This is a genomic window from Micromonospora sp. Mcm103, assembly GCF_024519755.1.
Lineage (GTDB): Bacteria > Actinomycetota > Actinomycetes > Mycobacteriales > Micromonosporaceae > Micromonospora > Micromonospora aurantiaca.
Genome location: NZ_JALJRJ010000028.1, coordinates 1 through 54,474 on the forward strand (window position 1 = coordinate 1; position 54,474 = coordinate 54,474).

Below are 54,474 nucleotides of genomic sequence, written 5' to 3' on the forward strand. Positions count from 1 at the left end.
GGGAGCCGGGAGCCGGGAGCCGGGAGCCGGGAGCCGGGAGCCGGGAGCCGGGAGCCGGGGGCGGCAGGGATGGATGCGTCGATCTTGGAGTTGTGGCAGTTCGCGAACGCTACAAACCGCACATTCGAGGTGCCACAACTCCAAGATCGGCGGGAAGTGGGGGGTGATCTTGAAGGGCTGGCCGCGCCGGGAGCTGGATCGACAGGGGCGGTGGAGGGGGAGCGGCTCGTGCTGAGGGCGCACGTGTGCGGCGGGGCGGGTATGTGGCGGAGTGGGGGCGGGTATTCACGGGGGCGAGGTAGGCTCGCCGGTCGGGCGCCCCCACCCCGGGCGTCGGCCGTCTACCCGCCCGGCGGGCGCGGCACCTACGCACCGGCTCGGATCCGCACAACGGGGACGACGGCGAGGAAACAGCAAATGATCAGTGTTTTCGATCTTTTCAGCGTCGGTATCGGGCCGTCCAGCTCGCACACCGTCGGGCCGATGCGGGCCGCCCGTACGTTCGTGGCGGGCCTGAAGGCCGACGGGCAGCTCGCCGACGTGGCGCGGGTACGGGCGGAGCTGTTCGGCTCGCTCGGCGCGACCGGGCACGGGCACGGCAGTGACCGGGCGGTGCTGCTGGGGCTGGAGGGGGAGGTCCCGGAGACCGTCGACACCGACTCGGTCGGGCCGCGTGTCGAGCGGATCCGCACGCAGCGGCGGCTCGACCTGTTCGGCAGTCAGGGGATCGACTTCGACCCGGACACGGATCTGGTGCTGCATCGCCGGCGCTCGTTGCCGTACCACCCGAACGGGATGACGTTCGCGGCGTACGACGCGGCCGGGAACGAGGTGCGGACGCGCACGTACTACTCGGTCGGTGGCGGGTTCGTGGTGGACGAGGCGGCGGCCGGGGCGGACCGGATCAAGGCGGACAGCACCCGGGTGCGGCATCCGTTTCTGACCGGCGCGGAACTGCTCGAGGTCACCACCGGTACCGGGCTGTCGATCAGCGAGGTGATGCTCGCCAACGAGGTGTCCTGGCGTAGCGAGGCGGACGTGCGGGCGGGGCTGCTGGAGATCTGGCGCGTGATGCGCGAGTGCGTGGAGAGCGGCTGTACCCGTGACGGCGTACTCCCGGGTGGGTTGAAGGTCCGGCGGCGCGCGGCGGAGATGCGGCGCGGCCTGGAGGCGGAGACCGGCAGCGGGGATCCGCTGCGCGCGATGGACTGGGTGACGCTGTTCGCGCTGGCTGTCAACGAGGAGAACGCGGCCGGCGGGCGGGTGGTCACCGCGCCGACTAACGGCGCCGCCGGGATCATCCCGGCCGTGCTGCACTACTACACCCGGTTCGTACCGGGTGCCTCCGAGGAGGGCGTGGTCCGGTTCCTGCTCGCGGCGGGTGCGATCGGCGTGCTGTTCAAGGAGAACGCGTCGATCTCCGGCGCCGAGGTGGGCTGCCAGGGCGAGGTGGGTTCGGCGTGTTCGATGGCGGCGGCCGGGCTGGCCGAGGCGCTGGGCGGTACGCCGGAGCAGGTGGAGAACGCCGCCGAGATCGGCATGGAGCACAACCTGGGGCTGACCTGCGACCCGGTGGGTGGCCTGGTGCAGATCCCGTGCATCGAGCGCAACGCGGTGGCGAGCATCAAGGCGATCACCGCGGCCCGGTTGGCGTTGCGCGGCGACGGGGTGCACCACGTGTCGCTGGACAAGGTCATCAAGACCATGCGGGAGACCGGCGCGGACATGAAGGTCAAGTACAAGGAGACCGCGCGGGGCGGGCTCGCCGTCAACGTGATCGAGTGCTGACCCCGTTGGGGTGACCCGGCGCGTGCCCGGGCCGAGGCCGCGACGGAGGGCGCGACGATGGTGCGGTGACGTCAGGCGTCGCGGCGCTCTGGTCCGCCCGCACCTCGCTGCGCATCCTGGTCCGCCGGGATCTCGCGGTGAAGTACCAGCAGTCGGTGCTGGGCTACTTCTGGTCGCTGATCGAGCCGCTCGGCATGGGCCTGATCTACTGGTTCGTCTTCGGCGTGCTCTACTCCGGCCCGACCCGGCGGCACCTGGGCGAGGCGGCCGGGTCGTACCCGCTGTTCCTGATCACCGGCATCTTCGCCTGGATGTGGGCGAGTTCGGCGCTGACCGAGGCCGCTAACGCGCTCACCGGGCAGTCCCGGCTGATCACCACGATGAACCTGCCCCGACCGATCTTCCCGATCGGGCGGGTCGCCGGCCGGTTCGCCGAGTACCTGGCCGGGCTGCCGATCCTGGCCGCCGTCGCGGCGATCTACGCGAGCCAGGGGAAGATCCGCCCCGGCTGGAGCCTGCTCGCCCTGCCGCTGGCGGTGGCGGTGCAGTTCGTGCTGCTGGTGGGTCTGGCGTTGCTGCTGTCGGCGGGCAACGTGCTGATGCGCGACATCGAGCGCACGATGCGGCTGGTCATCCGGCTGCTGTTCTACGCGACCCCGATCATCTATCCGCTCGACCTGGTGCGGGAGTCGGGCATGCCGGGCTGGATCAAGATCGGGTACGAGCTGAACCCGCTGGTCGGGATCTTCCAGCTGCACCATGCGGTCTGGTATCCGGACGAGTTCCCCGACGCCCGGCTGCTCACCATCACGGTGTCCGGCAGCGTGCTGGTGCTGGCGCTGGGCTGGTGGGCGTTCCACCGCCTCGAACCGGCAGTGCTGAAGGAACTCTGAATGGCGCCGATCATCGAGGCGGACGGGCTCGGCATCCGGTTCGTCCGCAACCGGCGCCGTCAGCTGCGGCTGCGGGAGCTGATCGTGCACCGGGGCGCCCGCGACCCGGACGCGGGCCGGTTCTGGCCGCTGCGTGACCTGTCGTTCCGGGTCGAGCCGGGCGAGACGGTGGGCGTGGTGGGGCGCAACGGCACCGGCAAGAGCACGCTGCTGCGGCTGATCGCCGGTGTGCTCATCCCGGACGAGGGCTCGATCCGGGTGCACGGCCGGGTGGCGCCGCTGCTCGAACTGTCCGCCGGGTTCTCCGGCGACCTGACCGGGCGGGAGAACCTCTACCTGGTGGGCGGGCTGCACGGGCTGTCGTCGGCGTACCTGCGGGAACACTTCGACGAGATCGTCTCGTTCGCCGGTGAGCAGGTGGAACGCGCCATCGACACGTCGGTGCGGCACTACTCGTCGGGGATGAAGGTGCGGCTGGGTTTCGCGGTGATCGCGCACCTGCCGCACCCGGTGCTGCTTGTGGACGAGGTGACAGCGGTCGGGGACGCGGAGTTCCGCGCGAAGTGCTATGCGACCATCGAGCGACTTCTCGCGGAAGGGCGCACGCTGGTGCTGGTGTCACACAACGACAAGGACCTCACCCGGTTCTGCCGTCGGGGGCTGTACCTCGACGCCGGACGGCTGATCGTCGACGGGACGATCGACGAGGCGCTGGCGGCCTACGCCGACGCGGCGAAGCGGTGACGCTCGCGATCGTGCTCGCCGCCGACCCGGCGGCGGGCCACCGCAGCGAGCCCGGCCGGCCCGCCGGGGAACCGCTCACCGAGCGCCTGGCCACGCAGTGGCGCCGGGCCGGGGCGGACGACGTGCGCATCGCCGCCGACCTGACCGAGCTGGCCGATCTGGTGGCCACCGCGACCGGCCCGGTGCTGGTGAGCGGTGCCGACCTGGTGGCGCACACCGCCGTACTCAAGCACCTCGCGACCAGCCCGGTGGGGCCGACGGTGGCGCTGGTGCTCACCGATCCGCCCGCTCCCGGGCAGGCCACCGTGCGCGAGGAGCGCGGGCAGGTGGTCGAGGTCGGCGCCGCCGACGCGAGCGGCGTGTTCGGCGGCGCGCTGCGGGTGGGCGCGGCCGACCTGCCCGCGCTCGCCGACGCCGCCCGCCGCGCCGCGGGCGGCGGGCCGCTGGACGCGGTGGACCGGCTCGTGGCCGACCTCGCCGCGCGGGGCACGCTGATCTTCGCCCAGAGGGTACGTCTGCTCGTGGCGCACCGGGTCGGCGACGAGGCGCAGCGGGTGGCGGCCGAGTCGGCGGTGGCCGCCGTCGACGAGGACCGGGCCGAGCTGAAGCTGTCGGTGAAGGAGCGGGACGACTTCTTCACCACGTTCTTCGTCAGTACCTGGTCCCCGTACGTCACCAAGGCGGCGGCACGGATCGGGATCGGCCCGACCGGGGTCACCATGGTCTCGGTGGCGTTCGCGGTGGCCGCGGCGGTGCTGTTCGGCGCCGGTGGACGGCCCGCGCTGGTGGCCGGCGCGATCCTGCTCTACCTGGGTTTCGTGCTGGACTGCGTGGACGGGCAGCTCGCCCGCTACACGCGGCACTTCAGCGCCTGGGGCGGCTGGCTGGACACGATGGCCGACCGCTTCAAGGAGTACGTGGTCTACGCCGGTCTCGGCTTCGGCGCCACGCACGCCGGGTTCCGGTACGGCTGGGCGCTGGCGCTCGCCGCGATGACGTTGCAGACCGTGCGGCACATGACCGACACCTGGTACGGCGCGCTGCACGACGAGGCGGCCCGGCGGCCGAAGGTGGTGAGCGCCGACGCGGGCGGCATCGGCGGGAAGCTGAACGCCGCGTCGACCCGGGTGCAGGCGGACACCGGCTCGGTGTCGTACTGGCTGAAGCGCACGGTGGTGTTCCCGATCGGTGAGCGGTGGGCGCTCATCGCCATCGCCGCCGCGCTGTTCGGGCCGTTGGTGGCGCTGGTCGCGGTGCTGGTCTGGGGGACGTTGGCGTTCGCGTACACCGGGGGGTTGCGGACCTTGCGGGCGCGGTGGATGCGGGTGCCGGTGCTGACCACTGTGGACGCGGGTCTGCACCGCGACGACGGTCTGCTGGCGCGGACGCTGCCGGCCGCGCGACGGCCGCTGCTGCTGGCGGTGCTCGGCGCGCTCGGCGCGGCGGGGACGCTGGTGTGGGCGCTGCTCGCGGTGCACGGCGGCGGCGACCTGCCGGTCTGGGTGCCGGTGCTCGCGCTGGTGCTGCTGCTGGGTGCCGCGCAGGGCTCACGGGCGCCGCACGACGGGTCGCTGGACTGGCTGGTGCCTGCTGCGTTGCGGGCCGCCGAGTACCTGTTCGCCATCGCGATCGGCGTGGCGGGCCGGGCGCCGGCCTGGCTGATCTTCGGGTACGTCCTGGTGCTCACGCTGCTGCACTACGACCTGACCGCCAGGCTGGAAAAGCGGCAGGCGGCGCCGCCGCTGCACGCGGCGACGCTGGGCTGGGCGGCACGTTCTGTGTTGCTGGCAATCGGGCTGATCGCCGGATATGCGAGTATCGCTCTGGCTACACTGGGTGCGTACCTTCTCGTGGTTTTTGTCGCGAGCGTGGTCCTCGCCTGGGTGGTCCTGCCGGCCCGCGCCCATGGGGGTGTGCGCTCGCCGGGCTGACGGAGGGCGGGCCGGGGTGACCTTGATCAGCTTCGTCGTGCCGGCCTTCAAGGTGCAGGGCTACCTGCGGGAATGTCTCGACTCGATCCTCGACCAGCCGTTCGTCGACATCGAGGTGATCGGTGTCGACGACGCCTCCCCCGACGACAGTGGCGAGATCCTGGCCGAGTACGCGCTGCGCGACCCCCGGGTCCGCCCGGTACGCCTCGCCGAGAACGTCGGGCTCGGTCCGGCCCGCAACATCGGGCTGGACCGGGCCGTCGGCGAGTACGTGTGGTTCGTCGACGGGGACGACTGGCTGGTGCCCGGCTGCCTGCCGCACGTCGCGGACCGGCTCCGCGACACCGCGCCGGACGTGCTGATCGTCGACCACGTCCGGGCGCACTGGAACAACATCGGCACCCGTAGCGCGATGCGCGACGTGTTCCCCGACCCGCCCGGCGCGACGACGTTCACGCTGCGGGACCGGCCGGAGACGCTGAAGCTGCTGCACACCGCGTGGAACCGGGTGGTACGCCGGGAGTTCCTGCTCGAACGCGGGCTGCGCTTCGAACCGGGCTGGTACGAGGACGTGTCGTTCAGCTATCCGGCGCTGATGGCCGCCGGGCGGATCGGCGTACTCGACCGGATCTGCCTGAACTACCGGCAGCGCCGCACCGGCGCGATCACGAAGACCCGGGGGGACCGGCACTTCGAGGTCTTCGCCCAGTGGCACCGCGTGTTCGGGCTGATGGACCGCTGGAGGGTGACCGGGCTGCGACCGGCGGTCTTCGAGCGGATGATCTGGCACTACCTGACGGTGCTCGGCAACGGCGACCGGATCGCACCCGAGCTGCGGGCGCCGTTCTTCGCCCAGATGCACGCCGACTACGTGCGGTTCCTGCCGCCCGAGGGGTACCCGGTCCCGCCCGGCCCGGAAGGGCTCAAGCACCGGCTGGTGGCGGCCGGGCGCTGGCGGACGTTCAGCGCGTTGCGCGAGGCGCACCAGGCGGGGGAGACGGCCCGGCGGACCGCCCGGCGGGCCCGGCGACGGATCACGCCGGTGGTGCGGCGTACCGCCCGGCGGGCCCGTGACCTGGCGCTCGGCGAGTACTACCGGGCCGAGCTGCACCGGCCGATCGACCCGACGCTCGCCGTGTACGCGGCCTACTGGTACCGGGGCTACTCGTGCAACCCGGCGGCGATCTACGAGGCCGCCCGCCGGCTCGCACCGCAGGTACGTGGTGTGTGGATCGTCCGCCGGGACCGGGTGGCCACGCTGCCACCAGGTGTCGAGTACGTGGTGGCCGGCAGCCGCGAGTACCACCGCGTGCTGGCCCGCGCCCGCTGGCTCGTCAACAACGTCAACTTCCCGGACTTCGTCCGCAAGCGGCCCGGCTCGGTGCACGTGCAGACCCACCACGGCACGCCGGTCAAGGTGATGGGCCTGGACCAGCAGCGCTACCCGGTGGGCGCGATGGGGATGAACTTCGCCGGCCTGCTGCGCCGCGTTGACCGCTGGGACTACAGCATCACCTCGAACAGCTTCTCCACCCAGATGTGGGAGCGGGCGTACCCGGCGGACTACACCACGCTGGAGGTCGGCTACCCGCGCAACGACCGGCTGGCGCTGGCCACCGCCGAGGACCGCGGCCAGGTCCGCGCCGCGCTGGGCATCGCGCCCGACGAGTACGTGGTGCTCTACGCGCCGACGCACCGCGAGCACCTGCCCGGGTGGCGGCCACCGTTCGACCCGGACCGGATGCTCGACGTCCTCGGGCCCCGGGGCCGGCTGCTGATGCGCAGCCACTACTTCCACGACCGGGAGCGGCATCCCCGGGGACCGGCGGCGGACGGCGTGCTGGACGTGAGCGCGTACGAGCGGGTGGAGGACCTCTACCTGGCCGCGGACGTGCTGGTCACCGACTATTCCTCGGCGATGTTCGACTACGCCGTGCTGGACCGGCCGATAGTGGTCTACGCGCCGGACTGGGACGCCTACCGGGTGGCCCGGGGCGTCTACTTCGACCTGCTGGCCGAGCCGCCGGGCGCCGTCGCGCGGGACTTCCCCGGGCTGCTCGACGTGTTCCGTTCCGGCGCCGTCGACGACGAGGACGCCGAGCGGGCCCGGGCGGCGTTCCGATCGCGGTTCTGCGCGCTCGACGACGGGCACGCCGCCGAGCGCGTGGTGCGCCGTGTGTTCCTCGGCGAAACGCCGTAAAAGGGGTTACCGGCAGGTCACTTAACTGCGGAGCCCGGCGAATACCGCTTAATAGGACTGTCACGAGACGAACATGGCACGTTTACCCGATGTGCGAATCAGATGATCCTGGTCACAGTCATTCCCGGGTTTGGGGCGAGGAACTGGGGAGGTGACGGTGGCGACCGTCGCGCTCAAGGATGTCACCAAGGTGTTCCCGGATGGAACAGTCGCGGTCGACACCATCAATCTGGACGTCAACGACGGCGAGTTCATGGTGCTGCTCGGCCCGTCGGGCTGCGGGAAATCGACAGTGCTGCGCATGGTCGCCGGGCTGGAGGACCCGTCCTCCGGCGCCATCATGCTCGGCGGTGAACTGGCGAACGACCTGCCACCACGCGACCGGAAGATCGCCATGGTCTTCCAGGACTTCGCGCTCTATCCGCACATGACAGTCGGCGACAACATCGGCTTCCCGCTGCGCCTGAGCGGCGTCGAGCCCGTACCGCGTGGCGAGCGGATCCAGGACGTGGCGAGCGCGCTCGGCATCGGCGACGTCCTCGGGCGCAAGCCCAGCCAGCTCTCCGGCGGCCAGCGGCAGCGGGTCGCCATGGGGCGGGCGATAGTGCGCCGGCCCGGCCTGTTCCTGATGGACGAGCCACTCTCCAACCTGGACAGCGGGTTGCGCGCCGAACTGCGGGCGGAGATCTCCGGCCTCACCCGCGAACTGGGCGTCACCACCATCTACGTCACCCACGACCAGGCCGAGGCGCTGACCATGGCCGACCGCGTCGCCATCATGCGCAAGGGCGTGCTCCAGGACGTGGGCACCCCCACCCAGGTGTACGGCCGGCCCGCGACGCTCTACGTCGCCGCGTTCCTGGGCAGCCCCCGGATGAACCTGCTGGAGGCGTCGGTCTACGTCCACCTCGACCGGTACGTCGCGCTGAACCTCGGTGAGCAGTCGCTCTACCTGCCCTGGGACGACATCCGCAGCCGGGCGGTGGCGCACTACCACGGTGAGCGGATCGTGGTCGGCATGCGCGCCGAGGCGCTCACCCCGGTCGCCCCGGACACCGCCGGTGACGTGCTGCACGGGCGCATCCGCTACCTGGAGCACCACGGTCACGAGTCGCTCGCGTTCCTCGACATCGGCGCCACCGCGATCGTGGTGGACGAGATGGGCACCCCGGTCGAGCAGGCCGCACCGGGCCAGCGCGGCCTGCGCCGGTTCAACCAGGTGATGCAGCGGCTCACCGGCCGCGCGACGGAGTCGTCGGCCCCGGCCCCGGAGGCGGGCGGGGGCGGCGGCAACCGCACGAGCGTGCTGCCCGACCCGGGCCGCCACCACCGTCGTCCGGCGGAACTGGCGGTACGGCTCGCGCCGTACCCGCAGGTGTCGCCCGGGCACCCGCTCGCCGTGCAGGTGCGGATGGACGCGCTGCACTTCTTCGACGAGCGAGGCGACCGCATCGACGTCGGCTGGCGGTGAAAGGAGGGGCACCCTATTAACGCCTCCGGTAGAGGAAGGGCCCCTTATTGACAGTCACCGCCCGGAGGGACGGGCGGGTGACGGCGATACGGGCCCCAGGCGACGAAGCGGGCGAACATGTCGGCCGGGGCCGGCGCGTCGTTCGGGTTCAGCCGGTAGAGGTCGCGTGTGGCCTCGTACAGCAGCCCGCACAGGTAGATGGACAGCCCGATCCGGTTGTCCTCGTACTCGCTGCGCAGCAGCAGGCGGGCCATCGGGCACGGCCACGGCTGGCCGCAGGCCCGGCAACACCACATCGGACGTAGCGGCGTGTGCGGGGTGGCGTGCAACGGGTACGGCCGGGGGCGATCCGGCCTGGGCCCGTCCGGCGGCTGCCCGAGCTGGTGGCTGATCACCGGCGCTCCTCGTGGTGGCCGTCTCCCGGGCGCTGCTCCGGGGCGGACCGATGGCCGCCGCTGTTCCCGCGCTGCTCCGGTACGGACCAGCGACCGCCGTTGGCCCGCCACTGCTGGGCCGGGGTGAGGTTGCCGACCCGGCCGGGGCCCATCGTCGGTAGTGGACGCGTCGGCTGCCGCATCCACTCCGGCAGGTTGTCGCCCCGTACCCGGTGGGGCAGTGTCGGTGCCGACGCACCCCGGCAGCGGAACCAGCGCAGTCGCACGGCGCAACTCCTCTCGGTAGCGGGAACCGGACGAATTCGGCTCCACTGCGTGACAGTCTCGTCACCGCGCCGCTAGGGTCGGAAGGCGTTCCACCCCCACCTTCCTGGCCGTCCGACCGGCCGATTTCCGTGTGCAGCCGTGTGCAGAGGTGTGCAGATGATCCGTGTGCCGTTGTGGGAACTGTTCGCCGGTGAGCTACGCCGGTTACGCACCGATGCGGGGCTGACCCAGGAGGCGCTGGGCGAGCGGGTGAGCTATTCGGCGTCGCTGGTGGCGGCCGTCGAACAGTGCCGCCGAGCGCCGCGCGCCGAGTTCACCGAGCGCTGCGACGAGGTGCTGAACGGCGGCGGCCTGCTGGTGCGGATCCGGGACGCGCTGATGCAGGAGGCGCTGATGCCGTGGTTCCGCGAGTGGGTGAGCATCGAGCAGGAGGCTGCCTCACTGCGTAGCTTCCAACCGCTGGTGGTGCCCGGCCTGTTGCAGACCGAGGAGTACGCCCGTGCGCTGCACGAGGGCGCTAGCCCACTTGTCGGTGATGCTATGGAGCAGCAGGTGGCCGCACGGATGGCGCGGCAGGTGGTGCTGGACCGCCCGGCTCCGCCGCAGTTCGTGGCAGTGCTCGACCATTCGGTGCTCACTCGCGCCGTCGGCGGCCCCAAGGTGATGCGGGAGCAGCTGGCGCATCTGGTCGAGGTGGGTCGTCGGCCTCGCGTGCACCTGCACCTGGTGCCGGAAACGGTCGGTGCCTATCCGGGGCTCAACGGTGCTTTCGTGCTCGCGACCCCCGCCGACGGTGACGACGTGGGCTACCTGGACAACCAGTTGCACGGCACGATTGTGGAGCGGCACGCGGACGTAAAATCACTTCGGCAAACCTGGGAGTCGGTGCGCGCGGAAGCTATGCCGCACGGGGCGACTCTGGCGGCGATCACGGAGGCGGCGAAACGATGGAGTTGACCGGCGCGACCTGGCGCAAGAGCACCCGCAGCAGCGGCAACTCCGGCGACTGCGTCGAGGTGGCGGACAACCTGCCCGGTGTGGTGGGGGTGCGGGACAGCAAGGACCGGCAGGGGCCGGCGCTGACGTTCACGCCGTCGAGCTGGGCGGCGTTCGTCGCGTACACCAAACGGGCGTGAGCGACGTACCGGATCTCGGTCCGCCGCCACGGCGCACCGCCGTCGGCGTGGAGCAGGTGCGTCGCCTGATCGCCGACCAGTTCCCGCACCTGACCGACCTCCGGATCGAACCGGTCGCCAACGGCGGCTGGGACAACTGGACCTTCCACCTCGGCCCCGAGCTGCTGGTGCGCCTGCCCAGCGCTGCCGAGTACGCCCTGGCTGTCGAGAAGGAACACCTGTGGCTCCCGGCCCTCGCCGCTCGGCTGCCGCTACCAATCCCCGCACCGCTGGCGAAGGGCGAGCCGGGTGCGGGCTACCCGTATCCGTGGTCGATCTACCGCTGGCTCGACGGCGAGACCGCGGGCGTGGACCGGATCGCCGACCCGGTGCGGTTCGCCCTCGACCTGGCCGGATTCCTCGCGGCCCTGCAGGACGTCGACGCCGCCGGTGGACCGCAGCCGGGCGTCCACAACTGGTTCCGGGGCGGCACTCTGCGCACGTACGACAAGAAGGTCGAGGATGCGCTCGTGGCGCTGGACGGCCACGTCGATGCCGAGCTGGTGCGCGAGGTCTGGGCGCGGGCGGTAGGCGCCCGCTGGGGCGGGGTGGACCGCTGGTTCCACGGCGACATCGCCCCGGGGAACCTGCTGCTCGCGCGCGGCCGGCTGGCGGCCGTCATCGACTTCGGGACATGCGGCGTCGGTGACCCGGCCTGCGACCTGGCGATCGCCTGGACGTTGCTGACCGCCGAGGGCCGGGCCGCGTTCCGCGAGCGGCTGTCGGTGGATGACGCGACGTGGACGCGCGGACGTGGCTGGGCGCTCTGGAAGACGCTGTCCACCTACTCCCGCACCTTCGACGACCCCGAGGACGCGGAGGAGTCAGCCGAGGCGCTACGCATTCTCGGGGAGATGTTCGCCGAATAGGCGGCCGGTCTCTCAACCGGCGGCTGTGGTCCCCTTCTCCGGCGCGAACGGCCACTCCTCGAACGACGCGCACCTGCCGTCCTCGGCGAACCGCATGATCCAGAGATCGCGCCACTCCTGGTGGACGGGGTCGCCGTACCGGACCTGCACACGTGCCACAGCGGTGTCGCCGTCGACCGCGACGACCTCCGATGTCATCTCGAAGACCTCGCCGGGCCCGTCGCGCTCGCTGTCCCACATGCGGGTGATGGCGGGCAGGCCGACGACCGGATCCCGGTACGGCCCCTGCCGGTAGCTCGCGTCGGCCGTGAACATCGTGCCGAGCGCCGCCGTTCCCGGTGTGCGCCACGCCTGCTCGTACGCCGCGATCCAGGCGGCCACCCGATTCCTGTCCATGGCTGCCAGCCTGCCATCCGGGTGGGTCCGGGTCTCCCAGATCGGCTGCCGGGGATCGTCGTTGTGCACGACGACGTGGGCGTGCTCGGCCGGGCGGGCCGTGGCGAAGTAGAGCCGCTGGGCGGGCAGGTAACGCTCCCGCCAGCGCCGTTCCACGTCGGCTCTCGTTGACACGCGGCTCTCCCGGACCACCGCACGCTCCACGGTACGGTCCAGCGCTGTCGACACGAACACGCGCAGCTCCCACCGGTCGACCAGTTCCGGGCGCAGGAGGAAGACGCCGTCGAACACCAGCACGGCGTCGGCGGGGGCGGTGGTGAGCGGCGGGGACAGCACCGCGTCGGAGGCGTGGTCGTAGACCGCGTGCCGGAAGCGCCGGTCGCCGCCCGGGCCGAGCGGATCGAGCAGCACCCGCTTCAGCGTCCCGTGATCGTGGGTGTCGACGTAGCAGCCCTGCGCCGAGAACTCGCCGCGTCGGTAGCGCCGCTCCCGGGGGAAGAGGAAGTCGTCTACTGTCGCCCGGATGACGTACCGGCCGCGGGCGCGCAGGACGGCGGCCAGCTCGTCGGCGAGCGTGGTCTTGCCGGCGGCGGGCGGCCCGTCGACGGCGACCCGCGTCGGGTGCGCCACGGTGACGGACCCGACCGCGTCGGCCAGGAGGTCGATCAGCTGATCGCGGCGGGGATATATGTATTGCCCCCGCGCCGGGCCGGGAGTTTGACTGCCGTCCATGCCGTCCCCCTCACCGGTCTTCGTCGCGGGCACTGGTCGTTCGGGCACGTCGCGGATCGCCGACGTCATCGGTCAGCATCCGCTGATCCACCGGATCCCGATGGAGACCAAGTTCCTCGTCGAACCGGGCGGCCTGCGGGACCTGGCCGACGCGCTCACCGACCGGTACGACCCCATCGTCGGTGAGGACGCGCTGCACCGGCTGAGCGACTTCCTCACCGTACGCGTGCCCGGCCGGCGTGACGACCGTGGCAAGACCGTGCCCGAGCTGGTCGGCGTGGGCCGGTACCGGGACGCCGTACACCGGCTCTGGCCGCAGGTCATCGCGCACGCCTTCGAGGAGCCCGCGCCCGCGGAGGGCTTCGGCGACGGCGACCGGTCCGCCGGACCGTTCGGGCCGGCCAGCCGACGGCGGGCCGTCCCGAGGTACTTCAGTGAGCGGAGCGAACTGATCGGCGTCCTGCGGAGCCTGGTCGACACCCTGTTCGGCGGGGCGGCGGCCGACGCGGGCAAGCCGACCTGGTGCGAGAAGACGCCGTTCAACCTGTTCGCCATGGACTTCCTCTGGGAACTGGTGCCCGAGGCGACGATCGTGCACATCAAGCGTCACCCGGTCTCGGTGCTCGCCTCCCACCTGGCCCAGCCGTGGGCGCCGTCCACCGTCGACGGTGCGCTCGCCTACCTGCTGGCGGTCTACGATCGCTGGCTGGCCTGGAGGAACACGGCCGACCTGACGAGCCGGCGATACGTCGAGGTGAAGGCGGAGGACCTGGCGGCCGACTGGCCCGGGCAGCGGCGGGTCCTGTTCGAGCGGCTGGGCGTGGAGGACGCCGTCACCGCGTCGACGTTCCAGGCGGGCAGGCTCGCGCACCGCGACGACCAGTTCGACGCGGACACCCGCGCGTACGTCGAGCGGGAACTGGGCGAGATCATCCCCGCGATGGGATACGAGTGACGGCCGAGAGACGACCTCAGCAGGAGCCGGCGCGATCGATCGGGACCATCAGGGCGGCGCTCACTGCGATTCCCAGTACGGCGACCGCCAACCACGGCCAGGCGTTCCGGACGTGCGGCCGGGTACCTACCCGGGCCACGACGACGGAGAGGACCGCCGCCGCCGTCATCGCCAGGACCAGCAGGGCGTACGCGTTCCTCGCCGCCTGCGCCGAAGCGTAGGTGTCACCGTCGCACGGCGCCGAGGGCGCCAGGAGCGGGATGCAACTGAGGCAGCTCGCGACGACGAGCAGTGTGCCCAGCACGGTCACCAGAGTCGCTGCCGCCCTCGCCGCACGGGATCGCATCGACTGGACAGTAGGGCCCGAAGATCTCGAAGGTGACACGACCGGGCGACAGCAGATCAGGTGTCACGCCTTGTGGCGCAGTTCGCGGAGCACGCCGTGGCGGCGCAGCGCCCACCCCAGGCGCCGTGCGCTGGGGTGTCTGACGAACAGCACCGCCGCCCGGCGGATCAGCCCGAACCGGTTGTCGCTCACCTGGTCGTCTACCGCCCGCCAGATCAGCTCACGGACGCCGGCGCTGTCCAGCATCGCCCGTACCTCGTGGCGTACCCGGGGATCCTCGGCCGCGGACGTGACGGCGGTGACCAGGCCGGGCCGGTCGGCGAGCGGCTCCACCGCCGCGGCGACGAGCGGCCGGCGTACGGTGTCCCGCTCCAGCAGCAGCAACACCGCCTCCCGGACCTCGGTGCTGTCGAGCCCGGATCGCAGCAGGCCCAGCGCGCTCCGCTCGACCTCGCCGTCGCGGTCCGGAAGGGACAGCGCGGCCAGCAGCACCGTCACCTCGTCGAGGTCGACGAGGTGACGCAGCCCGTCGCGGAACTCCGGCAGCGCCCACGCCACCGTCAGCCCGCGCGCGAGATCGCGGTTCATGGGCCACTCGCTACCCGGAGCCGGCAGTCTCCGAAACGCCGTCCGGTCGTTGCCATGCCGCTTAACTGGTGTTCTACTTAACCATAACAATCTGACGGAGGGTCACCAGGGTGATCAACTTTCATGTCGACCGGTCCAGCAGCGTCCCCGCGTACGCGCAGCTCGTGCGGCAGGTCCGTGAGGCGCTGCGGATCGGGACGCTGCGGCCCGGAGACCAGCTCCCCACCGTGCGCAGCGTGGTGACAGCGTGCACGGTCAACCCGACCACTGTGCTCAAGGCCTACCGGGAGCTGGAACTGTCCGGCCTGGTGGAGGCGAGGCAGGGTGCGGGCACATTCGTCAGCGGGACGCTCGGGCACGCCGATCCCCACGTCATGGCTCGCCTGCGCGGCAGCCTGGCTCGGTGGCTCGGCCAGGCCCGGGAGGCCGGTCTGGAGGACGAGGACGTCCAGGCGCTGCTCGCCTCGGTGATCGCGGCGAACGCGGCACCCGCGAGGAGAGAGAACGCGGAGGGCGCGGCGTGAGCGGCGAGCCGGTCGCCGTCGAGGCGCGTGACCTGAGCCGGCGCTACGGCGCCGTGTGGGCGCTCCGGGAGTGCTCGTTCGCGCTGCCCGCCAACCGGGTCGTCGCGCTGGTCGGCGCGAACGGCGCGGGCAAGTCGACGCTGCTGAGCATCATCGCCGGCACCCTCGCGGCGACCGGCGGCACGGTGTCGGTGCACGGCCGGCAGGTGGTGCGGGGCGGGTCCGCCGACGGCGGCAGCCGGGTGGCGATCCTGGCCCAGGACAAGCCGCTCTACCGCGACTTCACCGTGTCGGACATGCTCCGCTTCGGCCGCTCGACGAACCGGGTGTGGGACCAGCGGCGGGCGCTGTCGTGGCTCGAACGCTTCGCCGTCCCGCTGGACCGGCGCTGCGGCAAGCTGTCCGGCGGGCAGCGGGCGCAGGTCGCGCTGGCGGTCGCGCTCGGCTCCCGCCCGGCGGTGCTGCTGCTGGACGAACCCCTCGCGAACCTGGATCCGCTGGCCCGCGTCGAGGTGACAGGCGAACTGCTGGCGGAAGTCGCCGACGACGACATGACAGTCATGCTGTCGACCCACATCGTCGCCGAGCTGAGCGGCGTCGGTGACCACCTGCTGCTGCTCGACGCCGGTCGGCCCGTCCTCACCGGCGACGTCGAGGAGCTGCTCGACAGCCACGTCCGGCTGACCGGGCCCCGCGCCGACCAGCCGCCCGGGCCGGGCCTGGTCGTCCAGGCGCAGCACACCGGCCGCCAGTCCACCTTCGTCCTCCGGCGGCCGGCGGCGCCGGCGGCCCACGCGGTCGTGGCACCCGGCTGGACCGCCCAGCCCATCACCCTGGACGAGCTGATCCTGACCCACCTCAGAGCGTCGGCCGCCGCGCCGCACGAGCGGGAGGCAGTCGCATGAGCCCGGTCGGACAGCTGTCCGCACCCACGAACCGCCAAAGCGACCCCGGGTACGCCGGGGGCGTACGCGGTCTGCTCTGGCTGACCTGGCGTCAGCACCGCTGGACGGTGATCGGCACGCTGGTCCTGGCCGCGGTCCTGGTGGGATGGATGACCTACCTGTCGGTGGAGCTGACGAGCCTGTGGCACCAGTGTCACGAGACGTTCTGCGCGGAGGAGTCGCCGCAGGGCCGGCGGCTCGGCGGCTCATCCAGCCTGGTTCTGACGCTGGCCGTCCTGTCGCAGGTGGTGCAGTGGATGCCGCTGCTGATCGGCGTGTTCGTCGGCGTCCCGGTGCTGACCAGGGAACACGAGCAGCGCACCCTGCTGCTGGCCTGGAGCCAGGACGTCTCCCCGCAGCGGTGGCTCTGGACCCGGCTGGCCCTGCTCGGCCTGTTCGTGGCGGCGGTGACCTCGGCGGTCGCCGGTGTCAGCGACCACCTGGAGCGACTCCAGGCCCGGGTCGCCCCGGTGAGCCTGTTCGAATACGGGCCGTTCCTCAACACCGCGATGCTTCCGGCCGTGATCAGCCTCTGCTGGTTCGCGGTCGGCGTCGCGCTCGGCGCCGCGATCAAGCGCACGCTCCCGGCCGTGTTCGGCGTGGTCGTCGGCTTCGTCGGCCTGACCTATCTCGTCCGGTGGCGCTATCCCACGTTGATGGAGCCGCTGACCGCGCACCGCGTCATCGGCGGGCCGGGCGTGGGGGTGCTGCGCGACAACGCCCTGGTCGTCAAGGGCGGCATGATCGACTACGGGATCGACGGGCCGTCCGGCGCGTTCGACGCCTCCGGGCGTGAGCTCACCGGGGTCGAGCTGCAACGCCTCTGCCCACCCGACAACGGCACCGGCCGGACGCTCGCCTGCTTCGTCGAGCACAACCTTCAGCAGCACCTCCAGTACCAGCCGGGCAGCCGGATCCCCGAGTTCCACCTGATCGTCGCCGGCGGCTATCTGGGCCTGACCGCGCTGGCACTCCTCGTCGTCTGGTGGATCGTCCGCCGTACCGACCTGAGCGCGGGCTGACCGGGGACCGGCCTTGCCGGTGTTGTTACTGGCGAGTAGCGTTCGGGCATGAGCATCGACTCTCGCCAGGTGGCGGCCGGTCTCCTCGACGCCGTGCCGTTCGCCCGCACGCTCGGAATCGAGTTCGTCGAGGTGGCGCCCGAGGCCGAGGGCGGGGTCCGGGCCGTGGTCCGGCTCCCCGACGACCCGGCGCACCACAACCACGTGGGCGGCCCGCACGCCGGAGCCATGTTCACGCTGGGGGAGACCGCCTCGGGCGCGGTTGTTCTGGCCGCGTTCGGGCAGGTGCTCGACCGGGCCGTACCCCTGGCCGTGACCGCGACCATCCGCTACCTCAAGGTGGCGATGGGGCCGGTGCTGGCGACGGCGCGGCTCGGCGGCGTACCCGCCGAGGTGCTTGCGGAGCTGGACGCCGGACGGCGGCCGGAGTTCCCGGTCGAGGTGGAGGTCCACACCGAGGACGGCACGCTCACCTCCTCGCTCACCGTGATCTGGACGCTGCGCCCGAACCGCTGAGCGCCGAATGGTGTTTGCCCGGTGCGAGCGCTGGATAGATTCAAGCGATGCTGGGCCTCCCCGCGCACGTGCGCGCTTGTCTCTTCGATCTGGACGGTGTGCTGACGCAGACCGCCAAGGTGCACAACGCCGCCTGGGCGGAGACGTTCGACGCGTACCTGCGGCGACGGTCGGCGGAAACCGGCGAGCCGTTCCACCCGTTCGACCCCGGACCGGACTACAACCGTTACGTGGACGGCAGACCGCGCGCCGACGGGGTGCGCACATTCCTGGCCTCGCGCGGCATCACCCTGCCCGAGGGATCGCCTGACGACCCGCCCGAGGCGGACACCGTCAACGGCCTCGGCAACCGCAAGAACGTCGTCCTGCTCCAGCAGATCGAGCAGCACGGCGTCGAGGTGTACGAGGGTTCGGTGCGCTACCTGGAGGCAGCCACCACGGCCGGACTGCGCCGCGCCGTCGTCTCGGCCAGCGCCAACTGCGCCGCCGTGGTGCACGCCGCCGGACTGGACCGCTGGCTGGAGGCGCGGGTGGACGGTGTGGTCGCCCGCGCGAACGGGCTGCGCGGCAAACCGGCCCCGGACACGTTCCTGGAAGGCGCCCGGCTGCTCGGCGTCGAACCGGCGCAGGCCGCCGTCTTCGAGGACGCCCTCGCCGGCGTCGCCGCCGGGCGGGCCGGCGGATTCGGGTACGTGGTGGGCGTCGACCGGGTCGGCCAGGCCGACGAGCTGCTGGCGCACGGCGCCGACGTGGTGGTCACCGACCTCGCCGACCTGCTCGCCGCGGAGCCGGCCGCGTGATCCGGGAACGGGCGTATCCGGTCGAGCCCTGGCACGTCCGGGAGATGCAGCTCGACATGGACGTGCTGGCCCAGTCCGAGTCGGTGTTCGCGCTGTCCAACGGGCACATCGGGCTGCGGGGCAACCTCGACGAGGGCGAGCCGCACGGGCTGCCCGGCACCTACCTGAACTCGTTCTACGAGCTGCGCCCGCTGCCGTACGCCGAGGCCGGCTTCGGTTTCCCCGAGTCCGGGCAGACCATCGTCAACGTCACGAACGGCAAGCTGATCCGGCTCCTCGTGGACGACGAGCCGCTCGACGTGCGCTACGGCGAACTGCTCGCCCACGAGCGGGTCCTCGACATGCGCGCCGGCACGCTCCAGCGGGACCTGCACTGGCGCTCCCCGGCCGGCCGGGAGGTCAAGGTCCGTACCACCCGCCTGGTGTCGTTCACCCAGCGCTCGGTGGCAGCCATCCACTACGAGGTCGAACCGGTCGACGGGCCGCTGCGGCTGATCCTCCAGTCCGAGCTGGTCGCCAACGAGTCGCTGCCGCCGCAGAGCCGTGACCCCCGGGTCGCCGCCGTCCTGGAGTCGCCGTTGCAGGCCGAGGAGGAGCTGACCACCGACGACGGCGGCCAGCTCATCCACCGCACCAAGGTCAGCGGTCTGCGGGTCGCCGCCGCGATGGGCCACGACGTCGACGGGCCCGAACGCACCACGATCGAGAGCGAGGGGTACGAGGACTGGGTCCGCACCACCATCGGCTGCGTGCTCAAGCCCGGCCAGACGCTCCGGGTGGTCAAGTACCTCACGTACGGCTGGTCCAGCCGCCGGTCCCTCCCGGCGCTGCGCGACCAGGTCGGCGCGGCGCTCGCCGCGGCCCGGCTCGACGGCTGGGACGGCCTGCGCCGGGCCCAGCGCGAATACCTGGACGCGTTCTGGGACGCCGCCGACGTACGCGTCGAAGGCGACCCCGAGGTGCAGCAGGCCGTCCGGTTCGGTCTCTTCCACGTCCTCCAGGCCGGCGCCCGAGCGGAACGGCGGCCGATCTCGGCCAAGGGCCTCACCGGCCCCGGGTACGACGGCCACGCGTTCTGGGACACCGAGATGTTCGTGCTGCCGGTGCTCACGTACACCCAGCCCAGCGCGGTCCGTGACGCATTGCAGTGGCGGTACGACACGCTGGCCCAGGCCCAGGAACGCGCCCGCACGCTGAACCTCGAAGGCGCCGCCTTCCCGTGGCGCACCATCGAGGGGCCGGAGTCGTCGGCGTACTGGCCCGCCGGCACCGCCGCGTTCCACATCGCCGCCGACGTCGCCGACGCGCTGCGCCGCTACGTGCTCGTCACCGGTGACGAGGCGCTGGAACGGGAGATCGGACTGGAACTGCTCGTCGAGACCGCCCGGCTGTGGCGTTCGCTCGGCCACCACGACCGCGCCGGGCGGTTCCACATCGACGGCGTCACCGGCCCGGACGAGTACACGGCGGTGAAGAACGACAACGTCTACACCAACCTGATGGCCCAGCGGAACCTGCGTACCGCCGCGGACTGCGCGATGCGCTACCGGGACCAGGCACTCGACCTCGGCGTCACCGAGGAGGAGGCAGCCGCCTGGCGGGACGCCGCCAACGACATGCACGTCCCGTACGACGCGGAGACCGACGTGCACGAGCAGGTGGAGGGTTTCACCCGTTTCCAGGAGTGGGACTTCGAGCACACGCCGCCGGAGAAGTACCCGCTGCTGCTGCACTATCCGTACTTCGACCTCTACCGCAAGCAGGTCGTCAAGCAGGCCGACCTGGTGCTCGCCATGCACTGGCGGGGCGACGCGTTCAGCGCCGCCGAGAAACTGCGCAACTTCGTCTACTACGAGCGGCGCACCGTACGCGACTCGTCGCTGAGCGCCTGCACCCAGGCGGTGCTGGCGGCCGAGGTCGGCTACCTCGAACTGGCCCACCGCTACCTGCGCGAGGCCGCGCTGATGGACCTGCACGACCTCAACGAGAACACCCGCGACGGCGTGCACATGGCGTCCCTGGCGGGCGCCTGGATCGCGCTGGTGGCCGGGTTCGGCGGGCTGCGGGACCACGACGGGATGCTCTCCTTCGCGCCCCGGCTCTCCAGCCGCCTCAGCCGCCTGGAGTTCTCACTCCAGTGGCAGGGAATGCGACTGCGGGTCGACGTCCGGCCGCACCAGACGACGTACTCGCTGCGCAACGGCGGCCCGGACACCGTCGTGGAGCTGCGGCATCACGGCGAGCCGCTGCGGGTCACCTCCGCGCAGCCGGTCACCGTGGCGGTGCCACCGGCTCACCCGACCGGTCCGCAGCCGGAGCAGCCGCAGGGCCGCGCGCCGCTGATGCACCTGCCGGAACGCATGAACTGAGCGGCCCCGCCCCGAAGGGCGGGACCGCTCAGTACGCGTACCTCAGAACTGGCGGCCGTTTGACGGACGCCCGCCGGCGTCGCGCGGCGCCGTGGCCCGCGGATCGTCGGACGTCCGCGCCGTCGAGGCGCGGTCGGCCCAGTCCGGCGAGTCCTTCAGCTCCTGCTTACGACGTTCCTGGTCGGTGAGTTCCTGTTCCCGGGACCTGTCCTGTTTCGCCATGACGATCCTCGCGATCGGTCGGGGTCCGTGGTCACCCCGCGCGTTCCCGCCCGGCGGCGGCTCAACCGTCCAGGCGAGGGCTCAGCCGTCCACGTGCTGGGCGAAGCTGCGCCGCAGGTGGTCCTTGGGGCGGGAGCCGACGATCGAGCCGACCACCTCGCCGCCCCGGAACACCAGCATGGTCGGCGCGGACATGATCCGGTGGGCGCGTGCGGTGGCCGGGTTCTCGTCGGTGTTGAGAGTGACGAAGCGCAGCGCGTCGCCGAACTCCTCGGCCAGCTCGGCCAGGTGCTTCGACACCACCCGGCACGGCGGGCACCACTCGGCCCAGAAGTCCACCACCACCGGCCCGTCGGCGGCCAGCACGGTAGCCGCGAAGGTGTCGTCGGTGACCGGGTTCAGCCGGCCGGTCCCCGTGTCCTGAGGCATGTTTCCTCCCGTTGGGCGATCGCGTGGGCGAGCTGGTCGTGCAGCCGGCGGCGGACGTCGCCCAGCCGGTCGAGGTAGTCGTCCACCTCGGCGAGCTTGCGCCGCAGCACCGCCACCGAATCGGGGCAGACGTCACCGGAGTCGTTTCCGGCGCGCAGGCAGGCCACGAACGGGCGGATGTCGTCCAGGCCGAAGCCGATCGCCAACAGGGACCGGATCTCGCGGACGACGCGTAGTTCCGCCTCGTCGTAGACCCGGTATCCGTTGGCGGACCGGCTCGGCCGGACCAGGCCGTGGGCCTCGTAGTAGCGCAGGGTGCGGGTGCTCGTACCGGCCCGCTGCGCCAGCTCCCCGATCCGCATCCGCCGCCCCCGTTCCCTCACTGCCAGGTCGACGCTAAACCTTGCCGCCGACGTCAACGCAACCCGAACGCGTGCGCTTTTGTGGATCTTGGTACGGAATGGCCCCTGGAGGGGCCATTCCGTACCAAGATCTGCCCGGTGGTCTTGCCCGGTGGGCGCGATCATGAAGTTGACGGGGTGGGGGAGCGCTTTCTGGGGCGTCAACTTCATGATCGTCGGGGTGGGGGGTATGCGTGGGGGAGAGCGGGAGGGGCGGTGAGGTTATGGGTGAGGTTTCGGTGCCTGTGGTGGACGGCGGGCTCGTGGGGGACGTCAGCGTGCCCGGCGACGCCGGTGGAGTGGTGCTGTTCGCGCACGGGAGCGGCAGCTCGCGGCACAGCCCGCGCAACATGGCCGTCGGGCGCGCGCTCAACGAGCGCGGGCTCGCCACGATGCTCGTCGACCTGCTGACCGCCGACGAGGAGGTCAGGGACGAGGTCACCGCCGAACTGCGCTTCGACATCGGCATGCTGGCCGAGCGCCTGGCCGGGATCGTCGACTGGATGGGTGCCGACCCGGAGCTGGGGCGGCTCCCGGTCGGGCTGTTCGGCGCCAGCACCGGCGCCGCCGCCGCACTCGTCGCCGCCGCGGCCCGGCCGGACCGGGTGGGCGCTGTGGTCTCCCGGGGCGGCCGGCCCGACCTGGCCGGCAGCTCACTGACCGCGGTACGCGCACCGACGCTGCTGCTCGTCGGCGGCCTCGACGAGCAGGTGATCGCACTCAACGAGCAGGCCCGGGACGCGCTGGGCGAGGTCGCCGAGCTGCGGATCGTGCCCGGCGCCACGCACCTGTTCGAGGAGCCCGGCACGCTGGAGCAGGTGGCCGACCAGGCCGGTACGTGGTTCACCACGCACCTGCGCCAGCCGCACCCCGCCTGACCGCCGTACCCGTCAGCGCTCCGGTGGCTCAGCCCGCTGCATCGGCGGCGCGGTGCCGCTGCACGGTGTCCAGCACCCGCCACAGCACCGCCGCGATCGGCACCGACACGAACGCCCCGGCGACCCCGGCCACCAGCGTGCCGGCGGTGACCACCACCAGGATGACCGCCGGGTGCAGCTGCACCTGCCGCCGCATCACCAGTGGTTCCAGCAGGTTGCCCTCGATCTGCTGGACGGCGATCACGGCGGCCAGCGTCAGCAGCGCGGTGGTCGGACCGTTCGCGGCGAGCGCGACGAGCACCGCCACCGCACCGGCCACCGTGGCGCCGATGATCGGTACGAATCCGCCGAGGAACGTGATCAGGGCGAGCGGGAGGGCCAGCGGGACACGCAACACGACCAGGGCCAGCCCGATGCCGATGGCGTCGATGGCCGCGATGATCATCGTGCCCCGGCTGTACGCGCCGAGCGTCCGCCAGCCGGCCCGTCCCGCCTCGGCGGTCAGCTCCCGGCGCGGGCCGGCGAGCCGGCGCAGCACCCAGCGCCACATCGAGCGGCCGTCCTTGAGCAGGAAGAACAGCAGCACCAGGGCGAGCAGCACCGCGCCCGCGACCTCGGCGACCTTGCGCGCACCGGCGACGGGGTCGGGCGCGCCGCTGCTCAGGCCCTGCCGGATCTGCTCGACGAGCCGGTCGAGCTGCTGGTCGGTGACCGGCAGGCTGGACGTTACGAAGTCCCGGGTGCGCTGCAAACCCTCGTCGAGTTGCTGGCTCAACTCGCTGAACTGGCTCGCGGTGAGGTTCCAGACCAGGACGCCGGCGCCGCCCAGGATGCCGAGCAGCAGCAGAATGCTCAGCAGCGCGGCGAGCCCGGCCGGTACCCGCAGCCGGCGCAGGCGTACCAGGATCGGGTCGAGCAGCGCGGCGAGGAAGAGCGTGCCGGCCAGCGCCACCGCCAGCGGCGCGAGCAGCACGGCGATCTGCCCGAGCAGCCACAGCCCGGCGGTCACCACCAGCAGGCAGGCGCTCCAGGTGACCGCCGTCCGTACCGGCCAGGGAAGTCCCGCCCAGGTCTGTCGCGGTCCGGCGGTCGGTGCCCGCCCGGTTATGCCAGCGTCGTCGTCCACGTCGCCCTCCTCGATCCGGGCCGTTGGTACCCGACGCGGGCCGATCCGACACCAGGGACGTAACCGCCCACCCGGTGTTTGTGCCCCCGGCCTCCGGGAAGGCATTCACCGTATCGAAGGGAGATTCGGGCATGAGTGACTTCATGGACAAGGCCAAGGACCTCGCCGACAAGCACGACAGGCAGGTCGACCAGGGCATCGAGAAGGCCGGTGACGCGGCGGACAAGCGCACCGGCGGCAAGTACGACGCGCAGATCGACAAGGGCGTCGACATGGCGCAGCAGCGCACCGGCGAAGGCGACACCGGCCGCTGACGTACCCCGACGGCGGGCCGGCCCCCAGAAGGGGACCGGCCCGTGCGGGTCAGGAGCTGTAGCCGCGTCCGGCGATCCAGTTGGCCAGCTCGGTCACGTCCATCCAGTACGTGGGCTCGTCCGGCCGGGCCGGGTCGGCGATCAGCACCCGGTCGCCGTCGCCCTCGTACCGCACGACGGTCACGTAGTGGCCGGGGTAGCTGTGCTCCACCCCGTCGATGTCCCGGGCGCCGCCCAGGATGTTCGCCACCACCGGGCGGTCGTCGTCCACAGCGGTACGGATGTCCGCGCGCAGACGCTCGACCTGGTCCCGGGTGGCCACGTCGTCGCGGATCTCGGTGGTCTTGTACTTGCCACCCGTGTACTCGTTGAGCACGCGGGTGATGTCGATGGCCGAGTCGGTGCCGTTCTCGGTGGTGCCGAGCTTCGTCGCCAGCTCGTCCTGGCTCACGTCCCTGCCCTCGGCCGACAGGGCGATCCGGGTCGAGGCGGGACCGCAGTAGAAGTAGTTCGGCTGTGCCTGGTACTCGTAGTCGGCGGCGCGGTCACCCTTGCCCTTGACCGGGGCGGCGTGGGCGGCGGCCGGACCGGCCACGGCACCGCCGGCCGCGGCCAGGCCGGCGACGGACAGCACACACTTACGGATGATCGGGTTCATGGTCGAGGCTCCATTCGGGGGTCGACGGCTCCGTGCGGGAGACGCGGCACCAGGAGTGGCGCTCGGCGTACGGAGAGTTCAACCGCCCTGTCGCTGCGGACCATTTCCGGCCGTGACCGGGGCCACCGCGGAACCGGACAGACGGCTCAGTCGGGGAGGCTTCCCAGGAGCCCGGTCACCGCGATCTCGATGACCACCCGTTCCGGATTCGGGCGCGGCGTGCGATACCGCTCGGCGTACCGGCGCTCGGCCTCGGCCACCGACTCCGGGTCGCGGCGCAGCACCGCCCGGCCCTCCACCGTCAGCCACCAGCGGCCGTCGACCTGGCACACCGCGACCGGGACGCCGTCCGGCCCGGCCGCCGCGACGTGCCGGGCCTTGGCCGACCCGGCTGAGGTGATCACCCGGGCCAGCCGGGCTGCGGGATCGAAGGTCACCCCCACGGGTACGACGTGCGGAGTGCCGTCGGCACGCGGTGTGGTGAGCGTGGCGAGGTGCCGATCCGCGAAGAAGCGGGCCACCCGCTCGTCGCTCGGATCCAGCCGATGCCGTGCCGCCATGTCGTCTCCTTGTTCCGTGCCGGTGACGTCTCAGCGGCGGGGTGCCGCGCCGGGCGGCAACGTCGCCACCGGGGACTCCCCGGCGGCCCGCTGCTCGGCGCGGTGCTTGGCGACCAGCCGGCCCAGGTAGAACAGCGCGCCGGCCAGCACGCCCATGTCGTCCAGGTAGATCGGATCGGGCAGCAGGTCCACCGGCAGGATCGTGTAGATCAGCGCGCCGTAGAACGCGACCTTGCCGCCGGCGCCGAGCGCGCCGAGCATCCGGCGGGTGCGGACCACCCGGATGGCGAGCAGTACCGCCCCGGCCAGCATGGCCGCCGCGAGGACGGCGGCGAGGACGACCAGCACCCAGGCTTCACGGGACACGCCACCACGCTAGCCGAGCCGGGCCCGGGCCGCGCGGTGCCGACGACAGACGACTCTGACGGAACGCCTATGACTGAGAGGCATGTTCATGCCTCTCAGTCATAGTGCTCGGAAGTAATCCATCTGGGAGCCCGGGCCACGGTGCTCTCAGGCCACGACCGCCGCCCGGCCCCGGGCCACCGGGGTCGGCTCGCGAGTGGTCCCCACGCCCGCCACGGTCGGCAGTTCCCGGGTGGCCTCGGGTCCGGCGAACCCGACGATGGAGAGTTCCGTCTGCGGCTCGGCGACCGGGTGCAGGGCCGCGAACGCCTCGTCACGCAGGCTCTGCGCCGCCGCCGCGGCCAGCTCGGCCGCCTGCCAGGCGGCCTGCTCCCGCTGCATCGCGGCCCGGTGCCGGGCCGCCATGTTGTCCCGGACCAGCCGGCGCAGCAGCAGTTCCTGCTCCACCGGGTGCCGGCTCGGGTCCCAGCCGTTGCCGCCGAGGATGTCGCTGAGCTGCCGCACCGTGATCTCGTTACGCCACTGGGCGTCCATCGCGGCCCGGTGCAGCCAGCGCTCCCGGTCGGCGTACTCGGCCGGGGTCTTGGCGGTCCGGGGCAGCGGCAGCGCCGCGGCGGCGCTCAGGCGCCGGACGTCCTCCTCGGCCGCCTGGTACGCCTGCCAGGCGGCCTCGGCCTCCTCCTGGGCGGTCAGCCACTCGGATCGGCTCCGCTCGGCGGTCGCCGTGGCACGGGACGCGGCCACCGCCACCTCGTCGGCGTAGCGGATCTGCTCCTGGTCCCGTACGCGGGCACGCTCGGCCCGATCGATGCTGCTCGGCCGGGCGGCGTCGCTGATCCGGTCGACCAGTTCCGAGCGGAACCGGGACGGGCGGACGATCAGCGCGGTGACCACTGTCGCGGCCACGGCGAGCAGGACCAGCCAGATCACGGCGGCCGCGGGCATGTCGGGCAGGACGGCGGAGAAGACGGTCTGCATCACCAGCACCTCGTGGTGGAAGGAAGGACGATAAACGGTCGTGGCCCGGGCATCCGGGCGGGTGCGCGTCGTGACTCGGACGCGACGGGACGCGCAGCGGGGCGCGAGGCGTGCGGCCGGTGGGCCGCGCCGGGGCGTACCGGAAGGGGCGCCCGGTCAGGCGCGCGGCGGACCGCGACGGGCGATGTCCGCCCGGCCGGGGTCGGCGGCGGCGACGACCTCGACGCCGGGGACGCGCCCGGCGGAGTCGGCGGAGAGGGCTTCCGTGGCGGCCGGGCCGGTGCCGGGGCCGGTGGTCCGCGGGGCAGCGGTCGTCGCGTCGGCCGCCGTGAGGCCGGCGGAACGCGCGGCGCCGGTCGTGACCGCCTGCCGCGCCGCCACGTGCTCGATCGCCGTGATGTGCTCGATGGCGGCCACGTGCTCGATCGCCGCCATGTGCTCGATCGCTGCGACGTGCTCGGTCGCGACGGCGTGCGAGGCGACGGTTGCGTGCGAGGCCGCGGCGGCGTGAGCGGGTGCGGCGGCGATGCCCTGGAGGCCGGCGATGATCGCCAGGCCGGCCACAGCCGTGCGGGCGATCCGGCGCAGCGTCGCCGTCCAGGTGGACGGGGCGAACGCTACGGGCAGCACCTGTTCAACCTATCGGTCGACGGACGATCCCGCAGCTCAAGGATCTTGCGGGTTACGTGAGCCACCCCACGGGTCGGTGTGGACGGACATTCACGCAGGCCCGACGCGGAACGGCGCGGCGCCCCTTCCGGGGTGCCGCGCCGTCTCGTGAACGCCGGGCTCAGTTGCCGCCGAGCACCGGCGGCGGGGCGGCGTCGCCGTCGCTCCAGACCATCTCGTCCTCGGTGAGCCAGGTCAGCCGGCCGTCGGACTCGTCGTCGCCGTGGCCGCCGCGCCCGCCCAGCACGCCGCTGCGGCCGGCCATCGCGGGCCGCCCGGTGGCGCCGCCGGTGCGCTCGGCGGGCTTGCTCCCGGCGTCGACCACCAGACCACGGCCGGAGGTGAGCCGGCCGGTGCCGGCCGCCGAGCGGTTCTCCGCGCCGGACATGCCGCCGAAGCGGGCCGAGGAGGCCGCGTTGGTGCCGGTGCCCGCGAGCGAGCCGGTGCTCAGCACACCGGGGGCGCCGTAGAGGCCGCCACCCGGTCCGCCGGCGCTCATCGTCGTCGGGCCGGCGCCGCCGGGACCGAAGCCCGGGCCGCCGCCGATCGTCGGACCGCCGACGGTGCTGGTCAGCGGCGCGGCACCGGCCAGCGAGGTACCGCCCGGGTCGACGGTGCCGCTGGTCGGCACCGAGCCCGGAGCGCCGGCGCCGGGCTGGCCGCCCGGAGTGCCCGCACCGGGCGTGCCCTCGCCCGGCGTACCGCCGGTCGGGGCCGTGTGGTGCACGCCCGACGTGGTGGCGGTGGCGTTGGCACCCGGGCCGAAGCTGCCCAGGCTCGGGCCGGACGACGGCGTCTTCACCGACGGGCCGTTCTGCAGCGTCGGGTCGCCGTTGCTCGTGTGGCCGGGCAGTTCGGTCTCCGGCGGGTCCGGCACGACGATGCGGCCGTACGCCGAGAAGTCGTAGCCCTCGGCGAGCTTCGCCACGACCTGCACCATCCGCTGGTGCGCCTTCTCCTGCTCGGCCTTGTCCTGCTGGTGGCCGACGATCCCGCCGATCACCGCGCCCGGGGCACCGCCGATCAGGAAGCCCTTGCCGGCGCCGGAGAGCAGCTTGTCGTTGTCGTCGGTCTTCTCCGGGCTCTCCGCCTTGGACTGCGCGGCCCGCAGCTCGCTGGACATCATGTCCAGGCCCTGCCGGATGCCGGTCATGCCCTCGGACAGGTTGCCGGAGTAGCGCACGACCATGTCCAGCCGGCGGTGGAACTCCCGCGCCGCGTCGCCGGTCCAGGTCTTCGCCAGCGCCTCCAGGTCGGCGGTCAGGTCGCGGCCGAGGTCGTCGAGCGTGCCCTTCAGGGAGGTCCACTGGGCGCTGAGCGCCTCGATCTGCTTCGGGTCGCCGGCGTTGACGCCCTGGTAGAGCTCCTCGTGGCTGACGTGCTCGTAGCGCCGGGTGTACTCAGACACGCGGGTCCTCCTTCGGCTGCTTCATCGCCTCGTTGAGCCCGGAGAGGGCGGCGGCGATGTCGGCCGCGGCGGCGGCGTTGCGGGCCTCGGCGGTCTTGTAGTTCGTCATGATCTTGTGGGTCGCCTCGCGGGCGGCCAGGATCGCCCGGCGCAGCCGGTCGACGTGGTTGACGTAGCTCTGGTGCGTCTCGGAGTAGCGACGTGCGTTGTCGGTCGCGTCGGTGAACGTGCCGAGCGCCGGCGGGCGGCACTGCATCTGGGTGTTGAGCTTGCGCAACACCGACTCCGCCTCGTGCAGGCGCCGCTCGAGCCGCTGGTGGAAGTCCTCCAAGGACAGTACGTCTACCGTCGTGCGCCCCGTCATGGCTGCATCCCCGTAGTCATCGTCGATAACCGTTCGCCGTACTCAGGTTAGTCGAAGCGAGCCAACCCGGGCGACCCGTGACGGGGTTCCTCCACTTCGGATCGGCCGGCGGCTGTTCAACCGCCCTGGACCTGCGCCGCCGCGCCCCCGGCCGAGGGTGTCGCGGTGGCCCCCGGGGGTGCCGACGCATCGAAGTAGGTCATCGCATCCTCGCGGGACAGCGTCGGGCCGGTCGGCACCAGCGCCAGCAGCGAGGCCGGTACGGCCAGTGGCGTCACGTCGCCGTACCCGAGCGCGCTCCTGGCGTCGCCCCCGGCGGTGCCGAGCGGATAGCGGATGCCCTGGGCGGTGATCAGGTAGACGGTCGAGCCGGCCGCCGCCTTGCCGCTCTCCCCGGCCGTGGCCTGCACCAGCACGCCCTTGCCGCCTGGTAGCAGCACGTTCTCGGCGGTGCGTACCGCGTCGCGGGCGCCCTGCCGGGCCGGCATCGCGGTCGCCGAGGTCAGCTCGGCCGGCGGGGAGTCGAAGACCTCCAACGTGGTGGTCGGCGGCTGACCGGCCGGGCCGGGCCGGTAGGTGGCGCACAGCACGGTGCGGCCCGGCCGGACCTCGTGCAGCGTCGGCAGCCGGGCCGGCAGGCCGTCCGCGTCCAGCCGCTGGTCGGTGAGGAGCCGGCCCGCCTCGTCCGGAGTGATCTGCGTCACCTCGCCGCCGCTGCCGAGCAGCAGCAGCGCGGTGACCTCGCGGACGGTCGCCAGGCCCTGCCGGGTGAGCACGTAGTACTGGCCGGCGGCCTGGTAGACCTGGCCGATCCGGGCCGGCCGGTCGGCCACCGTCAGCCCGCTCGCGCTGCCGTCCCCGGCGATCGCCGGCTTGCGCAGCACCGGACCGACCGGCACCGCGTTCAGCAGTTGCTGCCCGACCGTCAGGTTCGTCGCGCCGGCCATCTTCAACGCCACCAGCGCCTGCTCGTCGCCGGCGACCTGCAGCCGGGAACCGCCGGTGAGCAGGTAACGGGCGTCGCTGGTCCGCACCACCACGGCCCGGTCGGTCAGCGCCGTGCCACCGGGCAGCGCGCGGTCGATCACCAGGTGCGTGGTGGAGCGCTGCGGGTCGTTCGGATCCGGTACGTCGCACACCGACCAGGGCAGCCCGACCAGGGACTTGCGGTCCGGCAGGTCGTCCGGGGCACCCACGATGCCGACCAGCCGCCCGCGTGGACGGTCCTTGATCGACGCCTGCGACATGGTGCGCGGCTGCGCCGCCGCGTCGTTGACGATCAGCCGCGCCGAGGCGTAGTTGAGCGTCGGGCGCAGCACCTGGTCCTCGCCGAAGTAGTACGTCGCGCCGGTCTCCCGCTCGATCACCAGCGTGTTCGGCTCCAGCGGCGCCGAGTTGCTGGTGAGCTGCCCGTACGCGCCCACGCCGCCGAGCACCACGGCGGCCGCGATGACGCTGCCGAACACCGCCATGCCGAGGCGGCGCATCGGCAGGTCGTTCGTCTCCGGATCACCGGAGAGCAGTGCCGAGACGATGCGGCGGGTGACGAAGCGGTACGCCTGCACCTGATCGCGGCGGGTCCGCATGACTAACCTCCGGCGGGGGTGGGTCCGCGGCGACAGGTCCGAACAGCGCCGCGGGCTTCCCTACGATAAGGGGCCGTCGGGGGTGCGCCGGACCCCGTCCGCCGCCCGAACGACCGCACCCGCCCGGCGGATGCCCAGGATGTCCAGAAGGGACGCACACCGATGACGCAGCTCCAGGCGCCACCCGGTCGTACCGCCACCGCTCCCGCCGTACCGCCGGACCGGCCGGTCACCCCGGCCGACAAGCGCCGCCGGGGACGCCTCGGCCCGGTCGTGGTCGGGCAGCTCGTGGTGGTGGAGTGCGCGGCGCTCGCCGTCTGGTTCGCCACCGCCGGCCCGGCGTGGCTGCTCGCGGTGGTCGGCGTCCTGGCGCTGCTGGCGGTGGCCGCGGCGTTCGCACGCCGGGGCGGCCGCTGGTGGTACGAGGACCTGATGCTCCGCCGCCGGCTGCGCCGGCGCCGCGACCGGGCCCGGGGCGCGGCGCCGGGCGGCGACCCGCGGCTCGCCGCGCTCGCCCCCGAGCTGACGGTGGTGGAGCTGACCGAGCGCGGCACCCGGCTCGGCATCGGGCAGGACGACCGGGGCTGGTTCGCCGCGCTGGCGCTGACCGGCCGTCCCGGTGCGCCCGCCGGCTCGATCGAGGCGGCGGTGGTCGACCGGGCGCTCGCGGTGCTCGCCGACTTCTCCGGCCCGGTCACCCAGACCCAGGTCGTCTCGCACACCCTGGTCTGGTACCCGGCACCCGGCGCGCCGCCGTCCGCGTACCGGACCGTGTGGGTGGCGCTGCGCCTGTCGGTGTCCGACGCGCGGGCCGAGGCGGTGAGCCGGGGCGGCGGCCTGCGCGGCGTGCACCGCACGGTGGCGGCCGGGGTGGGCCGGCTCGGCAAGGCGCTCAACGCCGCCGGCCTCGGTCACCGGGTGCTCGACCGCAACGAGCTGCACGCGGCGGTGGTGTCCGGCGCCGGCCTCGACCTGGCCCCGGAGTCCCCGGTGGAGACGTGGACCAGCCTGCGCGGAGGCGGCTGGACGCAGCGCTGCCTGGCCCTGCGGGTACGCCCCAACGGCTCGCTCGGCGCACTCGTGGACGCGGTCACCTCCACCTCCGCGCCCTCGCACACGGTCGCCGCCGTGGTGCTCCCGGGCGGCCGGCGGGTGCCGCCGCTGCTGCGGGTGGCGGCCATGGACGGGCACGCCGAGGCGCTGGTGAAGGCGGTCCGGGAGATGGCCCGGCGCGCCGGTGTGCCGGCCCGCCCGCTGGACGGCCAGCACGGCCCGGGCGTCTACGCCACCGCGCCGGTCGGTACCGCGATGGGGACCGTCACGGTCGAAGGTTGACGATCCAGCCGTACGCGCCGCACACCCAGACGGCCAGCGGCACCAGCGCGATGATCAGCAGGATCTCGACGATGTCCAGGGTCCGGCCCCAGACCGGGGAGATCCGCTTGCCGGCCACGGTCAGGCCGTAGACCAGGCTGATCACGGCCACCACGGCCAGGCCGCCGAGGATCAGGCCGAGCCGTACCGCCAGTGAGCCGGCGGCGAAGGTGGCGGCGGCGACCAGCCCGAGGCCGACGGTGCCGGCCAGCAGCACCGGCGTGCGCTGGGCGCGGCCGAGGAACGGGCGGGCCCGCAGCAGCGACAGCAGCGCCAGCACCAGGCAGAGCAGGACCGCCGGGAGCCGGCCGTCCTCGGCCAGCACCACCTCGCCGCCGAGCACCAGCAGCGAGACGGTCCACAGCAGACCGGTGAGGAACGCGTCCGCGCGCTCGCTGTTGCGCAGCACCGACGGCCCGTCCACCGACTCGGTGTCGGTCTTGAGGTCGTCCGGGCCGGTGGGGATGGACGGCACCGGCAGCCGGGCCAGGCGGTAGGCGAGCATCGGCAGCGCGGGCAGCGCGCCGAACGCGACAGTCGCCACCACCGCCGCGGAGGCCGCCGCGCCGATGTCGAAGGACAGGCTGAGCACCGCGCCGAGGCCGACCGCGCCGCCCACGCCGACCGCGCCGAGGAACAGCGGCAGGCGGTCGCCGACCGCCAGCGCGGCGACCGCGCCGAAGACCACCACCGCGGTGCCGGCCAGCAGGACGTGCGGGCCGGCCAGCTCGCCGAGTGTCCGCTCACCGGCGAGCACCAGCAGGCCGCCGACGCCCGCGTACCCGATCCCGACCAGGGCCAGCACCGCGCCGGTGCGGCTGTCGCCGGCCGCGCGGGACAGCACCGCGGCGCCGACCAGCAGCGCCACCGCGACCACGAACGCGGCCGCCGCGCCGGGTAGCTGCGGCGGGCCGGTGAGCAGCGTCGCGACCGCGCCCGCGGCCAGCGCCGAGCCGGCCAGCAGGACCGCGAACGCCCGCGTGGTGCCCACCTGCCAGGCGCCCGCCCGCTGGGTGGTGGAGGTGGCGACCGCGTCCACCACGTCGTCGAAGACGATCTCGGGCGCGGTCGCGGCACGCGGGTTGAAGTAGAGCATCTCGCCGTCGCGGACACCGAGCTGCGCGGCGGTGCGGCCGCCGTCGAGCGGTTGACCGCCGAGCCGGGACAGGGCCCAGCCGCCGTGCCGTACGCCCTCGTCGGCCAGGTCCTCGCCCGCGTACCGCAGCAGCGTGGGGAGCAGGTCGGCGAGCGGCACGTCGGACGGCAGCGCCAGATCCATCCTGGTACGCGGCGCCACGATGGTGATCCGGCTCAGTCCGCCGGTCGCCGTCTTCGTCGCCACAGTGGCCTCCTCGTGCTCGCATACGATCCGCTGGGCCGTCGGCGTCGCCACACGGGTCCACGACGCCTGACGGAGATTACCTACGATGGCGGTCGCACAGGTTGCCCACCCGACGCTCACCGGCGGTGGCAGACCACGATCAGGGCCGCTTCTGGGGAGGGGAGAGCCGTGAGTACGGTGGTGTTCCGCCGACTTCCGCGTCAACCGGGGCCCGCGCTGCCGCGCGGCGAGGTGCTGCTGGAATCCCCGCCCGAGCTGCCGGAGCCGCAGGCCAAGGGCATGGGTCAGGTGCTGATGATCCTGCCGATGCTCTGCGGCGTGGGCGCGATGGCGTTCCTCTACGCCGGCCGGGGCGGCGGCATGATGACGTACGTCGCGGGTGGCCTGTTCGGTGTGTCCATGTTGGGCATGGCGATCGGCACGCTCGGCAACGGCGGCAAGGACAAGGCCGAGCTGAACGCCCAGCGGCGCGACTACATGCGTTACCTGGCGCAGATGCGTAAGCGCACCCGGCGGGCGGCCGAGCAGCAGCGCGCCGCGATGACCTGGCGGCACCCGGAGCCGGACGCGCTCTGGTCGATCGCCGCCTCGCGCCGGCTCTGGGAGCGGCGGATCACCGAGGACGACTTCGGCGAGGTGCGGATCGCGCTGGGCCCGCAGCGGCTGGCGGTGGAGATCGTGCCGCCGGAGACCAAGCCGGTGGAGGACCTGGAGCCGATGAGCGCGATCGCGCTGCGCCGGTTCGTCCGGGCCCACTCCAGCGTGCCGGATCTGCCGACCGCGCTGTCGCTGCGCGCGTTCAGCCGGATCGCGTTGCGCGGCGACCGGGAGCCGGTGCTGGACCTGGCCCGGGCCGCGTTGGGTCAGCTGGTCACGTTCCACGCCCCGGAGGACCTCCTGGTGGTCGTGGTGGCCGCGCCGGATCGGCAGGCCGCCTGGGACTGGGTGAAGTGGCTGCCGCACGCCCAGCACCCGGGGCGTACGGACGCGGCCGGCGCGCGCCGGATGGTGTTCGCCGCGCTGGACGAGGCGGAGACGGCGCTGGCCCAGGACCTGGGCGGACGGCCCCGGTTCGCGCCGGAGGCGAAGCCGCTGACCACCGCGCCGCACGTGGTGGTGGTGCTGGACGGCGGTGAGGTCTCGGCGACCTGCGCCCTGACCGGGCCGGGCCTGCTCGGCACGACGGTGTTCGACCTGTCCGGCGCGGTCCCGCGCGACGCCGGCCGCTGGCTGCTCTGCCTGGACGCCGGGGACGGCACCGGTCTGGACCTGGTGCGCGGCACCGCCACGTCGCGGCTCGGCCGGCCGGACCGGCTGTCCCTGAGCGCGGCCGAGGGGCTGGCCCGGCAGATCGCCCCGTTCCGGCTCTCCCAGCAGCAGGGCGCCAGCACCGAGGAGCCGCTGTCCCGCAGCATGGAGCTGCCCGACCTGCTCGGGGTCGGCGACGCGGCCACGGTGGACGTCCGGCAGACCTGGCGTCCGCGCAGCAACCGCGACCGGCTGCGCATCCCGCTCGGCCTGGGCCCGGACGGCAACGTGGTGGAGCTGGACTTCAAGGAGTCCGCGCACGAGGGCATGGGCCCGCACGGCCTGGTGATCGGCGCCACCGGTTCCGGCAAGAGCGAACTGCTGCGGACGGTGGTCGCGGCGCTCGCGGTGACGCACTCGTCGGAGGAGCTGAACTTCGTCCTCGTCGACTTCAAGGGCGGCGCCACGTTCGCCTCGCTGGACGCGTTGCCGCACACCAGCGCGGTGATCACCAACCTCTCCGACGAGCTGCCGCTGGTCGACCGCATGCGGGACGCGCTCGCCGGCGAGATGAACCGCCGCCAGGAGGTGCTGCGGGCGGCGGGCAACTACGTCTCCCGGTACGACTACGAGAAGGCGCGGGCGGCCGGTGAGCAGCTGGAGCCGATGCCCAGCCTGCTGATCATCTGTGACGAGTTCTCCGAGCTGCTCGCGGCCAAGCCGGACTTCATCGACCTGTTCGTGATGATCGGCCGGCTCGGCCGGTCGCTCGGCGTGCACCTGCTGCTCGCCTCGCAGCGGCTGGAGGAGGGCAAGCTGCGCGGCCTGGACACGCACCTGTCGTACCGGATCGGTCTGCGCACGTTCTCGGCGGTGGAGAGCCGGATCGTGCTCGGCGTGCCGGACGCGTACGAGCTGCCCAGCGCGCCCGGTCACGGCTACCTGAAGACCGACACCGCGACCATGCTGCGGTTCCGCGCCGCCTACGTGTCCGGCCCGTACCGGGCGCCCGGGCAGGTGCAGCGATCCACCCGGGCGCAGGTGCAGCGCCGGATCGTCCCGTACGGCATCGACTACGTGCCGGTGCCGGCGGCGCCGAGCCCGGCGGAGGCCGCCCCGGAGCCGGAGCAGAGCGGTGACGGCAAGGCCGTGGCGATGCTCGACGTGCTGATCGACCAGCTCAAGGGCCGGGGCAAGCCGGCGCACCAGGTGTGGCTGCCGCCGCTGGCCGAGCCGTCCGGGCTGGCCGAGCTGCTGCCGAAACTGAGCGTGCACCCGACGTACGGCCTGACCACCGCCGACTGGCCGGGCCGCGGCCGGCTCGCGGTGCCGGTCGGCATCGTGGACCGGCCGTACGAGCAGCGCCGCGACCCGATGATGGTCGACCTGGCCGGGGCCGGCGGCAACGTGGTGATCGTCGGGGCGTCGCTGAGCGGCAAGAGCACCATGCTGCGCTCGATGCTGGCCTCGCTGGCGCTCACCCATACGCCGCGCGAGGTGCAGTTCTTCTGTCTCGACTTCGGTGGCGGCGCGCTGCGCAGCCTGGACGGGCTGCCGCACACCTCGGGTGTGGCGGGGGGGCGCGACGTCGAGGCGGTCCGGCGGACGGTGGCCGAGGTGGTCGCCGTGATCGACGAGCGGGAGAACCGGTTCACCCAGCACGGCATCGACTCGGTGGCCAGTTACCGGCGTCGCCGGGCGGCGGGTGAGTTCGCCGACGACCCGTTCGGTGACGTCTTCCTCGTGGTGGACGGCTGGAACACGCTGCGCCAGGAGTACGAGGAGCTGGAGCAGACGATCACCAACCTGGCGAACCGGGGCCTCGGCTTCGGTGTCCACGTGGTGATCACGGCGGTGCGCTGGGCGGAGATCCGGATCAACATGCGGGACCTGCTCGGCACCAAGCTGGAGCTGCGGCTCGGTGACCCGTCGGAGTCGGAGATCGACAGGCGGGCCGCGCAGAACGTGCCGGTGGGCGCGCCCGGCCGCGGTCTGACCCGGGACAAGCTGCACTTCCTGACCGCGATCTCGCGGATCGACGGCAAGCGCGACATCGAGGACCTGACCGAGGCGTCGGTGGCGCTCGCCGGTCACGTCGCGGCGAACTGGCCGGGACAGCCGGCGCCGAAGGTCCGGCTGCTGCCGCGCAAGCTGGCGGTCACCGAGCTGGCGAAGGTCGTCGACCGGTCCGCGCCGGGCATCCCGATCGGCGTCAACGAGTCGGCGCTCGCCCCGGTCTACCTGGACCTGGCGGGCGAGCCGCACCTGACCGTGTTCGGCGACGCCGAGTGCGGCAAGACGAACCTGCTGCGGCTGATCGCCCGGGGGATCGCCGAGCGGTACACCCCGGCCCAGGCGCGGCTGGTCATCGCCGACTACCGGCGTGGTCTGCTGGGTGCGGTCGAGGGGGACCACCTGCTCGACTACGCGCCGTCGAACCAGGTGTTCAGCCAGGGCCTCGGCTCGATCCGCAGCGCGTTGCAGAACCGGCTGCCCGGCCCGGACGTGACCACCGCGCAGCTGCGTGACCGGAGCTGGTGGAAGGGCCCGGACCTGTACATCCTGGTGGACGACTACGACCTGGTCGCCTCCGGTGGCAGCAACCCGCTGAGCGCGCTGCACGAGCTGCTGCCACAGGCGCGGGACATCGGCCTGCACCTGATCATCACGCGCCGGGTCGGCGGTGTGGCCCGGGCGCTGTACGAGCCGGTGCTGCAACGCCTGCGCGAGCTGGACTCGCCGGGCCTGCTGATGTCCGGCAGCAGGGAGGAGGGCGCGGTGTTCGGCAACCTGCGGCCGACCCCGCAGCCGCCGGGCCGGGGCACGCTCGTGCGCCGCCGCGACGGCCAGCAGCTGATCCAGACCGCGTGGACGGAACCCGCCTGACGGGACGGACGGCGGGCCGCCCCGTCCGGTAGCGTCGGCCCGATCGACAGCCGCGAGTGGGAAGGGGCGCGTCCGTGAGCAGCCCGTCGGGTTTCGGTGCCGCCGTGGAGGGTCTGCTGCGGCAGGCGCAGGAGCAGCAGCGCCGGCTGGCCGAGGTCCAGCGGCAGCGTGCCGAGCTGCGGGTGACCGGGGAGAGCCCGGACGGCCTGGTGCGCGTGACAGTCGACGGCGACATGAAGGTCGGCGACGTCGAGCTCAACCCGCGGGCGATGCGGCTGGACAGCTTCTCCCTGGCCGAGGCGATGCAGGCGGCGATCGACGCGGCCTACGCCGCCTTCGAGGAGCGGCAGCGGGAGATGCTGGGCGAGATGCTCGGCGACTCCGAGATGGTCCGCCGGGCGCAGGACGGCACGCTCACCCCGGAGGACTGGTTCCGTCAGTTCGGGGTGGACCTGTCCGACCCGACCCGCAACCTGCGGCGCTGAGCGAGAGGAGCCGACGATGCCGAACACGGTCGACGTCGACGCGATCCGGAAGGCCGGGCAGCGGCTCGACGCCCCGGACGGCCCGATCCAATACCTCCGCAACGTCGAGACGTTGCTGGCCGAGGTGAAGCTGCCCGGCGGTGCGCTGAGCTGGTTCGGCACCGGCGCGGTGGAGCGGCACAACGCGGCGGTGGACGGGCACCTGGACAACGTCCGCACCGGCGTGGAGCATCTGCGCAGGGCCGCCGCGCAGCTCGAACAGAGCGCGAAGAACTGGGAGAAGTCGGATCAGCCCTGGGTGGTCAAGTGATCGGCCGGGTCCGCCACGGGAAGGACGCCTGATGCCACCGGAGATCCTCATCGCCAACGCGTCCGGGACGGTGACCGGCTCGGTGTCGGTCGCGCAGACCACGGCCCCGGTCCGCTCGGCGGCGGCCATCGCCAAGGGCAACCTGGTCTGGATCGCGGCCTCGGCGGCGCTGATCGGCACGATCCTCTACCTGGAGTCGTTCGACAACCAGGAGGTGAACGAGTCCATCAAGAAGTGGGACGAGGCGGCCCGCCTGCTCGGCGCGGACCAGTTCGGCGCGGCGATGGCGGCGGTCCCGCCGGACGCGGCGGAGTGGGACTTCGACGACCGGGACGCGTTCGACCTGTTCCTGCGCAAGCTCGGTGCGGAGATCAATTCGCTGGCCGAGGCGTTCGCCGCCAACCGGGACACGCTCACCGCCGCCCGGGACGCGTACAACGACGCGGTCTCCGGCCTGGCCCAGGCGCTCATGCCGATCCTGGTCGCGGTGATCGCCTCGATCGCGCTCCAGTTCTTCCCCGCGACCACCGCGCTGGCCCAGGCCATCGGCATCGCCGGCCTGGCCGCCACCGCCGCCATCCTGGTCCTGGTCTTCGGCGAGATCAGCGCGTTGCTGCACGCGCTGATGGCCGCCTTCCACACCGACAGCCGGTTCACGTTCAGCGCGGACTCCCGGCCCGGCTGGGCGCCGACCGGCTCCGACCCGGACATCAAGGACATCAAGATCGACTGGGTGCGGGACTCCAAGTTCTACGGCTGACGGGGGCGACGCGTGGACACCCTGCTCTTCTCGCTGCTGCTGTACGTCCTGCTGACCATCCCGGTCTTCGTGGTCCTGATGCTGTTCGCCGGGCTGAACCGCTCGGCGCGGCTGCGACGGGCCGCCGAGGTGGTGGCGCTGAGCACCTGCGCGGCGCTGCTGGTGCTGTCGTTCCAGCGCGCGTTCGAGAAGCCGGTGCTGTGGGTCGTGGTGGTGATGCTGGTCGCGGTGCTGGCCTTCGGCGTGTCGACGATCGTCAGATCCGCACGCGATCGGTCCTGACCTCGCCCTCGACCGTCCACCTGGTACGGAGGGGTGGCGCTCCGCGTCTGTCGACAGTGGCATGTCGGAATACGACGATGGGTCAGCAGGGCTGCGCGGGTTGGACATCGTCCGCTACGGTTCGGATGAAGTGTCCGTCGGTGGGGTGTGTACGCCTTGCCGCGGGGGAGGGCGCGGCGGAACCGCCGCCACAAGATGACGGAAGGGTGTGAAGCATGGCGTTCGAGGTCAGTGCAGCGACTCTGCACACCGCCGCGAGTGACGTGCGGTCCACGCGCAGCGACGTCGACGGCGAGCTCAAGAAGCTGTGGAACGTGGTCGACGACCTGGCGATGGCCTGGAAGGGCCAGGCGTCCACGGGCTTCCAGAGCCTGATGACTCGCTGGAACGAGGACACGACGAAGCTGCTGACCGCGATGGACAACATCGCGGACCTGCTCGACAAGTCGGGCACCACGCACCAGGTCAACGACGAAGAGCAGCAGCAGATGCTGGACAAGTTCCACGCTGCGCTCAACCCGTGATCCGCGAAGACAGGCAGAGGAGGAACCGATGAGCATCAAGGTTGATTACGCTGTTCTGGAGAGCAGCAACCAGCAGATGCAGGCCATCTCGCGGACCATCGACGAGAAGCTGGACACGCTGCGGGCGATGCTGACCAAGCTCGAGTGGGAGGGCCAGGACCGGGCCGCCTACCAGCAGCACCAGGCCCAGTGGGACGCCGCCGTGCGGGACATCAACAAGGTCCTGAACGAGATCGGTGGCGCGGTGGGCATCGCGCGCGAGAACTACATGACCACGGAGATGAGCAACTCCAAGGTCTGGGGCAACTGACCCCCGACCGGTCCACAGCGGCTCCGCTACGGCTCGCGCCGGGCGGAGCCGTCGTGCATCGTCAGGCGTCCTGCGGGACGTCGCGCCGGCCCGGCCGCCACCCGCGCCGCCGTCCGCGTACCAGGATGGGCCGCAGCGTCAGCAGGACGCCGGCCAGCAGCGCGCCGACGACGGCGACCCAGATCGCGACGGTGCGCTGCCCCGCCAGCGGGTCGGCCGGCGGCGCCGGTGGCGGCATCGCGCCCAGCGGTGGGTCGCTGCGGGTGCCCAGCAGGCTGGTGACGGCCCGGTACGGGTTGACCATCCCGTAGCCGACCTCGGCGTTGTGCCCGTCCGGCGGGCTGTCGGCGGTGCGGGTCAGCCGGTAGGCGACCTCGTCGGCGCCGATGTCCGGGTGCGCGGCCCGCACCAGCGCGGCCACCCCGGAGACGTACGCGGTGGCGAAGCTCGTCCCGCCCTGCGGCTCGCCCCGGTAGCCCGGCCCCTGCGGCGCGGGCCCGACGATGTTCAGGCCGGGGCCGGCGATGTCCACGTAGTCCCCGCTGACCGAGCTGCCGACGTGCCCGCCCTGCTCGTCGATCCCGGCGACGGCGACGACACCCTCGTACGCCGCCGGATAGGCGGGCCGGTCCTCCCGGTTCTCCTGCCGGTTGCCGGCGGACGCGACGATCACCACGTCCTTGCCGAGCGCGTACTGCACGGCGGACTTCAGCGCCGGGTCGTCGAGCGTGACCAGGGACAGGTTGATCACGTCGGCGTCGTGGTCGACGGCCCAGCGGATCGCCTTGCCGATCTCGGCCGGCACGTCCGGGTCGAAGTTCTCCTTGTTCTCGGCCAGCACCCGCAGCGGCAGGATCTTCGCCTCCGGCGCGATGCCGGTGTACGGGGTGCCGGTGCCCTCCCGGCCGGCGATGATGCCCGCGACCATGGTGCCGTGGCCGACCAGGTCGCACTGCCCCTTCAGGCGGACGAGCTGGTTGAAGTCCTCACCCGGCAGCACCCGCCCGCGCAGCAAGGGATGGGTCGGTGAGACCCCGGAGTCGATCACCGCGACGGTGATGCCCGCGCCCTTGCCGAGCCGCCAGGCGGCGGCCGGGTCGAGACGGCTCAGCGCCCACGGCACCTCGGTGGGTGCGGGGCCGCCGGCTGGGCCGCACTTCGGGGCGGCCAGCGCGGGCGCGGGCACCGCCAGCGCGCCGCCGAGCAGGGCGGTCACCGCCGCTCCGGAGAGGACGGACCTGATCCGGTGTCCGGCCCGGACGCGTCCCGTGGTCGCGCCCGGCCGCAAGCTGTCGCGCACGCGGTGAGATTACCCGCCGCGCCCGCCCGCGCGGGGCGCACGTGGTGCCGGCCGGATCACCGGCCGGCGGCGGCGTCCCCGGCGGGCTCGCCGGCGAACAGGGCCAGCAGCGCGCCGACCTGCTGGTCGGCCTCGGCCGGGTGCCGGAAGCGGCCCTTCGGATTGATCGTGTACTCGTTGCGCCGTCCCACCCGCGTACGCCGCAGGTAACCCCCTGCTTCCAGGTCGGCCACGATGGCCTGGGCCGCCCGCTCGGTCACGCCCACCTCGTCCGCCACGTCCCGCAACCGGGCGGTGGGGTTGCGCGCGATCGCCAGCAGCACGTGGCCATGGTTGGTGAGGAAGGTCCAGTTACGGCGGCTCCCGTCCTCAACTGGTGTGGTCGCCATGGTGGTCATGCTATGGCCACGTCCGCCACCTGCCGAATCGGCGCGGTCCGGGGCGGAGCGGAGACGGGAAAGTATGAAATGCGTATCACGAATCTTGACGGACCCCGAGGGGCGTGTGACCGTGGGTCGCGAGGCCGTTCGGCCTGGTGGTTCCCCAGGTAGACGAGGTGAGGGACATGACGCCGAGCACCCCGGAACAGGCACTTGCCGAGCTGCGTGCCGGTAACCACCGGTTCGTCACGGGCGTCCCGCAGCATCCGAATCAGGACGCCGGGCACCGGGCGGCGGTCGCCGACGGCCAGCACCCGTTCGCGGTGATCGTCGGCTGCTCCGACTCGCGGCTCGCCGCCGAGATCATCTTCGACCGCGGTCTCGGTGACCTCTTCGTGGTGCGTACCGCCGGGCACACCGCCGGGCCGGAGGTGCTCGGCAGCGTCGAGTACGCCGTCACCGTGCTGGGCACGCCGCTCGTGGTGGTGCTCGGGCACGACTCGTGCGGCGCGGTCCAGGCCGCCCGGGAGGGGGTCCGGACGGGTGCCGCCCCGGCCGGGCACCTGGGCGCGGTGGTGGACGCGGTCTCGCCGAGCCTGCTGCGCGCCGCCCGCCAGGGCGTCGAGGACCTCGACGGCATCATCGACGTCCACATCGCGCAGACGGTGGAGACGCTGCTGGCCCGGTCCGCCGTGCTGGCCGAGCGGGTGGCCGCCGGGCGGTGCACGGTGGTGGGCATGTCGTACCGGCTCGCCGGTGGCGAGGTGCGGACCGTGGCGCAGTCCCCGGCCCCGCTGCCCGCCCCGGCCGCGCCCGCCGACCCGGCGCTGGCGAGCTGACACATTCGGACGCGAAAAGGGGCCGCCCTCGGGCGGCCCCTTTTCGTGGTGTCCGGATCAGAGCAGCGACATGTGGACGTGGTCGGTGTGGTTCGACGGTCCGCTGTAGGAACGCCAGCCGGTGGCCGGGAACCAGATCTGCCGGTTCCAGATGACGTAGTAGATGCCCAGCCGGTCGGCGTTGCGGATCAGGAACGCGGCGACCTCGTTGCCGTACCGGCGGGTGTCGTTGTTGTGCCACGGCGCGAAGCCGCTGTTCTGCAGCGACCAGTCACACGCCTTGCCCTTGGGGTGCTCCCACGGCCCGCCGGACCGGTAGCAGCCCACGAAGCGCTTGAAGCCCGCGCGCCGGACCTCCTTGTACGCGTGCAGCGTGCGCGGCGTGACGCAGCCCGAGGTGGTCGGGTCATCCTCGCTGCACGACTCGGCCTTCCACCCGCCGTCGGCGGTGCGGCCGGGGGCGATCTTGGCGACCGGTGAGGTGGCGGAGACCAGGCCGCCGGTGAAGCCGAGACCGCCGACGAGCTTCAGCGCGCGCTCGGCCTGCACCTTCTCGCGCTCCATCGCGTTCTTCTGCTTCTCCTGCTCGCGCACCTCGGCGTCGAGCGCGATCTTGGCTTGCTCGGCGCGGGTCTTGACCGCGTTGATGGCGGCCAGGCGCTGCGCGTTGAGGAGGTTCAGCTCGTCCAGGGCGTTGACCCGGCGGACGAACGAGTCGGGGGAGTTGCTCTCCAGCAGCATCGCCATCGCGCCCATCCGGCCGGTCCGGTAGGACTGGGCGGCGAGCTGGTTGACCTGCGGGCTGAGCGCGTCGAGTTCGGCCTGTGCCGTCTTCACCTCGGCCGCCAGCCGCCGCTGGCGATCCTGGGACTTGGCGAGCTTCGCCTTGGCCTGGAGGAAGTTCCGGTTGGCGGAGTCGATCGCCTCGGTGATGAGCGGCGGATCGCCGTCCTCCTCGTGGCCCGAGGGGGTGCCGGGGGCCGCCGCGGCGGGGGCCGCGGTCGCCGGGTTCGGGCCGGCCAGCACGGCTAGCGAGGCCAGCACGGCCACCACGGGTGTCAGCCAGCGGCGCAGGGGTGCCGTCACAGTGTTCCCTTCCGTCGGCCGCCGACCGGGTTAGCTGACGGGTTCGGGACGGAAGTGGCCCCTACCGCTGTCGCGGATTCACCCCATGTACCTGGTTCCCCGGTTCGCCCGTGGGCGATTGGGCGGCGGCACCGCTGGCGCCGGTGCGCGCCTTCGGCGGTGACCGGCAGCGAGGTTACCTGACAGCACTCGTGAGGATCTACGTCCGGAAGCCGACCAATAGCGAGATTTCGCCGTGGCGCACCGTGACCAGCGTCGCGTTTGAATTCGATGGTGACGCTGCGGAGTGTCACCATGCGGCCTCCGTACTCTTCCCGCCGCCGAGCGCCTCCAGCGCGTCGTCCCGTCCGGCCGGCGGCGGGGGCGCGGCGGGCGCCGGCTCCGCGCCGGGCGAGCGCCGCCCGGCGGTGGTCACGATCGCGGCCAGTCCGGTCGTCAGCGGTACGGCGGCGATCAGGCCGAGCGTCGCCACCGCGCTGCGGACGATCTCCTGGGCGAGGAACTCACTGGTGAGGATCTCGCTCACCGGGCGGGAGTCGGCGACCAGCAGGAGCAGCAGCGGCAGCGAGGCGCCGGCGTACGCCAGCACGATGGTGTTGACGGTGGACGCGATGTGGGCCCGGCCGACCCGGGTCGCCGCCCGGTAGAGCTGCCGCCGGGACAGTCCGGGGTTGGCGTGCGCCAGTTCGGTGACGGTGGCCGCCTGGGTGACTGTGACGTCGTCCAGCACGCCCAGCGAGCCGATGATGATGCCGGCCAGAAGCAGTCCGTGCAGGTCCACGTCGCCCTGGAACATGGACAGCGTGGTGGCGTCCTCGCTGCCGAAGCCGGTCAGGTGGGTGGCGGACGTGGCGAGCAGGCCGAGCACGCCGGTGACCACCAGGCTGCCGAGCGTGCCGAGCACCGCGACCGACGTCTGCGCGGTGATCCCGTGGGTCAGGTAGAGCACCACGAACATGATCAACGCGGCGCCCACGATCGCGACGAGCAGCGGCGGCTGGCCGGCGCCGATGCCCGGCAGCACGAAGCCGAGCAGGATGGCGAAGCTGGCCACCAGGCCGCCGAGCGCGGCGAGCCCGCGCCACCTGCCGAACGCCACGATCGCGGCGGCGAACAGCACCATCAGCCAGATCAGCGGTGTACCGCGCTGGTGCTCGGCGATGTTGTAGGACTTCACCGCCGGGTCGGCCGGGTCGGTCAGCTCGACCAGGACGACCTCGTCGCCGACCGCGACCCGCGGCGCGCCCGGCCCGGCCGGGATCGGCGTCTCGACCTGCCGGCCCGCGTCCGGGCCCTGCTCGGCGGTGACGGTCACGGTGCCGCAGGGGCCACCGCCGCCCTCCGGGGCCTCCGGCGTCGGCGGGCAGGGCTCGGTGACCACCCGGGTCACCGTGCCGTGGTAGCGAGGGACGTCCGCGCCGCCGACCGGCTCCCGGTCCTGCCCGGGCCAGAGCACCAGCGCCGCGATCACGGTGAGCGCGAACAGCGGCACCACCACGGCGACGAGCAGCCGCCGTACGCCCGGCGGCGCGGCGGGTGCGGGGCGGGTGTGGTCGGCACCCATGACGTCTCTCCCAACGGTCGCGGCGACGCCTGGTCCGCCGGACCGGTCTGGTCACCCGGCCGGCGTGGACGTGTCGACCACGTCCGGGTCGTCGCCCGGCCATGGTAGGCAGCCCGGCCGGGCGGTCCCGGACACCGTGGCCGGTGACGCGCGCCCCGCGCGGGTCAGGTCAGGCCGGCCCGGCGTCGCCGGTACTCGTCCTCGTCGATCTCGCCGCGGGCGTACCGCTCGTCCAGGATGCGCCGGGCCGTCGTCGGGCCCAGGTACTGCGGGCCGGTCCACCGCACGGCCGCCCAGACGAGCCCCGCCAGCACCCCGAGCACCAGCAGGGACCAGATCCACATCCAGCCCATCATCGGGCTCTGCCACATCATCGGGCCGCCCTCCGTCCGTCGCCGCGGGTCCGCCGGTCCGGCCTGCCCGCCACGTCGACGGTACGTCCGCCCGGGCGCGTCGGCGCGGGTCGATGTGCCCCGCCCGGAGGGCCGGAGGTCCCCCTTCAGCCGCGCTTCATCAGGCGGCCGACGGCGGCCATCATCTCGGTCGCCATCTCGTCGGCCCGGCCCTCGGCGGCGCCCTCGTGCATGCAGTGCCGGGCGTGGCCGTCGAGCAGGCCCAGGCCGACCTTGTCCAGCGCCGCCTGGATGGCCGAGATCTGGGTCAGCACGTCGATGCAGTAACGGTCGTCCTCGACCATCTTCTCGATGCCACGGACCTGCCCCTCGATCCGGCGGAGCCGGGCGAGGAGTTGGTCCTTGCTGGCGGTGTAGCCCCGGGTCGGGCTGGACGGCGCGGTCATGAAACCGAGGATAGCGTACCCCTCGGGGGTATGCTAACGTTCGGAACGTACCCCTGGGGGGTATCAGATCGGAGGGCGAGATGGAGACCACCTACCAGGTGAACGGCATGACCTGCGGGCACTGCGTCAACTCGGTGAGCACCGAGCTGAGCGCACTTCCGGGCGTCACCGACGTCCAGGTCGACCTGGCCGGCGGCCGGGTCACCGTCACCAGTCAGAACCCGCTGGACGCGGACGCGGTCCGCGCGGCGGTCGACGAGGCCGGCTACGACCTCGTCGGTGCGTGACGGGTCCGGCGGACCCGCGACAACCGAGGAGACACCATGAACACGGCGACGAAGCTCAGCGGCTTCGCGCTCGGCCTCGTGGCGGTGTTCGGCGCGGCGTACGGGATCGGCAACCTGGCCGATCCAGTCGCCCCGGCCGCCGAGACCCGACACGACGACACCGGCAGCGACCACGGGGCCGGCGATACCGGCCACGGTGACGAGAGCCAGGCGGGCGGCGCCTCCGCGCACCTGCCCGGCGGGCTGCTCGTCTCCGAGCGCGGCTACACGTTCCAGCCCGCCGACGCCCCGGCCGGGCAGTTCGCCTTCCGGATCACCGGCCCGGACGGCGCACCGGTCACCCGCTTCGAGGTGGCCCACGACAAGCGCATGCACCTGATCGTCGCCCGCCGGGACCTGTCCGGGTTCCGGCACGTCCACCCGGAGATGGCCGGCGACGGCACCTGGCGGGTCGCCTCACCGCTCGGCGGCCCCGGCGTCTGGCGGGCGTTCGCCGACTTCACCCCCGAAGGCGGCGAGCCGCTGACGCTCGGCCTGGACGTCACGGTCCCCGGCGAGCTGACCGCCCGGCCGTTGCCGGCGCCGGCGACCAGCACCACAGTCGACGGCTACACGGTCACCCTGACCGGCACGCCGGAGCCGGGCCGCACCAGCCGGCTCACGCTCTCCGTCAGCCGCGACGGGCGGCCGGTCACCGACCTTGCGCCCTACCTCGGGGCGTACGGGCACCTGGTGGCGCTGCGGCAGGGCGACCTGGCGTACCTGCACGTGCACCCGGAGGGCACGCCCGGCGACGGGCGCACACCTGCCGGTCCGGCGATCACGTTCGCCGCCGAGGTGCCCTCGGCCGGGGCGTACCGTCTCTACCTGGACTTCCGGCACGGCGACGCGGTGCACACCGCCGAGTTCACCGTCCTGGCCGGCGACCGGACCGCGCCCGCGCCCGCCGCGCCGGCATCCACCACCGCACCGACCCCGGACGCCGGACACGGCACCCCGGGGCACGGGCACAGTTGAGCGCCGGAGGTGCCGCGATGACTGCCACGGGAAAGGCGCTGCCCACCGCGCCGAACCTGATCGAACTGGCGATCGGCGGGATGACCTGCGCGTCCTGCGCCGCCCGGATCGAGAAGAAGCTCAACCGGATGGACGGCGTCGAGGCGACTGTGAACTACGCCACCGAGAAGGCCACCGTCCGGTACGCCGACGACATCGCGCCGGCCGACCTGATCGCCACCGTCGAGAAGACCGGCTACACCGCCGTGGTGCCGCCGCCGCCCGAGCAGGCGGAGGCGGCAGCGGCCGGGGAGCCGGTGGACGAGCTGCGCACCGCGCGTACCCGGCTCTGGGTCTCCGCCGCGCTCACCCTGCCGGTGATCGTGCTCGCCATGGTTCCGGCCTGGCAGTTCGACTACTGGCAGTGGGCCTCGCTCACCCTCGCCGCCCCGGTGGTGGTCTGGGGCGGGCTGCCGTTCCACCGCGCCGCGCTGATCAACCTGCGGCACGGCGCGGCGACCATGGACACGCTCGTCTCGCTCGGCACGCTGGCCGCGTTCGGCTGGTCGCTCTGGGCGCTGTTCCTCGGCGACGCCGGCATGCCCGGGATGAAGCACCCGTTCAGCCTCGACATCACCCGCGGCGACGGCGCCGGCAACATCTACCTGGAGGCCGCCGCCGGGGTGACCGTGTTCATCCTGGCCGGGCGGTACTTCGAGGCGCGCTCCAAGCGCACCGCCGGGTCGGCGCTGCGCGCCCTGCTCGAACTCGGCGCCAAGGACGTGGCGGTGCTGCGCGACGGGCAGGAGACCCGGATCCCGGTCGGCCGGCTCGCGGTCGGCGACCGGTTCGTGGTCCGGCCCGGCGAGAAGATCGCCACCGACGGTGTGGTCGAGGAGGGCACGTCCGCGGTCGACGCCAGCATGCTCACCGGCGAGTCGGTGCCGGTCGAGGTGGGCCAGGGCGACGCCGTGGTCGGCGCCACGGTGAACGCCGGCGGCCGGCTGGTGGTCCGCGCCACCCGGGTCGGCGGGGACACCCAGCTCGCCCAGATGGCGCGGCTGGTGGAGCAGGCACAGACCGGCAAGGCGGCGGTGCAGCGGCTCGCCGACCGGATCTCCGGCGTCTTCGTGCCGATCGTGATCGCGCTGGCCGCCGGCACGCTCGGCTGGTGGCTCGGCACCGGCTCCGGGCCGACCGCCGCGTTCACCGCGGCGGTGGCCGTCCTGATCATCGCCTGCCCGTGCGCGCTCGGCCTGGCCACCCCGACCGCGCTGCTCGTCGGCACCGGCCGCGGCGCGCAGCTCGGCGTGCTGATCAAGGGGCCGGAGGTGCTGGAGTCCACCCGCCGGGTCGACACCGTGGTGCTGGACAAGACCGGCACCGTCACCACCGGCCGGATGGCGCTGGCCGAGGTGCTGCCCGCCGACGGCGAGGACGCCGACGAACTGCTCCGGGTGGCCGGTGCGCTGGAGGCCGCCTCCGAGCACCCGATCGCGCGGGCCGTCGCCGAGGCCGCGGCCGAAGCCGGACCGCTGCCGCCGGTCGGCGAGTTCGCCAACGCCGAAGGGCTGGGCGTGACCGGCACCGTCGACGGCCGGACCGTGGTGGTCGGCCGGGCCCGGCTGCTGCGGGAGCGGGGTCTCGACGTACCCGAGGAGGTCGTGCGGGCCGCGACCGGCGCGGAGGCCGCCGGGCGGACGGCGATCCTGGCCGGCTGGGACGGGCGGGCCCGCGGTGTGCTCGCGGTGGCCGACGCGGTGAAGCCGACCAGCCGGGCGGCGGTCGCCCGGCTGCGTGAGCTGGGCCTGAAGCCGGTGCTGCTCACCGGCGACAACACCACTGTGGCGAAGGCGGTGGCGGCCGAGGTCGGCATCGACGAGGTGATCGCGGAGGTGCTGCCCGCCGACAAGGTCGACGTGGTCGAGCGGCTCCAGCGCGAGGGCCGGGTGGTCGCCATGGTCGGCGACGGGGTGAACGACGCCGCCGCGCTGGCCCGGGCCGACCTCGGGCTGGCCATGGGCACCGGCACCGACGCGGCCATCGAGGCCGCCGACCTGACGCTGGTCCGGGGCGACCTGATGGTCGCGGCGGACGCCATCCGGCTCTCCCGGCGGACGCTGGCGATCATCAAGGGCAACCTGTTCTGGGCGTTCGCCTACAACGTCGCGGCGTTGCCGCTGGCGGCGGCCGGACTGCTCAACCCGATGCTCGCCGGGGCGGCCATGGCGTTCTCGTCGGTCTTCGTGGTGGGCAACAGCCTGCGGTTGCGGCGCTTCCGCCCGATCGCGTGAGGGGATTGAGCCGACGGCCGACGGGGTAACCAGTTGTCGTCAGGCAACCGCATCAGTGGAGGTCATCATGGGTCTGGACGACAAGATCGACAACGCTTCCCAGGACACCGCGGGCAAGGTCAAGGAGGGCGTCGGCCGGGCGACCGACAACGAGCGCCTCGAGGCCGAGGGCCGCAACGACCAGGCGGGCGCCAAGCTCAAGCAGGCCGGCGAGAAGATCAAGGACGCCTTCAAGAGCTGAGTACGCGACGCACACACACCACCGGGTCGGCCCACGGGCCGGCCCGGAGTGCTGTCCGGGTGCGGGTCAGCGCGGCCGGTCACCGGCCAGGCGCGCGGCGCGTACCTCCAGATAACGCCGCTCCGGCAGGCTCGTGGTGGCCCGCGCGGCGGCCAGGTACGCGGCCCGGGCCTCCGCACGGTCACCGGCCAGGTCGAGCAGGTGCGCGCGGACGGCGGCGAGCCGGTGGTGCCCCGAGGTCCGGTCGTCGCCGTCGAGCGTGGCCAGCAGCGCCAGCCCGGCACGCGGGCCGTCCACCATGGCCACCGCGACGGCCTGGTTGAGCGTGACCATCGGGTTCGGCGCGACCCGCGCCAGCACCCGGTAGAGCGCGACGATCTGCCGCCAGTCGGTGTCCTCGGCGGTGGGCGCCTCCGCGTGCACCGCGGCGATCGCCGCCTGCACCTGGTACGGCCCCGGCGCCGACCAGGTGAGCGCCTCGGTCACCAGCGCTACCCCCTCCGCGACGGCGTCCCGGTCCCACCGGCTGCGGTCCTGCTCCGCCAGTGGCACCAGCTCGCCGTCCGGCCCGGTACGGGCGGCCCGGTGCGCGTCGGTGAGCAGCATCAGCGCCAGCAACCCGGCCACCTCGCCGTCGTCCGGGAGCAGCCGGCGCAGCTCCCGGGTCAGCCGGATCGCCTCTGCGGTCAGCTCGGCCCGGTGCAGCGCCTCGCCGCTGGACGCGGTGTAACCCTCGTTGAAGACCAGGTAGAGCACCCGCAGCACGGCGGCCAGCCGCTCGTCCCGGTCCGCCGGCGACGGCAGCGTGAAACGCGCGCCGGACGCCTCGATCCGCTGCTTCGCGCGGCGGATCCGCTGGCTCATCGTCGCCTCCGGCACCAGGTAGGCGCGGGCGATCTCGGCGGTGCTCAACCCGCCCACGGCGCGCAGTGTGAGCGCCACCTGCCCGCTCACCGGCAACGCCGGATGGCAGCAGAGGAACAGCAGCTTCAACGTGTCGTCCCCGCTCGGGGTCTCCTCGTCGGCGGGCGGCGCGACGGTCGCGTACGCGGGCTGCCGCACCGCCACCGCCACCTCGCGTTCCCGGCGGGCGTGCTCGCTGCGCCACTCGTCGGTGAGCCGCCGGGTGGCGACGGTGACCAGCCACGAGCGGGGATGGTCCGGCAGGCCCTGTTCCGGCCACTGCACGGCGGCGGCCAGCAGCGCCTCCTGGACCGCGTCCTCGCAGGCGTAGAACTGGCCGTGCCGCCGCACGAGCACGCCGAGGACCTGCGGCGCGAGCTCACGCAGCAGATCCTCGACCGCCCGCGACGTCACATCTCCGTCCCGGCCTGCTCCATCACCGCGCGCACCTCCAGCACACCGAAACCGTGCCGCACGTCCGGCCAGCGCGCGGCGATCTCGGCGGCCCGCTCCGGGGTCTCGCAGTCGACGGTCAGGTAGCCGGCGAACTGCTCCTTGCTCTCCATGAACGGCCCGTCGGTGATCTCGGCGCCGCCACCGGCGGCCGGACGGGCCGTACGGGTCTGCGAGGGGTGAGCGAGCGCCTCGCCGCCGACCAGCTCGCCGGACTCGGTCAGCTCCTTCATGATCTCGTCGACCTCACCGAAGATCGCGGTGCGTTCCGCCTCGGACAGCTCCTCCACGAAGCCGGGCCGGTTCCAGATCAGCAGCATGTACTTCACGGTGCACTCCTCGGATGCGGGCCACCGGCGGTGGCGCCTCGCAGACGGGTCGGAGCCGGTCCGCCCGATCCGACATCATCCCCCGGGAAGTTCAGCGGCCCCCGCGTACCGGACGGCGTGCCGGGCGGCCCGGGTCGAGCGAGGCCCGGTCGGCCGCGCTGGTGCCGGAGACCCAGCCCTGCTCGTCACGCACCTGGAGGCGGTGCCGGGTGGTGCCCGGAAAGAGCTGGTCGACGCGTTCCCGGACGGCGTCCGAGCGGGCCGCGAGCACCGGCAGCAGCCGGTCGTCGTCGAGTTCCTCGGCCGCCGCCGCGCTCGCTGACCGCAGCCGGTCGCCGACGCGCAGCGCGAACGCGTTGAGGAACGAATCGTCGTACCCCTTGGTGCGTCGCCCGCCGGCCCTGCCGCGTTCACCCCGGCCGCGCAGCATCGCGGCGGTGGCCTGCACGAGCAGCGAGGTGTGCAGCAGTTCGACAGCCGCCAGGTCGGCCGGGAAGCCGAGGACCGTGGCGAAGCCCAGGTCGTCGGACCAGACCGACTCGCACCGGTTCGCCGCCGCCACCTCCTGGATCAGCAGCGCCTTCGCGGCCGCGTACGGGGCGTCGACGCCGATCCGCACGCCACCCGGGCCGCCGGTCCGGTCGGCCCCGGCGTCGAGCAGCGCCGCGTCGATGCTGTGCCGGGCCATCAGCTCCTGCGCCTTCGCGGTGAACGCCTCCGCCTCGGCCGGGTAGCCGGTCGACTCCGCTTTCGCCAGCAGCGCGCGTACCCGGTCGAGCATCCGGGAACCGCTCGGTGTCGCGGCGGCGAGGGCGGTACCCGCCGAGCCGGGCGGCGGCCGGAGCGCCGCGATCGGCGGCAACCCCGCCACCAGGACGATCGCGTCCACCGCGTCCCGCAGCGCGGTGATCCGGTCCCCGTCGGCGCGCCGATCCAGCCAGCCCGCGTCGTCGTCCCAGCGGGCGCCGGTCTCGGCGAGCTGCTCGTCGAACCAGGCCGGGACCGGCGCGGGCAGCGTGCGCCGCTGCGCGGCCATCGCGTCGCGCAGCAGCCGGGCGCCGCGCGGGGTGAGCCGCCGGACGGCTAGTCGATCAAGGTCGGCGGGCTGCCAGCCACGCGGCCAGAGCCGGCCCACGTCCCGCGTGAGCCGGGCGAGCAGCGCCGCGTCCACCGCCGCGCCGTCGGCCACCACGAGCCCGTCGAGGGCCCGCTCGGCAGCGCGTACGTCGGTGGCGCGCGCGGTCGCGACGGCGGCGTCGAGCAGTCGCTCGGCTGGTGACACGGGTGACTCTCCCTGAACTCCGACAGGCGGCAGGTCGTCCACCCCGGTACCGACGGTACCCGGCCCGCCGGTTCAACCGTCCGGGCCCGGCGTCCGTACTCCTGCCCGGAGCGGGGCGGCGCGACGGACGGAGATCACGTGGGCGGGCACGACCGGGGGCTGCACCGGCGACGACGGAGGTCGAGATCACCACGGGTCCTGGCGGTGGTCCTGGTCGGGGCCGTGCTCGCCGCCGGCGGGTACGCCGCCCGGCACCCGGACCTGCTGGACCGCATCGAGGTGCGGCGGACCGTGCAGGCGGCGGCACCGGGCGCGCCCGCGCCGGACGCGCGTCCCACGCCGACGGCCGCGCCGGCGCCGGTCCCGGCGGCCGGCCGGGTGGCCCCCGGCATCGGCTACCCGGCCCGGGGTGACGGCACGTTCCGCACCGCCGACACGGTCGGCGCGGTCGCCGGCCGCTCCGGTGAGCTGCTGCGCTACCGGGTCGCGGTCGAGGACGGCATCCGCAACGTGGACGTGGAGCGGTTCGCCCGGGACGTCGCCGCCACCCTCGCCGACCGGCGGGGCTGGACCGGCGACGGCCGGTGGCGGCTGCAACGGGTGGGCCGCGACGACCGCGCCGACTTCACAGTGCTGCTCACCACGCCTGTCACCCGGGGGCGGCTGTGCGGCGACCCGAGCGACAGGTACACGTCCTGCCGCAACGGCGACCAGGTGGTGATCAACGTGGCCCGCTGGGTGTACGGGGTGCCGCACGTGACCGATCTCTCCCGCTACCGGCAGTACCTGCTCAACCACGAGGTCGGCCATCGGCTGGGCCGCGGCCACGAGCGCTGCCCCCGGGCCGGCGGTCCGGCGCCGGTGATGGTGCAGCAGACGCTCGGCCTGCACGGCTGCACGCCGAACCCGTGGCCGATCGTGGGCGGCGAGCCGCTGTCCGGACCGCCCGGCCAGTACGACGACCCGATCCCGGCCGGGGACCGCTGAGCCCTCGCCCGGCGGCCGCCCCGGCCCTTCACCGGGAGAACGAGGCCCAGATGTTCTTGGTCTTCCCGGTGGCGTACCAGCCCACGTCGAGCGAGACCGACTGGGCCAGGAACAGACCCCGCCCGCCCGAGTCCGTCGGACTGATGTCGGTCAGCTCCGGCACCGAACTGACGTCGTGGTCGGCCACGTCGAGCAGGAACCGGTCGTCGGTGGTGAGCAGCGTGACGATGGTGGGCGGGCGGCCGTGCCGCAGCGCGTTGCTCGCCAGCTCGGTGGCGACCAGCACGACCAGGTGCGGCACCTCGTCCAGATCCTCGCCCTGCACCAGG

The 54,474-nt window shown here is 73.1% G+C and carries 60 protein-coding genes, 1 pseudogene and 1 riboswitch (1 of these 62 only partly in view); of the genes and pseudogenes, 32 read left to right on the plus strand and 29 right to left on the minus strand.

What is annotated here, in order from left to right:
- The first annotated feature begins 417 nt into the window (after positions 1 to 417).
- The 6 genes from OC439_RS26945 to OC439_RS26970 all read left to right on the plus strand — a co-directional run bounded on the left by OC439_RS26945 (position 418) and on the right by OC439_RS26970 (position 9,027).
- Entirely contained in the window at positions 418 to 1,788 is a 1,371-nt protein-coding gene (locus OC439_RS26945; RefSeq protein ID WP_262015878.1) for an L-serine ammonia-lyase, read from the plus strand.
- A gap of 65 nt (positions 1,789 to 1,853) precedes the next feature.
- Complete coding sequence (locus OC439_RS26950; RefSeq protein WP_262015879.1) at positions 1,854 to 2,681, plus strand: ABC transporter permease; 828 nt, start codon at positions 1,854 to 1,856, stop codon at positions 2,679 to 2,681.
- Positions 2,682 to 3,425: an ABC transporter ATP-binding protein gene (locus OC439_RS26955; RefSeq protein WP_013283732.1), complete on the plus strand. Its 744-nt coding sequence runs from the start codon at positions 2,682 to 2,684 to the stop codon at positions 3,423 to 3,425. It begins immediately after the preceding gene.
- Positions 3,422 to 5,356: a DUF5941 domain-containing protein gene (locus tag OC439_RS26960; RefSeq protein ID WP_410054963.1), complete on the plus strand. Its 1,935-nt coding sequence runs from the start codon at positions 3,422 to 3,424 to the stop codon at positions 5,354 to 5,356. Before OC439_RS26955 ends, OC439_RS26960 begins: the two co-directional genes overlap by 4 nt.
- A 16-nt stretch (positions 5,357 to 5,372) precedes the next feature.
- Entirely contained in the window at positions 5,373 to 7,556 is a 2,184-nt protein-coding gene (locus OC439_RS26965; RefSeq protein ID WP_262015880.1) for a bifunctional glycosyltransferase family 2 protein/CDP-glycerol:glycerophosphate glycerophosphotransferase, read from the plus strand.
- A 157-nt stretch (positions 7,557 to 7,713) separates the two neighbouring features.
- A complete protein-coding gene (locus OC439_RS26970) occupies positions 7,714 to 9,027 on the plus strand; it encodes an ABC transporter ATP-binding protein (RefSeq protein WP_135242986.1) in 1,314 nt (437 codons plus the stop codon).
- A gap of 44 nt (positions 9,028 to 9,071) precedes the next feature.
- Here OC439_RS26970 and OC439_RS26975 read toward each other — a convergent pair whose 3' ends face one another.
- Together OC439_RS26975 and OC439_RS26980 are read right to left on the minus strand one after the other, a co-directional pair.
- Positions 9,072 to 9,422, minus strand: coding sequence for a hypothetical protein (locus OC439_RS26975; protein WP_262015881.1), 351 nt, complete (start codon positions 9,420 to 9,422; stop codon positions 9,072 to 9,074).
- A complete protein-coding gene (locus OC439_RS26980) occupies positions 9,419 to 9,688 on the minus strand; it encodes a hypothetical protein (RefSeq protein WP_262015882.1) in 270 nt (89 codons plus the stop codon). Before OC439_RS26980 ends, OC439_RS26975 begins: the two co-directional genes overlap by 4 nt.
- A 157-nt stretch (positions 9,689 to 9,845) precedes the next feature.
- Here OC439_RS26980 and OC439_RS26985 point away from each other — a divergent pair, with 157 nt between their 5' ends.
- From OC439_RS26985 to OC439_RS26995, 3 genes are read left to right on the plus strand one after another with little or no spacing between them, the layout of a single operon-like run.
- Positions 9,846 to 10,646 (plus strand): helix-turn-helix domain-containing protein, encoded by an 801-nt coding sequence (locus OC439_RS26985; protein ID WP_091332031.1) that lies wholly within the window; start codon positions 9,846 to 9,848, stop codon positions 10,644 to 10,646.
- Positions 10,637 to 10,825, plus strand: a complete 189-nt coding sequence (locus OC439_RS26990) for a DUF397 domain-containing protein (protein WP_091330321.1) — start codon at positions 10,637 to 10,639, stop codon at positions 10,823 to 10,825. The genes OC439_RS26985 and OC439_RS26990 overlap by 10 nt, the downstream gene beginning before the upstream one ends.
- Positions 10,822 to 11,733 (plus strand): aminoglycoside phosphotransferase family protein, encoded by a 912-nt coding sequence (locus OC439_RS26995; protein WP_262015883.1) that lies wholly within the window; start codon positions 10,822 to 10,824, stop codon positions 11,731 to 11,733. Before OC439_RS26990 ends, OC439_RS26995 begins: the two co-directional genes overlap by 4 nt.
- Before the next feature lie 12 nt (positions 11,734 to 11,745).
- Here OC439_RS26995 and OC439_RS27000 read toward each other — a convergent pair whose 3' ends face one another.
- Both OC439_RS27000 and OC439_RS27005 read right to left on the minus strand, forming a co-directional pair.
- Positions 11,746 to 12,129 (minus strand): YybH family protein, encoded by a 384-nt coding sequence (locus OC439_RS27000; protein WP_262015931.1) that lies wholly within the window; start codon positions 12,127 to 12,129, stop codon positions 11,746 to 11,748.
- A gap of 27 nt (positions 12,130 to 12,156) precedes the next feature.
- Positions 12,157 to 12,861 (minus strand): annotated as a pseudogene (locus OC439_RS27005) (AAA family ATPase); the annotation flags it as partial.
- Here OC439_RS27005 and OC439_RS27010 point away from each other — a divergent pair.
- On the plus strand, positions 12,860 to 13,816 hold the full coding sequence (locus OC439_RS27010) for a sulfotransferase family protein (protein WP_262015884.1): 957 nt from the start codon (positions 12,860 to 12,862) through the stop codon (positions 13,814 to 13,816). The pseudogene OC439_RS27005 and the gene OC439_RS27010 sit on opposite strands and share 2 nt — an antisense overlap.
- 16 nt (positions 13,817 to 13,832) lie before the next feature.
- On the opposite strand, the gene OC439_RS27015 is transcribed toward OC439_RS27010, so the two are convergent.
- Complete coding sequence (locus tag OC439_RS27015; protein ID WP_262015885.1) at positions 13,833 to 14,120, minus strand: hypothetical protein; 288 nt, start codon at positions 14,118 to 14,120, stop codon at positions 13,833 to 13,835.
- A gap of 105 nt (positions 14,121 to 14,225) precedes the next feature.
- Positions 14,226 to 14,750, minus strand: a complete 525-nt coding sequence (locus tag OC439_RS27020; protein ID WP_262015886.1) for a hypothetical protein — start codon at positions 14,748 to 14,750, stop codon at positions 14,226 to 14,228.
- A 110-nt stretch (positions 14,751 to 14,860) separates the two neighbouring features.
- Here OC439_RS27020 and OC439_RS27025 point away from each other — a divergent pair, with 110 nt between their 5' ends.
- From OC439_RS27025 to OC439_RS27050, 6 genes are read left to right on the plus strand one after another with little or no spacing between them, the layout of a single operon-like run.
- Positions 14,861 to 15,274 carry a GntR family transcriptional regulator gene (locus tag OC439_RS27025; protein WP_013473768.1) on the plus strand — a complete coding sequence of 138 codons (414 nt, stop codon included), beginning with the start codon at positions 14,861 to 14,863 and terminating at the stop codon, positions 15,272 to 15,274.
- The gene (locus OC439_RS27030) at positions 15,271 to 16,179 is read left to right on the plus strand and encodes an ABC transporter ATP-binding protein (RefSeq protein ID WP_262015887.1); all 909 of its coding nucleotides are present in this window, start codon (positions 15,271 to 15,273) and stop codon (positions 16,177 to 16,179) included. Before OC439_RS27025 ends, OC439_RS27030 begins: the two co-directional genes overlap by 4 nt.
- Entirely contained in the window at positions 16,176 to 17,240 is a 1,065-nt protein-coding gene (locus OC439_RS27035; protein WP_262015888.1) for an ABC transporter permease, read from the plus strand. Before OC439_RS27030 ends, OC439_RS27035 begins: the two co-directional genes overlap by 4 nt.
- 48 nt (positions 17,241 to 17,288) lie before the next feature.
- Positions 17,289 to 17,756, plus strand: coding sequence for a DUF4442 domain-containing protein (locus OC439_RS27040; protein ID WP_262015889.1), 468 nt, complete (start codon positions 17,289 to 17,291; stop codon positions 17,754 to 17,756).
- 47 nt (positions 17,757 to 17,803) lie between these two features.
- Positions 17,804 to 18,556, plus strand: a complete 753-nt coding sequence (locus OC439_RS27045; protein ID WP_262015890.1) for an HAD family hydrolase — start codon at positions 17,804 to 17,806, stop codon at positions 18,554 to 18,556.
- Positions 18,553 to 20,925 carry a glycoside hydrolase family 65 protein gene (locus tag OC439_RS27050; protein WP_262015891.1) on the plus strand — a complete coding sequence of 791 codons (2,373 nt, stop codon included), beginning with the start codon at positions 18,553 to 18,555 and terminating at the stop codon, positions 20,923 to 20,925. Before OC439_RS27045 ends, OC439_RS27050 begins: the two co-directional genes overlap by 4 nt.
- Positions 20,926 to 20,967: 42 nt before the next feature.
- On the opposite strand, the gene OC439_RS27055 is transcribed toward OC439_RS27050, so the two are convergent.
- The 3 genes from OC439_RS27055 to OC439_RS27065 form a co-directional block, all read right to left on the minus strand.
- On the minus strand, positions 20,968 to 21,147 hold the full coding sequence (locus tag OC439_RS27055) for a hypothetical protein (protein WP_071097001.1): 180 nt from the start codon (positions 21,145 to 21,147) through the stop codon (positions 20,968 to 20,970).
- An 81-nt stretch (positions 21,148 to 21,228) separates the two neighbouring features.
- Positions 21,229 to 21,576, minus strand: coding sequence for a thioredoxin family protein (locus OC439_RS27060; protein WP_315985951.1), 348 nt, complete (start codon positions 21,574 to 21,576; stop codon positions 21,229 to 21,231).
- Entirely contained in the window at positions 21,546 to 21,938 is a 393-nt protein-coding gene (locus tag OC439_RS27065; protein WP_315985952.1) for a MerR family transcriptional regulator, read from the minus strand. Before OC439_RS27065 ends, OC439_RS27060 begins: the two co-directional genes overlap by 31 nt.
- A gap of 263 nt (positions 21,939 to 22,201) precedes the next feature.
- On the opposite strand from OC439_RS27065, the gene OC439_RS27070 reads away from it, so the two are divergent.
- Entirely contained in the window at positions 22,202 to 22,855 is a 654-nt protein-coding gene (locus OC439_RS27070; protein ID WP_262015893.1) for a dienelactone hydrolase family protein, read from the plus strand.
- A 28-nt stretch (positions 22,856 to 22,883) separates the two neighbouring features.
- On the opposite strand, the gene OC439_RS27075 is transcribed toward OC439_RS27070, so the two are convergent.
- Positions 22,884 to 23,981, minus strand: coding sequence for an AI-2E family transporter (locus OC439_RS27075; RefSeq protein WP_262015894.1), 1,098 nt, complete (start codon positions 23,979 to 23,981; stop codon positions 22,884 to 22,886).
- Between the two features lie 131 nt (positions 23,982 to 24,112).
- Here OC439_RS27075 and OC439_RS27080 point away from each other — a divergent pair, with 131 nt between their 5' ends.
- A complete protein-coding gene (locus tag OC439_RS27080) occupies positions 24,113 to 24,295 on the plus strand; it encodes an antitoxin (RefSeq protein WP_262015895.1) in 183 nt (60 codons plus the stop codon).
- A gap of 49 nt (positions 24,296 to 24,344) precedes the next feature.
- Here the strand turns inward: OC439_RS27080 and OC439_RS27085 are convergent, their stop codons facing one another.
- The 8 genes from OC439_RS27085 to eccB all read right to left on the minus strand — a co-directional run bounded on the left by OC439_RS27085 (position 24,345) and on the right by eccB (position 30,884).
- Entirely contained in the window at positions 24,345 to 24,953 is a 609-nt protein-coding gene (locus OC439_RS27085; RefSeq protein ID WP_262015896.1) for a C39 family peptidase, read from the minus strand.
- A gap of 146 nt (positions 24,954 to 25,099) precedes the next feature.
- Complete coding sequence (locus tag OC439_RS27090; protein ID WP_262015897.1) at positions 25,100 to 25,513, minus strand: pyridoxamine 5'-phosphate oxidase family protein; 414 nt, start codon at positions 25,511 to 25,513, stop codon at positions 25,100 to 25,102.
- Positions 25,514 to 25,543: 30 nt separating this feature from the next.
- Positions 25,544 to 25,879, minus strand: coding sequence for a YkvA family protein (locus tag OC439_RS27095; RefSeq protein ID WP_013283759.1), 336 nt, complete (start codon positions 25,877 to 25,879; stop codon positions 25,544 to 25,546).
- 147 nt (positions 25,880 to 26,026) lie between these two features.
- Positions 26,027 to 26,857: a hypothetical protein gene (locus tag OC439_RS27100; protein WP_262015898.1), complete on the minus strand. Its 831-nt coding sequence runs from the start codon at positions 26,855 to 26,857 to the stop codon at positions 26,027 to 26,029.
- Positions 26,858 to 27,013: 156 nt separating this feature from the next.
- Complete coding sequence (locus OC439_RS27105) at positions 27,014 to 27,487, minus strand: hypothetical protein (RefSeq protein ID WP_262015899.1); 474 nt, start codon at positions 27,485 to 27,487, stop codon at positions 27,014 to 27,016.
- A gap of 160 nt (positions 27,488 to 27,647) precedes the next feature.
- On the minus strand, positions 27,648 to 28,934 hold the full coding sequence (locus OC439_RS27110; protein WP_262015900.1) for a WXG100 family type VII secretion target: 1,287 nt from the start codon (positions 28,932 to 28,934) through the stop codon (positions 27,648 to 27,650).
- Positions 28,927 to 29,298 (minus strand): hypothetical protein, encoded by a 372-nt coding sequence (locus OC439_RS27115; protein ID WP_013283763.1) that lies wholly within the window; start codon positions 29,296 to 29,298, stop codon positions 28,927 to 28,929. The genes OC439_RS27110 and OC439_RS27115 overlap by 8 nt, the downstream gene beginning before the upstream one ends.
- Before the next feature lie 116 nt (positions 29,299 to 29,414).
- On the minus strand, positions 29,415 to 30,884 hold the full coding sequence (eccB, locus tag OC439_RS27120; RefSeq protein WP_262015901.1) for a type VII secretion protein EccB: 1,470 nt from the start codon (positions 30,882 to 30,884) through the stop codon (positions 29,415 to 29,417).
- Between the two features lie 162 nt (positions 30,885 to 31,046).
- On the opposite strand from eccB, the gene OC439_RS27125 reads away from it, so the two are divergent.
- The gene (locus OC439_RS27125) at positions 31,047 to 32,219 is read left to right on the plus strand and encodes a type VII secretion protein EccE (RefSeq protein WP_135243009.1); all 1,173 of its coding nucleotides are present in this window, start codon (positions 31,047 to 31,049) and stop codon (positions 32,217 to 32,219) included.
- On the opposite strand, the gene eccD is transcribed toward OC439_RS27125, so the two are convergent.
- Positions 32,203 to 33,600 (minus strand): type VII secretion integral membrane protein EccD, encoded by a 1,398-nt coding sequence (gene eccD, locus OC439_RS27130; RefSeq protein WP_262015902.1) that lies wholly within the window; start codon positions 33,598 to 33,600, stop codon positions 32,203 to 32,205. The two genes, OC439_RS27125 and eccD, sit on opposite strands and share 17 nt — an antisense overlap.
- 168 nt (positions 33,601 to 33,768) lie before the next feature.
- Between eccD and eccCa the strand changes: the two genes are divergently transcribed.
- From eccCa to OC439_RS27165, 7 genes are all read left to right on the plus strand, one after another.
- On the plus strand, positions 33,769 to 37,734 hold the full coding sequence (gene eccCa / locus OC439_RS27135; protein ID WP_262015903.1) for a type VII secretion protein EccCa: 3,966 nt from the start codon (positions 33,769 to 33,771) through the stop codon (positions 37,732 to 37,734).
- Positions 37,735 to 37,808: 74 nt separating this feature from the next.
- Positions 37,809 to 38,219, plus strand: coding sequence for a YbaB/EbfC family nucleoid-associated protein (locus tag OC439_RS27140; protein WP_262015904.1), 411 nt, complete (start codon positions 37,809 to 37,811; stop codon positions 38,217 to 38,219).
- A 16-nt stretch (positions 38,220 to 38,235) separates the two neighbouring features.
- On the plus strand, positions 38,236 to 38,529 hold the full coding sequence (locus tag OC439_RS27145; protein ID WP_194798849.1) for a hypothetical protein: 294 nt from the start codon (positions 38,236 to 38,238) through the stop codon (positions 38,527 to 38,529).
- Between the two features lie 31 nt (positions 38,530 to 38,560).
- Positions 38,561 to 39,289 carry a hypothetical protein gene (locus tag OC439_RS27150; RefSeq protein ID WP_262015905.1) on the plus strand — a complete coding sequence of 243 codons (729 nt, stop codon included), beginning with the start codon at positions 38,561 to 38,563 and terminating at the stop codon, positions 39,287 to 39,289.
- A gap of 12 nt (positions 39,290 to 39,301) precedes the next feature.
- Positions 39,302 to 39,571: a hypothetical protein gene (locus OC439_RS27155; RefSeq protein ID WP_262015906.1), complete on the plus strand. Its 270-nt coding sequence runs from the start codon at positions 39,302 to 39,304 to the stop codon at positions 39,569 to 39,571.
- 215 nt (positions 39,572 to 39,786) lie between these two features.
- Positions 39,787 to 40,095 carry a WXG100 family type VII secretion target gene (locus tag OC439_RS27160; RefSeq protein ID WP_013283772.1) on the plus strand — a complete coding sequence of 103 codons (309 nt, stop codon included), beginning with the start codon at positions 39,787 to 39,789 and terminating at the stop codon, positions 40,093 to 40,095.
- 28 nt (positions 40,096 to 40,123) lie between these two features.
- The gene (locus OC439_RS27165; RefSeq protein ID WP_013283773.1) at positions 40,124 to 40,405 is read left to right on the plus strand and encodes a WXG100 family type VII secretion target; all 282 of its coding nucleotides are present in this window, start codon (positions 40,124 to 40,126) and stop codon (positions 40,403 to 40,405) included.
- A gap of 61 nt (positions 40,406 to 40,466) precedes the next feature.
- Here the strand turns inward: OC439_RS27165 and mycP are convergent, their stop codons facing one another.
- Complete coding sequence (gene mycP, locus OC439_RS27170; RefSeq protein ID WP_262015907.1) at positions 40,467 to 41,705, minus strand: type VII secretion-associated serine protease mycosin; 1,239 nt, start codon at positions 41,703 to 41,705, stop codon at positions 40,467 to 40,469.
- Positions 41,706 to 41,761: 56 nt separating this feature from the next.
- Complete coding sequence (locus OC439_RS27175) at positions 41,762 to 42,103, minus strand: helix-turn-helix transcriptional regulator (RefSeq protein WP_262015908.1); 342 nt, start codon at positions 42,101 to 42,103, stop codon at positions 41,762 to 41,764.
- Between the two features lie 167 nt (positions 42,104 to 42,270).
- Here OC439_RS27175 and OC439_RS27180 point away from each other — a divergent pair, with 167 nt between their 5' ends.
- Positions 42,271 to 42,924 (plus strand): carbonic anhydrase, encoded by a 654-nt coding sequence (locus tag OC439_RS27180; RefSeq protein ID WP_262015909.1) that lies wholly within the window; start codon positions 42,271 to 42,273, stop codon positions 42,922 to 42,924.
- A gap of 57 nt (positions 42,925 to 42,981) precedes the next feature.
- On the opposite strand, the gene OC439_RS27185 is transcribed toward OC439_RS27180, so the two are convergent.
- The 4 genes from OC439_RS27185 to OC439_RS27200 all read right to left on the minus strand — a co-directional run bounded on the left by OC439_RS27185 (position 42,982) and on the right by OC439_RS27200 (position 46,373).
- Complete coding sequence (locus OC439_RS27185) at positions 42,982 to 44,010, minus strand: coiled-coil domain-containing protein (RefSeq protein ID WP_262015910.1); 1,029 nt, start codon at positions 44,008 to 44,010, stop codon at positions 42,982 to 42,984.
- A gap of 3 nt (positions 44,011 to 44,013) precedes the next feature.
- Positions 44,014 to 44,145, minus strand: a riboswitch (cyclic di-AMP (ydaO/yuaA leader).
- Between the two features lie 154 nt (positions 44,146 to 44,299).
- Positions 44,300 to 45,574 carry a YibE/F family protein gene (locus OC439_RS27190; RefSeq protein ID WP_262015911.1) on the minus strand — a complete coding sequence of 425 codons (1,275 nt, stop codon included), beginning with the start codon at positions 45,572 to 45,574 and terminating at the stop codon, positions 44,300 to 44,302.
- A 164-nt stretch (positions 45,575 to 45,738) separates the two neighbouring features.
- On the minus strand, positions 45,739 to 45,948 hold the full coding sequence (locus OC439_RS27195) for an SHOCT domain-containing protein (protein WP_114919353.1): 210 nt from the start codon (positions 45,946 to 45,948) through the stop codon (positions 45,739 to 45,741).
- 125 nt (positions 45,949 to 46,073) lie between these two features.
- Entirely contained in the window at positions 46,074 to 46,373 is a 300-nt protein-coding gene (locus OC439_RS27200) for a metal-sensitive transcriptional regulator (RefSeq protein ID WP_013283780.1), read from the minus strand.
- 80 nt (positions 46,374 to 46,453) lie between these two features.
- Here OC439_RS27200 and OC439_RS27205 point away from each other — a divergent pair, with 80 nt between their 5' ends.
- The 4 genes from OC439_RS27205 (at position 46,454) to OC439_RS27220 (ending at position 50,191) form a co-directional block, all read left to right on the plus strand.
- Complete coding sequence (locus OC439_RS27205; protein ID WP_262015912.1) at positions 46,454 to 46,660, plus strand: heavy-metal-associated domain-containing protein; 207 nt, start codon at positions 46,454 to 46,456, stop codon at positions 46,658 to 46,660.
- A gap of 36 nt (positions 46,661 to 46,696) precedes the next feature.
- Positions 46,697 to 47,677: a DUF748 domain-containing protein gene (locus OC439_RS27210; RefSeq protein ID WP_262015913.1), complete on the plus strand. Its 981-nt coding sequence runs from the start codon at positions 46,697 to 46,699 to the stop codon at positions 47,675 to 47,677.
- A gap of 17 nt (positions 47,678 to 47,694) precedes the next feature.
- Complete coding sequence (locus OC439_RS27215; protein ID WP_262015914.1) at positions 47,695 to 49,950, plus strand: heavy metal translocating P-type ATPase; 2,256 nt, start codon at positions 47,695 to 47,697, stop codon at positions 49,948 to 49,950.
- 67 nt (positions 49,951 to 50,017) lie between these two features.
- Positions 50,018 to 50,191, plus strand: a complete 174-nt coding sequence (locus OC439_RS27220; protein WP_013283784.1) for a CsbD family protein — start codon at positions 50,018 to 50,020, stop codon at positions 50,189 to 50,191.
- Between the two features lie 66 nt (positions 50,192 to 50,257).
- Here OC439_RS27220 and OC439_RS27225 read toward each other — a convergent pair whose 3' ends face one another.
- From OC439_RS27225 to OC439_RS27235, 3 genes are all read right to left on the minus strand, one after another.
- Positions 50,258 to 51,508, minus strand: coding sequence for an RNA polymerase sigma factor (locus tag OC439_RS27225; RefSeq protein ID WP_262015915.1), 1,251 nt, complete (start codon positions 51,506 to 51,508; stop codon positions 50,258 to 50,260).
- Positions 51,505 to 51,867 (minus strand): YciI family protein, encoded by a 363-nt coding sequence (locus OC439_RS27230; RefSeq protein ID WP_262015933.1) that lies wholly within the window; start codon positions 51,865 to 51,867, stop codon positions 51,505 to 51,507. Before OC439_RS27230 ends, OC439_RS27225 begins: the two co-directional genes overlap by 4 nt.
- Positions 51,868 to 51,967: 100 nt before the next feature.
- Positions 51,968 to 53,158: a DUF2786 domain-containing protein gene (locus tag OC439_RS27235; RefSeq protein WP_262015916.1), complete on the minus strand. Its 1,191-nt coding sequence runs from the start codon at positions 53,156 to 53,158 to the stop codon at positions 51,968 to 51,970.
- 204 nt (positions 53,159 to 53,362) lie between these two features.
- On the opposite strand from OC439_RS27235, the gene OC439_RS27240 reads away from it, so the two are divergent.
- Complete coding sequence (locus OC439_RS27240) at positions 53,363 to 54,145, plus strand: DUF3152 domain-containing protein (protein ID WP_262015917.1); 783 nt, start codon at positions 53,363 to 53,365, stop codon at positions 54,143 to 54,145.
- A gap of 28 nt (positions 54,146 to 54,173) precedes the next feature.
- On the opposite strand, the gene OC439_RS27245 is transcribed toward OC439_RS27240, so the two are convergent.
- Positions 54,174 to 54,474 carry the 3' portion of an ATP-binding protein gene (locus OC439_RS27245; protein WP_262015918.1) on the minus strand. Its footprint extends 125 nt past the window's final position, so the window shows 301 of its 426 coding nt (coding positions 126-426); the start codon falls outside the window, past its right edge; it ends in the stop codon at positions 54,174 to 54,176.

Excerpts from the sequence above, each read along its gene's own strand:
- OC439_RS27065 (WP_315985952.1), bottom strand. The coding sequence starts at position 21,938 with ATGCGGATCGGGGAGCTGGCGCAGCGGGCCGGTACGAGCACCCGCACC.
- OC439_RS27195 (WP_114919353.1), bottom strand. The coding sequence starts at position 45,948 with ATGATGTGGCAGAGCCCGATGATGGGCTGGATGTGGATCTGGTCCCTG.
- OC439_RS27010 (WP_262015884.1), top strand. The coding sequence starts at position 12,860 with ATGCCGTCCCCCTCACCGGTCTTCGTCGCGGGCACTGGTCGTTCGGGC.
- OC439_RS27145 (WP_194798849.1), top strand. The coding sequence starts at position 38,236 with ATGCCGAACACGGTCGACGTCGACGCGATCCGGAAGGCCGGGCAGCGG.
- OC439_RS27055 (WP_071097001.1), bottom strand. The coding sequence starts at position 21,147 with ATGGCGAAACAGGACAGGTCCCGGGAACAGGAACTCACCGACCAGGAA.
- OC439_RS26985 (WP_091332031.1), top strand. The coding sequence starts at position 9,846 with ATGATCCGTGTGCCGTTGTGGGAACTGTTCGCCGGTGAGCTACGCCGG.
- OC439_RS27000 (WP_262015931.1), bottom strand. The coding sequence starts at position 12,129 with ATGGACAGGAATCGGGTGGCCGCCTGGATCGCGGCGTACGAGCAGGCG.
- OC439_RS27020 (WP_262015886.1), bottom strand. The coding sequence starts at position 14,750 with ATGAACCGCGATCTCGCGCGCGGGCTGACGGTGGCGTGGGCGCTGCCG.
- OC439_RS27205 (WP_262015912.1), top strand. The coding sequence starts at position 46,454 with ATGGAGACCACCTACCAGGTGAACGGCATGACCTGCGGGCACTGCGTC.
- OC439_RS27035 (WP_262015888.1), top strand. The coding sequence starts at position 16,176 with ATGAGCCCGGTCGGACAGCTGTCCGCACCCACGAACCGCCAAAGCGAC.
- OC439_RS26945 (WP_262015878.1), top strand. The coding sequence starts at position 418 with ATGATCAGTGTTTTCGATCTTTTCAGCGTCGGTATCGGGCCGTCCAGC.
- OC439_RS27220 (WP_013283784.1), top strand. The coding sequence starts at position 50,018 with ATGGGTCTGGACGACAAGATCGACAACGCTTCCCAGGACACCGCGGGC.
- OC439_RS27175 (WP_262015908.1), bottom strand. The coding sequence starts at position 42,103 with ATGACCACCATGGCGACCACACCAGTTGAGGACGGGAGCCGCCGTAAC.
- OC439_RS27165 (WP_013283773.1), top strand. The coding sequence starts at position 40,124 with ATGAGCATCAAGGTTGATTACGCTGTTCTGGAGAGCAGCAACCAGCAG.
- OC439_RS27150 (WP_262015905.1), top strand. The coding sequence starts at position 38,561 with ATGCCACCGGAGATCCTCATCGCCAACGCGTCCGGGACGGTGACCGGC.
- OC439_RS27045 (WP_262015890.1), top strand. The coding sequence starts at position 17,804 with ATGCTGGGCCTCCCCGCGCACGTGCGCGCTTGTCTCTTCGATCTGGAC.
- OC439_RS27115 (WP_013283763.1), bottom strand. The coding sequence starts at position 29,298 with ATGACGGGGCGCACGACGGTAGACGTACTGTCCTTGGAGGACTTCCAC.
- OC439_RS27230 (WP_262015933.1), bottom strand. The coding sequence starts at position 51,867 with ATGCTGCTGATCTGGAACCGGCCCGGCTTCGTGGAGGAGCTGTCCGAG.
- OC439_RS27100 (WP_262015898.1), bottom strand. The coding sequence starts at position 26,857 with ATGCAGACCGTCTTCTCCGCCGTCCTGCCCGACATGCCCGCGGCCGCC.
- OC439_RS27060 (WP_315985951.1), bottom strand. The coding sequence starts at position 21,576 with ATGCCTCAGGACACGGGGACCGGCCGGCTGAACCCGGTCACCGACGAC.
- OC439_RS27210 (WP_262015913.1), top strand. The coding sequence starts at position 46,697 with ATGAACACGGCGACGAAGCTCAGCGGCTTCGCGCTCGGCCTCGTGGCG.
- eccB (WP_262015901.1), bottom strand. The coding sequence starts at position 30,884 with ATGCGGACCCGCCGCGATCAGGTGCAGGCGTACCGCTTCGTCACCCGC.
- OC439_RS27215 (WP_262015914.1), top strand. The coding sequence starts at position 47,695 with ATGACTGCCACGGGAAAGGCGCTGCCCACCGCGCCGAACCTGATCGAA.
- OC439_RS27040 (WP_262015889.1), top strand. The coding sequence starts at position 17,289 with ATGAGCATCGACTCTCGCCAGGTGGCGGCCGGTCTCCTCGACGCCGTG.
- OC439_RS27080 (WP_262015895.1), top strand. The coding sequence starts at position 24,113 with ATGAGTGACTTCATGGACAAGGCCAAGGACCTCGCCGACAAGCACGAC.
- OC439_RS26990 (WP_091330321.1), top strand. The coding sequence starts at position 10,637 with ATGGAGTTGACCGGCGCGACCTGGCGCAAGAGCACCCGCAGCAGCGGC.
- OC439_RS27125 (WP_135243009.1), top strand. The coding sequence starts at position 31,047 with ATGACGCAGCTCCAGGCGCCACCCGGTCGTACCGCCACCGCTCCCGCC.
- OC439_RS27070 (WP_262015893.1), top strand. The coding sequence starts at position 22,202 with ATGGGTGAGGTTTCGGTGCCTGTGGTGGACGGCGGGCTCGTGGGGGAC.
- OC439_RS27190 (WP_262015911.1), bottom strand. The coding sequence starts at position 45,574 with ATGGGTGCCGACCACACCCGCCCCGCACCCGCCGCGCCGCCGGGCGTA.
- OC439_RS27160 (WP_013283772.1), top strand. The coding sequence starts at position 39,787 with ATGGCGTTCGAGGTCAGTGCAGCGACTCTGCACACCGCCGCGAGTGAC.
- OC439_RS27090 (WP_262015897.1), bottom strand. The coding sequence starts at position 25,513 with ATGGCGGCACGGCATCGGCTGGATCCGAGCGACGAGCGGGTGGCCCGC.
- OC439_RS27180 (WP_262015909.1), top strand. The coding sequence starts at position 42,271 with ATGACGCCGAGCACCCCGGAACAGGCACTTGCCGAGCTGCGTGCCGGT.
- OC439_RS27200 (WP_013283780.1), bottom strand. The coding sequence starts at position 46,373 with ATGACCGCGCCGTCCAGCCCGACCCGGGGCTACACCGCCAGCAAGGAC.
- OC439_RS26955 (WP_013283732.1), top strand. The coding sequence starts at position 2,682 with ATGGCGCCGATCATCGAGGCGGACGGGCTCGGCATCCGGTTCGTCCGC.
- OC439_RS27085 (WP_262015896.1), bottom strand. The coding sequence starts at position 24,953 with ATGAACCCGATCATCCGTAAGTGTGTGCTGTCCGTCGCCGGCCTGGCC.